Here is a 52,951-nt window from a genome sequence, read left to right as displayed (position 1 = left end):
TGGAAAGCGCCAAGGTTCTGCACCAGCCGAATCGGGTACGCGGGCAGATAAGGTGGCTGTCGCTTTTGCTTTCGGATTTCAATTAACCAGCCGCGCCCGTCCTCGGTCTGGTCGCGCCCGAGGTTGAGCCCGATAAATAGGGTTGGCGACGACCGTTCTCTCGAGCGTTGCGGCCTCTGGTTCACTGCGCAGGATCGCGACAATCGCAGAGGTATCGATCACCATCAGTTCGGAATTCCATGCTCATCGAAGCCGATGATTTCTTCATCGCTTCGGCTGTCGAGTTCGGGCAATCGCGACACTCGCCCACGGATCGCCTGCATCTCGGTGAGCAGACGCTCCTGCGCCACATCGCCGTATCCCATGCGAAGTAGACGCTCCGTCAAAGCCTGATGAATGGCTGCGGTCTTGCTGATACCTTGCCGCCGCGCAAGCTCGTCAACGAGAGCGACTGTGGCGGGGTTTTTGATATTGAGCGACATGACAGCTCCGATATTTCTACCTTTTGAGGCATTTCTACCCTAAATTTCATCGCTGTCAAAACTCCGGGGCGGCGCTCATTGCAATCCCGGCCCGCGGCTGGCCGTAATTGTCTTCGAACACCACGCGTTCGCCGATCGCCAATTCGAGCAGGGCGTGCGTTGTCTTTTGCTGATGCAGAAAGTGCAGCCGGTCAACGACCGCATCGTGCGATGCGATCACCTCTGCTTCATTCAAGTCTCCAAGGTCTGTCCCGTGCATTTTAGGCGCCCGTCCAGGTCAATCGTCGCTCCGAAAACCGGCCAATGCAATCGAGGATCAGCGCTACCCACAGCATCAGCGATGCAAAGGTCTCCCCTTGCCACCCGTTCTGCCCCACTTAACGGAATCGCTTCCGACCTAATCGGCCGGCCCCATTTTTACACCCCATTTAAGTCCATCCATCAACAGGCGGATCAGCCTGCGCGAGCGTTCCCGCCATTCCGGCGAGTCGGGCATCGAATAGATGCTGGAAAGCGCATGCAAGAGGTCGGTGCTCTCCACGTCGCTGCGGATCATGCCCTTTGCAGCAGCGTTGTCCACCAACTGTCGAAGAGCCCCGGAGATGATGCCGGCGCTTTCGGCAAAGAGCTCCGAGTTGCAATTCAGCAAAATGCGCAGGCTTTGTGCCATACCGCGCTTGGCGGCAATGTAGTTGACGAAACGGTGCATCCATTCTTCAAGGGCCTGGTCCGCCGGATGCGTTGCCGCCAGATCGCTGGCGGCCGTCGCCAAATTCTGCAGCTCCCGCCGATAGACAACTTCGACCAGATGTTCGCGCGTCGGAAAGTGCCGGTAGAGCGTACCGATACCGACGCCGGCACGCCGAGCGACCTCCTCCAGCGAACCTTCGACGCCATGATCGGCGAAGACGTCGGCGGCAACAGCAATGAGTTTGTCGCGGTTGCGCAACGCATCGGCACGCATGCGTCTTTCGGGTTTCGTATCGCTTCCGGCTATTGCCTTTCCGGTCAAAAGCCTCTCCTGCGGATGGGGACTTGACGCTGCCGCGCAAGCCGCTAGTTTAATCGGAGGCACCTCCGTTTAACTTGAGGGCCTTGCACCTGTTATCGCAGAAAGAGGCGGAATGTCATGTCTCAATTGCGCAGGCGCCACGAGGTGAAAGCAAATCCCGCAGAGACCGAAACCAGATTTTAGCTGGCGCAGGCGCTTTGCAATTCAAGACCCGGCTATTTTCAATGACGGCGCTAAATTCCTCCGTCGAGGCAGGAGAACACCATGACCCGGACAATCAACCTCAGGCTTGATATCAACGGTGCATCGCACGCGCTTGCTGTCGATCCACGCGTGACGCTGCTCGATGCATTGCGTGAACATCTGGCGCTGACCGGCACGAAGAAAGGCTGCGACCACGGGCAGTGCGGCGCTTGCACCGTCCATATCGACGGCAGGCGCGTGCTTGCCTGTCTCACGCTTGCGGCCCAGGCCGAGGGGCGGCAAGTCACGACAATCGAAGGCCTCGCCGCGGCAGACGGCACCCTTCATCCGGTGCAGGCGGCGTTTCTTGAGCATGATGCTTTCCAGTGCGGCTATTGCACGCCGGGCCAGATCATGTCGGCGGTTGCCTGCATTGGCGAGGGTCATACGGGCTGCGATAGCGAGATCCGTGAATATATGTCCGGCAATCTCTGTCGGTGCGGAGCCCATAACAGCATCGTAGCGGCGGTGCGCGAAGCTGCGGAGATGGCGCGATGAAAGAGTTTTCCTATTTGCGCGCATCGTCGGCCGATCAAGCCCGTGAGGCGGCCGCCCGGCAAGGCGCGATGGTCATCGCAGGCGGCACCACCCTGCTCGATCTTGCCAAATGCGGCGTTTCCGCGCCGGAAACGGTCGTCGATATCACATTTCTTTCCGGGCTGGACGCAATCTCGTCGACCGAGACAGGCGTTACCATCGGCGCGCTTGCCAAGATGAGCACGGTCGCCGAGCATCGGGTCATAAAAGAAGCGTTCCCTGCGATCTCGCAATCGCTGTCGCTGGCGGCTTCCGCCCAGCTTCGCAATATGGCGACGATTGGTGGCAACCTCCTGCAGCGCACCCGCTGTCCGTATTTCCGCGACCCGGCGGTCTTCAAGGCCTGCAACAAGCGCGAGCCGGGTTCGGGATGTTCGGCGATCGGCGGAATGACCCGCAACCACGCCGTCCTCGGCACCAGCGAGCACTGCATCGCGGGCAATCCCGGCGATCTCGCGGTGGCGCTCGTCGCGTTCGACGCGGTGGTCCATCTGGGCGTGCGGCAGATTGCAGTCGACGACTTCTTTCTGGCGCCGGGCAACACGCCGCAACTGGAGCATAAAATTGAACGCGGTGAACTCATCACCGCCATTTTCATCCCCGCCTCGCAAGCAGCCCGAAGATCGATTTATCTCAAGGTCCGCGACCGGCAATCCTACGAATTTGCTGCCGCAAGCGCTGCTGTCGGCCTCGAGCTGGAAGAGGATGGCAAAACGATCCGCGACCTTCGTGTTGCGCTCGGAGGCGTTGCGACAAAACCGTGGCGCGCCCGCGCGGTCGAACGCGCCTTGATCGGCAAGACCGTCGAACCGGCGGCGATCGCAAAAGCAAGCGTGCTTGCCATTGAGGGCGCCATCGACCATGGCGCCAACCGGTACAAGATCGACCTGGCGCCACGTGTCGTTGCTCGCGCCATAGAAAGATTGGGAGGTCTGGCATGACCGTCATGGAACCGAAAATCAAACGCGGTGATGCAGCAGATGGTGTGCTCGGAGGCCGCCTGTCGCGCTTGGATGGACCGGCAAAGATCACCGGCAAGGCAAGCTACGCGCTCGAAAATCAAATCGACGGCGTCGTTCACGGCGTGATGGTCCAGAGCACGATTGCGGCAGGCACAATCAGCTCGATGGACATCTCTGCAGCTGAGGCATCGCCTGGCGTGCTGCTCGTGCTGACCCCGGACAACATCATGGAGCTGAAATCGGCAACCACCTGGGCCGGCACGCCCGGTCCTGAAGGTCCTTATCTCGCGCTGACCAACGAGATTACCTTCAGTGGGCAGCATGTTGCAGCCGTGTTCGCCGAAACGCTCGAACAGGCGACCGCTGCCGCGGCGTTGATTAAGGTGAGCTACGACGAGAAGCAGGCCATCTTCGGCTTCGATGATCCACGGGCCGGGGAGGGTATTGCGGTCGAGCAAATGACGATTGAATGGGGTAACGCAGAACAGGCGCTGGCTGAAGCTCCTGTTCGGATCGAAGCTGAATATAAGACACCGCGTGAATACAACGTGCCGATCGAACCCCATGGGCTGATCGCCAAATGGGACGGCGATGTGCTGACGCTTTGGGAACCGAGCCAATGGGTGGATGGCATGGCGCGCAGCTATGCCGAGTGGTTCGAATTGCCCTTCGAGAATGTGCGGATCATCTCGCCCTATATCGGCGGCGGTTTCGGTTCCAAGGCACTCTCGTTGCCGCATGCAGCACTTGCGATCATGGCCGCTAGGAAGCTCGACCGTCCCGTCAAGCTCGCGGTCACCCGTGCGCAGACATTCACTGCCTTCGGCGGCCGCCCTGCCACCCGGCAAACGCTGGCGCTCGGCGCAACGAAGCAAGGAAAGCTGCTTTCGATTGTCCAGCGCGGGGCCAATGAAACGGCGATGACGGGTGTGGCCGTCGAGCCGCTCGGTGCCGTCACCTCGATCATGTATGACGTGCCGAACTTCAGCTCGAGGCAGAACATCGTTCCTGTGCATACGGTTCTGCCCGGCGCGCTTCGTGCTCCCGGCGAAAATCCCAGTGCATGGGGCCTGGAGTCGGCAATCGATGAACTCGCCTATGCCGTCGGCATCGACCCCGTCGAGATCCGTTTGCTGAACTATGCCGAGCGAGACCCGCATGCCAAGATCCCTTGGTCGACGAGACAACTGCGCGAAGCCTTTGCCGTGGGTGGCGAGGCCTTCGGCTGGTCGAAGCGCTCGCCAAAGCCGCGTTCCATGCGGGACGGCAACGCGTTGATCGGCTGGGGTGTGGCGGCAGGCACCTATCCGGTGCGCCGCACGCCTGGTGAGGCACTTGTGCGAATCCTTGCCGATGGTACGGCGGAGATTGCAAGCAGCGGCATCGACATGGGCCAGGGGACCTATACCATCATGGCCCAGACTGCCGCTGAAATCCTTGGCATCCCAGTCGAGCAGATCCACGTCAAGCTCGGCGACTCGGCCTTGCCGAGGGCGCCCGTCGCTGGCGGCTCGCAGCTTGCAAACCTGATGACGGGTGCCGTTCATAAGGCCGCCCTTGCCGCGCGCGACGAGTTGATCGGGCTTGCTCTCAACGATGCGAATTCGCCGTTCCGGGACGCGCAGGCCAATACGCTCACGATCTCTGAAGGCCGGATCTTGCCGCCGAGGGGAGAAGGTGATGGCGTCGCGATTGCAGACTTCATGCGGCAGATCGGCCGTGAGAAGGTCGAGACGCTGCGTGACACGCTGCCGCAAGACAAGCGGGATGGAAAAGACCGCTACGACAACTTTACGACGATGATGACAATGAAGGCGCCGACTGAAGGCGGCTATTCGCTCCATAGCTGGTGTGCGCATTTCGTCGAGGTTCGCGTCGATGAGGATTTCGGCACGGTCCGCGTCGCGCGCATGGTTTCCGCGCTCGATTCGGGAAGGCTCTACAACCCGAAGCTCGCCGAAAGCCAGTGGCGGGGCGGCATCATCATGGGCATTGGCCAGGCGTTGCTGGAGGAAGGTATTGTCGACGAACGATATGCCCGCGTGATCAACAACAATCTGGCCGACTATCTCGTGCCGACCAATTCGGACGTGCCCGACCTTCAGGTGATTTCCGTCGGCATCCCCGATTACCGTGCCTCGGTGCTCGGCGGCAAGGCTGTCGGCGAATTGCCGATCGTCGGGGTGGCACCTGCGATCGCCAACGCCGTCTTTCACGCGACGGGCAAGCGCATCCGTTCGTTGCCGATCACGCTGGAGAAGCTCATCTAGGCTGGGTGCTGCGAATAAAGAACGCTCCCACAGCTCCGGCAAGGCCGGGCCAGGGAGCATTGCGGTTCTCCCGGCAGCGGGTTTTTCCTCAAGCGTCGAGCGGAGCGCTCGTCTCAGAGTTTGCCGGATCGACAGTCATATCCCGGCGCTCTGCGGCCTGAGCCATCGCCTTGACGAGGGAAAGGACCTTTTCACGCACGGTTGGGTCGGTGATCTTCAAGAAAGCGCGATTAAGCGCCAGCCCCTCCTTCGAACGCAGGAATTCTCCGACCGGGTCGAAGTTTTCGGAGGGCTCCAGTCCGTCGAGGCTCAGCGGCTGCGCGGCGTCCTGCTGGAAGAAGAAGCTCGGCGGTACGGCAAGCACTTCGGCAATCTTTTGCAGCCGGCTTGCGCCGATGCGGTTCATGCCCTTTTCGTATTTCTGCACCTGTTGAAAGGTAACGCCGATCTGGTCGGCCAGCCGCTCCTGGCTGAACCCCAACAGCAGCCTCCGCATCCTCACGCGCGAGCCCACGTAGACGTCGATTGCATTAGGAGCTTTTGCGTTCATTTTTGGGTTCCATGGACTGTGTTGACGGGGCGCCCTTTCGAGGCGGCATTTCGGGCAGAATGATAGTGTATGAGCACATAGGAAAATTCAATTGGTACTTTCTTGTGGCGGAATCATTCGTGCAGCAATACAGGCGTTCCAGCGAAATTAAAGCATCAGCGTACCAAACTTGGGAAAACTGGGCTGTAACTGACGCGCAAGTTGCGCTAAATGCTCTGCTTGCGGCCGCCGAGAGCTTCCCCAGGGCTCCAGTCGCCGGATTCATCTTATGAAGAAGTGATCGGCGGCACGCGCAGCGGTCCGCAGGAGAAATGCCTATGGCCGTATTGAGCGAGACTTCCCCCCGTTTCGAGAAGACGACGATGTCGATCCTCGTGGCTGTCAGCTTCTGCCATATGCTGAACGACATCATGCAGTCGCTGCTTTCCTCGCTTTATCCGCTCTTCAAGGCAAACTACGATCTCGATTTCGTCCAGATCGGACTTCTGACGATGACTTTCCAGGTCACGGCATCCCTGTTGCAGCCCTTTGTGGGGATCGTCACCGACCGCTGGCCGATGCCTTATTCTCTGCCGGTCGGCATGGCCAGCACCTTCTGCGGCCTGATCCTGCTCGGCAATGCCGCAAGTTTCGAATTGTTGCTGGTGGCTGCGAGCCTCATCGGTTTTGGTTCGGCCGTCTTTCATCCGGAATCCTCGCGCGTTGCGCGTCTTGCCTCCGGCGGCCGTCATGGTTTTGCGCAATCCTTCTTCCAGGTCGGCGGCAATGCCGGCCAGGCCATTGGGCCGCTGATTGCCGCCTTCGTCGTGCTGCCGCTCGGCCAGCACAGCGTCTCCTGGCTCTCCGCCATCGCGATGATCGGCATCGTCGTGCTCGGCTGGGTCGGCAACTGGTTCATGAGCCACCGCCGGCAGAATGCCGGAAAGCCTGCGGTGAGCCGTGCGCTGCCCTTGCCGCAGAACAAGGTGATCATTGCGCTCATCATTCTCGTCTTGCTGACGGCGACGAAGAACGTCTACATGGCGAGCGTGTCGAGCTACTTCACATTCTACGTCATCGAAAAATTCCAACTCGATGTGCAGCAGGCCCAACTGATGCTGTTCCTCTTCCTCGGTTCGGTCGCCGTCGGCACCTTCCTCGGCGGGCCAATCGGGGATCGCTTCGGTTCCCGTTTCGTAATCTGGTTCTCGATCCTTGGGGTCATTCCCTTCGCATTGCTGCTGCCTTATGCAAACCTCTTCTGGACCGGTATCCTCAGTGTCGTGATCGGCCTTGTCTTTGCCTCTGCGTTCTCGGCGATCGTCGTCTTCGCGCAGGAACTGGTGCCCGGTCGCGTCGGTCTGATCGCCGGCGTCTTCTTCGGCTTCGCCTTTGGGGCCGGGGGACTGGGTGCTGCCTTCCTCGGCGATTTCGCCGACAGCCACGGCATTGAGTTCGTCTACCGGATCTGCTCGTATTTGCCGCTGCTCGGCCTGCTCACGGTCTTCCTGCCGCGCATTCCGAGGCACAAGGCCGTCTGATCCGGCTCCCCAAATCTCGACCGCAATGCTTTCCCGTCCCGGTGTGAAAGCCCTAGAGATTTAATTTCCCGGATCAAACCGTAATAGAATACTATTTCTATGGATTATAGTTATTGTTGCTAGGCTTTCCGGATCGCCATTGCCGAGGAGAGCAACATGACCGACACTCGCCGAGAGCTCAAGCTTGGAGCCTTTCTCTATCCGACCGGCCACCATGTTGCCGCCTGGCGCCATCCCGATGCGCAAGCCGACGCCGGCTCCAACTTCGCCCATTATGTCGCGCTTGCGCAGGCTGCCGAAGCTGCAAAATTCGATCTCATCTTCATGGCGGATGGTGTCGGTACCCGCGGCACGGACATCGAAGCGCTGAGCCGTACCGCCATCCGCTACGTCGCGCAGTTCGAACCGATCACACTTCTTTCGGCACTTTCCGCCGTAACCAGGAATATCGGTTTTGTGGCAACCGCCTCCACGTCCTACAACGAGCCTTATCATATCGCCCGCAAATTTGCCTCCCTCGATCACATCAGCGGCGGTCGAGCGGGCTGGAACCTCGTTACTTCGTCGAGCGAACATGAGGCCCATAATTTCGGCCGCGACGAGCATTATGCCCATGCCGAACGCTACGAACGCGCAGAGGAATTCGCCGACGTGGTGCGCGGCCTTTGGGATACCTGGGAGGAAGATGCCTTCCCTCGCGACAAGGAAAGCGGCATCTATTTCGACCCCGACAAGCAGCATATCCTCAATCACAAGGGCAAGTATTTCAAAGTCCGCGGGCCGCTGAACGTTGCCCGTGCGCCGCAGGGACATCCGGTGCTGGTTCAGGCAGGCTCCTCCGAGCCCGGCAAGGAACTTGCCGCCCGTACCGCGGAAGTGGTCTTCACCGCCCACCAGACGACCGAGGATGCGCGCGCCTTCTACGCGGACCTCAAGGGCAGGCTCGCAAAATACGGCCGCGACCGCGACGATCTGAAGGTCATGCCCGGCATCTTCCCAGTCGTCGGGCGTACCGAGCAGGAGGCGCAGGACAAGTTTCAACAGATCCAGGATCTCATCCACCCGGCCGTCGGGCTGTCGATGCTCGCGGGCATGGCAGGCTCGATCGATCTGTCGCAATATCCGCTGGACGGCCCAGTGCCGGAGCTTCCCGAAACCAACAGCAGCAAGAGCCGCCAGAAATTGCTGCTCGATCTTGCGCGCCGCGAGAACCTCACCATCCGCGACCTTTATCTTCGCATCGCCGGCGCCCGCGGTCATTACCAGGTCGTCGGAACGCCGGTGCAGATTGCCGACAAGATGGAGGAGTGGTTCACGACGGGGGCTGCCGACGGCTTCAACATCATGCCGCCGCATCTGCCGGTCGGCCTTTATGATTTCATCGAGCATGTTCTGCCGGAGCTTCGCCGCCGCGGCCTTTTCCGCAGCGACTACGAAGGCCGGACGCTTCGTGAAAATCTCGGCCTCGGCGTGCCGCAACATCCGGCCAGCGCCCAGATCGCTGCCGAATAAGGGGAGGAAACAACATGACCAGTTCGACCCATCTCGAAATCCGCAGCGTCACCCGCGACTTCCAGGTGAACGGCAACAAGCTCACCGCACTCGACGATATCAGCCTTGATGTCGCAGAGGGTGAATTCGTGACGATCGTCGGCGCCAGCGGCTGCGGAAAATCGACGCTGCTGCGCCTTGGCGCCGGACTCGATACGGCCTACGTCGGCTCGATCACCCATGCCGGAAAAAGAGTAACCGGTCCCAGCCTCGATCGCGGCATCGTCTTCCAGGAGCCGCGGCTGTTTCCCTGGCTGACCGTCGGCCGCAATGTTGCGCTCGGGCTTGAGAACGCCGGCCTTGGCACGGCCGAAAAGAAGCGTCTCGTCGAGGAGCATCTGGAGCTGGTCGGCCTGTCGGCCTTCGCCGATGCCTATCCGCACCAGCTGTCGGGCGGCATGGCCCAGCGCGCGGGCATTGCCCGCGGGCTTGTCAACCGGCCGAACGTGCTTTTCCTCGATGAGCCCTTTGGCGCGCTCGACGCGATCACCAAGACGCGGCTGCAGGACGAGCTTCAGGAAATCTGGGCCAGGGAGCGCATCACCATGATCCTCGTCACCCATGATGTCGAGGAGGCGGCCTATCTCGGCGACCGCGTCGTCGTGATGTCGCCACGCCCCGGCCGCATCCGCGAGATTGTGCCTGTCGATCTGCCGCGGCCGCGCGACCGGACCTCGGCAGCACTTTCTAAAGTCCGCAACCGCGTGCTCGAAAGCCTCAGCACCACGACGAAGGCTGGCCCACAGCAGAGCCCCGGCGTTCCCCCCAAGGCCCGCAAGGTGGCTGGACTGCGTCCAGCCATTGCCGCAGCCGGCTAATTTGTCGAAACGGAGAGAAATTATGAAACTTGCATCCCTTGCCGCAGGTATTGCGCTTGCACTTGGCCTCTTCACTGATGCGCTAGCTGAGGAGCCGCTCGTCATTCATGTCGGCTATGCGGCAATCGGCGTCGATAACCGGCCTTACTCGGAGGGCACATCGGCGGCCACGGCGCGTGCTGGTGAATACCTGGAGAAGGAATTCGCAAACGATCCGAATATCAAGATCGAATGGACATTCTTCAAGGGCGCCGGCCCGGCGGTCAATGAGGGCTTTGCCAACGACCAGCTCGATTTCGCCTACCAGGGCGACCTACCCTCGCTGATCGGGCGGGCAACCGGCTTGAAGACCAAGTACCTGCTGGCAAGCGGTGCCCGCAAGCCACTCTATCTTGCTGCCGCAAAGGCCTCCGGCATCACGAGGATCGAGGACCTGAAGGGACGCAAGATCGCCCTGCAGCGCGGCACGAATGGTCATCTTGCCGCCATCAAGGTGCTTGCGGCTCACGGACTGAATGAGCGCGACGTGCAGGTCGTCAATCTCGACAGTGCCGGAACGGTCGCTGCGCTGACGAGCAAGGACATCGATGCAGCCTTCGGCGACACGCAGCTCATCAACCTGGCGGCCAAGGGTGCAGCCGACATCATCTACACGACCAAGGGCGATGATCCGCGCTTTGGTCGCAATGCCGGCGTGATCGGCCGCCAAGCCTTCATCGAGGCGCATCCGGAAATAACGCAGCGCCTCGTCGATGCCTTCGTCAAGGCGGCGAAATGGTCGTCCGACGAGCCAAATCGTCCCGCGCTTTTCGAACTCTGGCACAAGTCCGGCACGCCGGTTCCGATCCTGGAGGAATATTTTAGCAACGACACGCTGGCTTACCGCAACTCGCCACTCATCGATGACCTGCTGGTGTCGCAGTACAAGGAGCAGGCGGTAAAGGGCAAGGAGTTCGGTCTCATCCGCCGCGATGTCGATCTCAACGGCTGGTTCGAGCCGAAATACTTGAACAGTGCGATCGAACGGCTGGGCCTCAAGGATTTCTGGCAATCTTACGGCGCAGATGGAAAACCTCACGCATCTTAAGCTGACGCAAACGGAGACAGGCATGGCTGCAATCTTCGAGGCCGTCGACGATGCCGGCATTCGCATGGCGCGGCGACGGCGAAGCCGCGCCGTCTTCGGCGCAGCCGGTCTGGTCCTGCCTGCCGCGCTTCTTGGCCTCTGGTGGGTGGCCTCGGCAAAGGGCTGGCTTGCAGAACAAATCCTGCCGCCGCCTTTCTTCGTCTATGAGACGGCGCGCGACATGATCGCAAGCGGCGAACTTCTCTTTCACGCCGGCGTCAGCCTTCGCCGTGTGGTGATCGGCTTTGCAATCGGTTCCGTGGCCGGGCTTTGCCTCGGTATCGCGATCGGCCTGTCGCAGAAAATCGAGGACTATGTGAAGCCGCTCTTCCTTGCCTTTGCGCAAATCCCGACGCTCGGCTGGATCCCGTTGCTGATGCTTTTTGTCGGCATCGGCGAAACGCTGAAGATCATCATCATCGCCAAGGGAGCGCTCGTGCCGATGACGCTGAATACCTTTTCCGGCATCCGCGGCGTATCGCCAAAATACGTCGAGGTCGGCGAAGCGCTGTGTTTCAGCCGCTGGCAAAGATTGCGGCTGATCGTGCTCCCGGGCGCCGTCCCCTCGATCTTTACGGGCGTCCGCTACGGTCTAACCCATTCCTGGACCTCGCTTGTCGGGGTCGAACTGCTCGCTTCGTCCGAAGGACTTGGCTATCTGCTCGTCTGGGGCCGGCAGATGTTCTGGCTCGATACGGTCATCGTTGCCATGATTGTCATCGGCCTCGTCGGCTTTGCCATGGACAAGGGCTTGGATCGCACCGAAATGCTGATCCAGCGCTGGAAACGTCAGGAGATATGACATGAGCGTGGCACTCTCCGCCCGCTTCCGCCGCGGCGTCACACTGCCGGTCCTTCTTCTTGTTGCATGGGAGATATCGGCCCGCACTGGCCTTGCCGACCCGCGGTTCCTGCCTTCTCTTAAAGACGTGGCGCTGACGGCCAAGCGTGAGATTTTCGACAACGGCCTCTTTGCCGAACTCGGCTTTTCTTTGATGCGCAATATCGCCGGTTTCGGGATTGGCACCGTCCTAGGCATCGCCTTCGCAACGCTACTTGCGCTCTCGCGTCCCGCCGACCGGCTGATCTCACCCACCTTCAACGGCCTGAAGCAGATTTCGCTGCTTGCGTGGATCCCGCTCATTTCCGTCTGGTTCGGCTTCGGCGAGCAGGCGAAGATCGTCTTCGTGGCACTTGCCGCCTTCATCCCGATTGTGCTCAACACCTATGAAGGAATGCGCAGCGCTCCCGCCGATCTCATTGAAGTCGGCCGCGCGCTGAAATTCACGACCCGTCAACGTATCCTGCGCATCCATCTGCCGTCGGCCATGCCGTCGATTGCCACCGGCGTGCATCTCGGGCTGATCTACTCCTGGCTTGCGACGGTGGGTGCTGAATATTTCCTCGCCGTCGGCCCGGGCATCGGCGGGCTGGTCATCGCCGGCCGCGAGCGTTTCGACATGGCCCTTGTCATGGTCGGCGTGTTCGTTCTCGGCCTGGTCGGCTTCTCGCTCAACCGTCTCGCCTATGCGCTTGAATCCTACCTCCTGCGCTGGCGGCCGAGACAGGCGCGATAGGCGCCACGCTGGACATGGAAATCGCCAGTTTCCTGCGTAAATTATCCTAAGGCCCTATCGCGCCGTATACGGTTCGAGTGATAGCGTGCGGCCAAAAGGAAATGCCGGAGGAAAACATGGCCAAGAAGACGACCGCGGATTGGGCGGCATTGGCGCAGAAGGAGCTGCGCGCTCAGCCTGAGACGCTGACCTGGCACACCCCAGAAGGCATCGACGTCAAGCCGCTTTACACGGCCGCCGATATCGAAGGGGCGGGGCATCTCGACTCCCTTCCGGGATTTGCACCCTTCGTCCGGGGTCCGCGTGCGACGATGTATGCCGGCAGGCCCTGGACGATCCGCCAGTATGCCGGTTTTTCGACGGCCGAAGAATCCAACGCCTTTTACCGTCGCAATCTCGCCGCCGGCCAGAAGGGCCTCTCCGTCGCCTTCGATCTCGCCACCCATCGCGGCTATGACAGCGACCATCCGCGCGTCGAAGGTGACGTCGGCAAGGCCGGTGTCGCAATCGACTCGGTCGAAGACATGAAGATCCTCTTTGACGGCATTCCGTTAAACGAGATGTCCGTGTCGATGACCATGAACGGCGCGGTCATTCCGATCCTTGCCTCCTTCATCGTCGCAGGCGAGGAGCAGGGCTGCTTAAGGGGCGATCTTTCCGGCACCATACAGAATGACATTCTCAAGGAGTTCATGGTCCGCAACACCTATATTTATCCGCCTGAACCTTCGATGCGGATCGTCGCAGACATCATTGAGTATACGGCGAAGGAAATGCCGAAGTTCAATTCGATCTCGATCTCCGGCTACCACATGCAGGAGGCGGGTGCGACATTGGTTCAGGAGCTTGCCTTCACGCTGGCTGATGGCCGCGAATATGTGCGGGCGGCAATCGCCAAAGGTCTCAATGTGGACGACTTTGCCGGACGTCTTTCCTTCTTCTTTGGGATCGGCATGAACTTTTTCATGGAGGCGGCGAAGCTGCGCGCGGCCCGGCTGCTCTGGGCGCGGATCATGGAGGAGTTCGAGCCGAAGAAATCGTCCTCGTTGATGCTGCGCACCCATTGCCAGACCTCGGGCGTGTCGCTGCAGGAGCAGGATCCCTATAACAACATCATCCGCACTGCCTTCGAAGCGATGTCGGCGGTGCTGGGTGGCACGCAGTCGCTGCACACCAATTCCTTCGACGAGGCGATCGCGCTGCCGACGGAATTTTCCGCGCGTATCGCCCGCAACACGCAACTCATCCTGAGCCATGAGACAGGTGTCACCAGGGTCGTCGACCCGCTCGCCGGCTCCTATTATGTCGAGAGCCTGACGCAGGAACTGGCAGACAAGGCATGGGCTCTGATCGAGGAGGTCGAGGCACTTGGCGGCATGACACGCGCAGTCAACGACGGCCTGCCGAAGCGGTTGATCGAGGAAGCCGCCGCGCGGCGGCAAGCTGCGGTGGACAAGGGCGATGAGGTTATCGTTGGCGTTAACAAATACCGCCTCGAAAACGAAGAGCCGATCGACATCCTGGAAATCGACAACAGCGCCGTGAGAGCCGCGCAGATCAAGCGGATCGAAGAGACGAAGCGCCGGCGCGACAGCGCCAAGGTCGCCCAAACGCTCGCTGCGCTTGTCGATGTCGCCCGCAGTGGAAAAGGCAATCTCTTGGCTGCGGCCGTCGAGGCGGCCCGTGCGCGCGCCACCGTGGGCGAGATCTCCGATGCCATGCGGAAAGCCTTCGGCGATCACGCCGCGACGCCAAGGGTCATCAAGGATGTCTATGGCGAAGCCTATCGCGACGAGCCGGAGCTTGCGGTCTTGAAGAGCCGCATGTCGGACGTCAGCGCGGCGCTCGGCCGCAGGCCGAAGATCATGGTTGCCAAACTTGGCCAGGACGGCCATGACCGCGGCGCCAAGGTGATCGCATCGGCGTTCGGCGATATCGGTTTTGACGTACTTGCCGGTCCGCTTTTCCAGACGCCGGAAGAGGCGGCGCAAATGGCGATCGGCGAAAACGTCAACGTCATCGGTGTCTCGTCGCTTGCCGCCGGTCACAAGACGTTGCTGCCGCAGCTCGTCGATATCCTGAAAGCAAAGGGCGGCGGCGATGTCATCGTCATTTGTGGCGGTGTCATCCCGCGCCAGGACTATCAGTTTCTGGCTGATCACGGTGTTTCTGCCGTTTTCGGCCCCGGCACGCATGTGCTCGACGCCGCCAATTCCGTGCTGGATCTTATGCAGGGAATCCGGCGCAACCAGTAGATTCCTGGCCGGCATTTGCCGCTGTTGCAAGCGATCGGCAGGATCTTCTGCGTGGTATTTTTTGATACGCGCAGGCCAAGCCGGAAACGGAAATCGCCGAACCTACGTCGCTTGCCGGATGTTGCCGGGCCAAGCTTTTTTTCTTTGCCGGTTGCCGTCGAGGTGACCGCCAGATGGGGCGCTAAGCTTAACCTTGCTGCATCGGTTTCGAGGAACTGATGGATCGGCAACTGGCGACTATCGCCAAGGCAAGAGCCGTTGCTGGACTGCCGGCAGGAGGTTAGCGAAGCAGCCCGGCTGCGCGCAGCGCGTCATTGATGATTTTGCCGACCCGACTGTCGCCGGGCTCCGGTTGAGGGCTTCGTCGCTCTCTTGCGCCAGCCAATTTCCGAGCGCCAGACCCCTCGGCAGCGGCGAACTCTGTTGCTTCGACATCGGAATCGGAAGCGAGGCCCCAACTGCGCGCAATGCGCGCGGTTGACGAAATGCCCGCCTCAAGCATGTAGGGCCCCGGTCGGCCGAACGAGGAGCCGCCTTGGGTTGCAAGAGGAAGGCCATGCGCCATGCCTTTGATGGAATAGGTTTCGATGACCGTTCGCCCATCGGCATCGTACCAGACCTTGTGCTGGTGCCCATTAGCCACTTCCGTGCGATCCGGTTCTTTACGTGTCGCGTGAACGCCGCTCCACTGATCCACGATCTGATCTGCATTCCTCGGTCGCACGGTTTGATCATGCGTTCCATGCCACACGGATACAGTCGGCCACGGACCTGCGTGATGTCCGGCACGCTTCAACGCGGACCGGAGCTTGGCGGCGCTCGACGGATTTCGCCCCTGCATTTGTGCGAACGCTTCTGCAACATTGGCCGCCGCGCCATAGGGAAGTCCCGCGATGATCGCGCCGCCCGCGAACATCTCAGGATAGGTCGACAGCATCGCGTTCGCCATTGCGCCACCTGCTGAAAGACCCGTCACGAAAACACGGTTTGGATCGATGCCCTGTGACTGAACGACATGTGCGACCATTTGGCTGATGGATGCGGCTTCGCCCGCACCGCGTCGTGCATCCCCGGGTTCAAACCAATTGAAACAGAGGTTCGGGTTGTTCGAGTGCTGTTGTTCTGGATAGAGAACCGCAAATCCCCGCCGCTCAGCGAGCTGCGACCATCCAGAACCCAGTGCATATCCTTTAGCTGTCTGGGTGCAGCCATGGAGGGCTACGACGAGCGGGGTTCGCGTATCCATATGTGTCGGGAGGAACAGCCAAGCCTTGAGCGCGCCGGGATTGGACCCGAATGCTGCGATCTCGACAAGGCGTTCGTGAGGTGAATCTCGAAAGGACACATGCTTCTCCTTGAGCCAACAAAGGCGCCGAGGATACATATAGGGACGATTGCTGCAGTGCACAAATGCGGGGAGGCCAATTGCCGCAGATCCAGGCGGGCGAACTGGGCCGGAGCTATGTCAGGCGCGAAGCAGCCCCCGCGCGGCGAGGTTTGCCATCAAAGCCGAAATGCCGAACGTCCATGGGGGGCATTCGGTGGAAAGGCGAACGGTATTGACGAGCGTTCCAAGCCCAGATGAGGAGATCTCGACTACATCGCCGACCTTGTGCGTAAAGCCCTGGTTGGGGGCGTCGCGGTCCTGCGTCGGGGCAAACAGAGTGCCGAGGAACAGCATGAACCCATCCGGATACTGATGATGAGGCCCGCAGGTCTGCCTGACGAGATCGGTCGGGTCGCGGCTGATCTTCGACATTGAGCTCTTTCCGTTGAGAACGAAGCCGTCCTGGCCGGTGACCTTCAGGTCAAGCTCGGCCTTGCGGACCTCGTCGAGGCCGTAGGTGGCGTCGAACAGGCGAACGAAAGGACCGATGGAGCAGGAGGCATTGTTGTCCTTCGCCTTGCCGAGCAGCAGCGCCGAGCGGCCTTCGACATCGCGCAGGTTGACGTCGTTGCCGAGGGTCGCGCCCTTGATTTCGCCGCGGCTGTTGACCGCAAGCACGATTTCCGGTTCCGGATTGTTCCACGTCGAAATCGGATGCAGGCCAACATCGGCACCCCAGCCGACGGAGGAAAGAACCGGCGCCTTGGTAAAGACCTCGGCATCCGGGCCGATGCCGACTTCGAGATATTGCGACCACATGCCTTCGTCGATCAACGCCTGCTTGACCTTTGCCGCTTCCGGAGAGCCTGCTTTGATGTTGGCGAGGCTGCCGCCGATCAGTGTGCCAACGCGGCTCCGGATCGAGGCTGCGCGATCCGGATTGCCGGCAGCTTTTTCCTCAATGACGCGCTCGATCATCGATTGGGCAAAGGTCACACCGCAGGCCTTCACGGCCTGAAGGTCTGCCGGCGCCAAGAGATAAGGCCTGGCAGCGTCCGGCCTGCCGGTGCTGTTTGCTGCCACTGTTTCGAGTGAAGCAAGCCGATTGCCATCCGCTTGGCGCACGAAACCTGCCGGATCGGCTTCCTCCAGAAGCGCGCTCAATGTCGGGGCTTGCCTGGACGTTATGTCGACTATTTCTCCGTCGCGGATCGTGACAATCGCCGGACCGGCTGCCTGCGGATTCCAGACGCGGCCGACAAACAGGCCGCCCGATGAGGCGTCGTCGAGAAGCTGAGGCATGATGACCTTCCGTCGCAGTCGAGCTTTTGCTCATGTGATTAGAAATTCGCCGCCCTCCAGCAGCGCCGGAAAATCGATCACATCTGTCCGGGCGGGGCAAGGTCAAAAATACGACCGCAAGCAAGTTGAGAAGTCTTTGGTAAAATCAGGCCGGCGGCGCTGGGTGATGCCGCCGGCCCTGGCAATGTCACTTCGGTGTCACGTCGAAGCCGAACCACTTTTCCGAGAGCGTCTTGATGGTGCCGTCGGCCTTGGCGGCGGCAATCGCCTTGTTGAATTCCTCTTTCAGCTCGGAATCGCTCTTGCGCAGGCCAACCGAGCTGCCGCGGCCAAGAAAGCCGCCCTGGAAGCGCGGGCCGGCGGTTGCCATGTCTTCGTTGCCCGGTTTTTGCGATGCCGTGGTCAGATAGGCCATGGAGGCCATGACGAGGTCGACACGGCCGGCCTTGAGATCGAGGTCGTGCTCTTCGGTCGTTTTGTATTCGCGAACCTCGACGACACCCTTCAGATATTTGTCAACAAAGGCTGCGGCCGTCGATGCGGTCTGCACGCCGATCGTCTTGCCCTCAAGCATCGGCTTCAGCTTGTCAATTTCGGCGGCCGCACCTGCTTCATCGCTTGCAAGCGAAAAGACCTGGCCCTTTTCGGGCATGTGGGCGAGATCGCTGGATTTGGACGTTGCAAATGCCTGGCCCGTCGAGCCGTAGGAGTCGCTGAATGCGATGACTTCCTCGCGCTTGGCGGTTGCCGACATGCCGGAGATGATCGCATCGAACTTGCCGGCATTGAGTGCCGGGATCATGCCGTCGAAGTTCTGAACGACGATCTTGCATTCCACCTTCATGTGATCGCAGAAATACTTGGTGAGCTCGATTTCATAGCCGTCGAGCGTGCCGTCCGGCTTGGTAAAGTTGTAGGGCTTGAATGCGCCTTCGGTGGCGATCGTGACCGTCGTCCACTTCTTTTCTTCGGCATGTCCGGCCGTCGAAATGGCCAGCATGGTAATGGCGCAAGCCGCCGCCGCGATGCGATTGAAAGGTGTCATGTAGGCTCCCCTTTTCTTGGTTTGGGTTGAAGCTGTCATTTGCTGATGAATTGCCGGAAACGATCCGATTTCGAGTTGGCAAACACGTCCTGTGGCTTGCCGTCCTCTTCGACGAGGCCCTTGTGGAGGAAGACGACGCGGCTGGAGACGTCGCGGGCAAAGCCCATCTCGTGCGTGACCACGAGCATTGTGCGTCCTTCCTCGGCAAGCGCGCGCATGACGCGCAGGACTTCACCGACGAGTTCCGGATCGAGCGCTGAGGTCGGTTCGTCGAAGAGCATGACCTTCGGCCGCATCGCCAGCGCCCGGGCGATTGCTGCGCGCTGCTGCTGGCCGCCGGAAAGATGGGCGGGATAGAAATTCCGCTTCTCGGCAATGCCGACCTTGGCAAGCAGAGCCTCGGCCTCTTCGACGCTTTCGGCGCGGGGCCGGCCCTGGACGTGGATGGGCGCCTCGATGACATTTTCAAGCACGGTCTTGTGGGACCACAGATTGAAGCTCTGGAAGACCATGCCGAGCTGCGAGCGGATGCGGTCGACCTGCCTGCGATCGGCCGGACGGCTGCCGCCCCTGCCGTCAGCCGCCATACGGATCGTCTCACCGGCCACGGTGACCTCGCCGGAATTTGGCGTTTCGAGCAGGTTGATGCAGCGCAGAAAGGTCGATTTGCCGGAACCGGAGGAACCGAGAATGGAAACGACATCGCCTTCGTGGGCGTCGAGCGAGATGCCCTTCAACACTTCGACGGGGCCGAAGCTCTTGTGCATGTCCTTGACGCTGAGTGCGATCGGCGAAGGGGAGGGCATTGCCGCGGTCATCGCGCGTCTCCTTCAATGGGTGCGGTGGAAAGGCCTGCCGGAGGATGTGGCACGGGCTGGCGCAGGTGCGGGCTCAGCCAGTATTCGAGAAGATGGACCAGCCGCGTCAGCAGGAAGTTGATCGCGAGATAGATGGCACCTGCGACGACGAAGACCTCGATGGCACGGTAGGTCTCGGAGATAATTTTGGCGGCAACACCGGTTACCTCCATAAGCGTTATGATGGAGGCAAGCGAAGTTGCCTTGACCATCGATATCATTTCGTTGCTGTAGCCGGGCAGCGCTTGACGAATGGCAAGCGGCAGGAGGATGCGTCGGAACTGCATCAGGCGTGGCATGCCGCAGGCCCGGGCTGCCTCGATCTGCCCGAAAGGTACCGACAGGAGGCCGCCGCGGATGATCTCGCTGCCATAGGCGGCCGTGTTCATCGTCAACGCCAGAACGGCGCACCAGTAGGGCTCGCGCAGGAAGGGCCAGAATAGGCTGTGGCGGACTGCTGGAAACTGCCCAAGACCGTAGTAGATCAGGAAGATCTGTACGAGCAGCGGCGTGCCGCGGACGATGAAGATGTAGCTTCGTGCGAACCAGTCGAGGGCTGTGATGCCGGAGAGCCGGCAAAGTGCCAGGGCAAGCGCGAGGATTGCGCCAAGTATGATCGATGTCGCGGCAAGCTCCAGGCTCAACGGGATCGCGGACATGAGGCTCAAGAAGGTCTCGAAGAGAAATTGCCAGTCCATCAGCTTCTCCTCACACCGCGCGAAAAGTGCTGCTCGGCGCGGCGCATGAAGAGACCGGAAACCGTCGAGATCAGCAGGTAGATTGCGCCCGCGATGAGATAAAAATCGAATGGCAGGCCGGTCGATCCCGCCGCCACCTGGGTCTGGCGCAACAGCTCGGCGACACCGGTAATCGAGACGAGCGCCGATTCCTTCAGTACCACCTGCCAGACATTGCCGAGCCCCGGCAGTGCGTGGCGCAGCGTCAGCGGCGCGACGATCCGCCGAAAGCGCAGCCATCGGCTCATGCCGCACGCGATCGCCGCTTCGATCTCGCCGGCATGCACCGCCTTGAACGCGCCACGGAAGACCTCGGTAAACTGCGCCCCGGAGGTGACCGCGACGGCGAGCGACCCGGCGAGGAAGCCGGGAAAGCCGACGAAGCCCTGGGCACCAAAGAGCTGGCCGACGGCGGTGACAACGGCACTGCCGCCGAAATAGAAGAGATAGATCACCAGGAGATCGGGAATTCCGCGCAGCACGGTCGTATAGGTGTCGGCTGCGATACGAAGCCCGCGGCTTCCCGATATCTTGGCCCAGGCTCCGAAGGACCCGATAACCGCGCCGATCGAATAGCCGGCAAGTGCGATCAGAATTGTCATCCATGCACCGGCAAGCAGTGCCTTGCCCCAGCCGTCCGGGCCGAAACTGACCAGTTCCAGGATGCCGGGCTGGTTCATGGCGCCTGCCTTTTGCATTTTTCTTGAGGAGCTGGAAACGACATGTCACCCATCACGGAAAAGTCGGTGGCGGAATAAGGCGACGGTCTGCCGCCGCCTGGATCAAGATCAATTCGTCTCGAAGGATGGCGTGAGGTCGATCTTGCTCCAGTGTTCGGAGAGCTTCTTGATCGTGCCGTCCTTTGCAGCGGATTTGATGGCTTCGTCGAATTTCGCCTTCAGATCTGCTTCGCCCTTGCGCATGCCAAGGGCGACTTCCGTGGCGAGCATGGCGCCCTTTATCAGCGGTCCCGACATCATCAGTTCGTCGTTGCCAGATTTCGCAAGTACGGAGGTCGCATAGACGCCGCTGTCAAAGCCGGCATCAATGCGGCCTGCCTTCAGGTCGAGGTCGCGTTCGCCGGAATTCTTGTAGGCGCGCACCGTGACATTGCTGCCGAAGTAAGCATTGATCAATTGTTCCTGGCTGGTCGACTGGACAACACCGACGGTCTTGCCGTCCAATGCCTCGCCGATCTTGGCCATGACGGGATCGGCCTTGCTCTTGTCGTTGAGGTTGAGCTTCTGTCCGGTCATCGGCAGGAAAGCGACAGTACCGTTCTTCAGCAGAATGAAGCTTGCAACGCCACTGGCGTATGGAACGGTGAAATCGACAACCTGCCGGCGCTTTTCATTGATGCCAAGCGTCATAACCAGATCGAACTTGCCGGCATTGAGGCTCGGGATCATGGCGGTCCACTCGCCGGGAGTGAGCTCACACTCCACTTTGGCCCGGGCGCACAGATCGTTGATCAGGTCGACATCGAAGCCGGCGAGCTTGCCGCTGGAATCCATCATGTTCCAGGGTGGAAAGGCGCCTTCTATGCCGACCTTCACATGTGTCCAGTCCTTGGCTTCGGCAGCAATTGCAGCCGTGCTCAAAACGGCCGCCAGACCGAAGAAAAGCAGATACTTTCTTTTCATGACATCATTCCCCTTTTTTATTGCGGTTCGCTGTTCAGGCATCAAATGCAGATCTCAACGCGGCATTGGCCTTACGAAGGGCGTGGGCGATGCGATTGCGGGTCTGCCGGGCATGAACGACATAAAATGCCGTGTCGGGTGCGTGCTCGGGCAGGCCGGCCAGTTCGCGCAGGCCTTCCAAAGCCGGCCAAGGCGGATGCGGCAGAGCTGAATCGTGATGGAAGCGATCGCCGCGCGTATAGTTCAGTGGCACGAGCTGGCGGGACGCGCGCATCAGCGCTGCGTTGAGACGCTCGGCCTGCTTTAGGCAGCCACCGCTCGCCGCCAGAACTGCCTGGGCATTGCGCCGGAGCTCGGCAATCGCGCCGGCAATCGGTGAAAGATCGAGGCGGCCGCCAATGGCGGTACTCAGCCGCGTCAGCTCCTCTTCAAGCGAGGCGGCGTAGGCCGTGTAGTCCAGTGGCAGAACGGGGGAGATGAGCAGGCGCTCGAGAACTTCGATGATGATCTGTGTGTCGCGCCGCAGATTGTCCGGGTCGATATGGTCGATGGTGTCATGGGCAGTGTGCCACCACCAACCGAGCGCCGTCAGCATCTTTATCGGTCCGGGAGGCTGATGGCTCAGGCTGCCGAACATCGACGGAATACCGATGCCCCAGAAGGACTGGTCGGCCGCGCGGCCGTGACGTCGGCCGGCATGGCGCTGGCCGGTGATTTTCTCGATCGCCTCGGCCGCCAGCGGTCTGAGTTCGTCGATCACGCTGGAATTGCTCAAAATCGCCGCGCCCTTCCCACCCGTCGAGTCGACATTGACGTGGACGGCGCAACGGCGCTCGAGATCATCGAAATATTCGTCGGCATACCAGGCTGAGCCGGAGTAGCGCCCATGCGAATGACCCGACCAGAAGCAGATGCGCAACCCGCGCTTCCAGCTCGACGCCGCTTCGCCCAGCAGTCGTGCTGCCTCCAGCATCGTCGCATTCGCGCCGCCATTGTCCATGACGCCGTAGTGCCAGGTGTCGTGATGACCCGACAAAAGTATGAACGGATCGTCTGCCCCTTTACCGGGGGCGGGCATCTCGGCTACCAGCAAAGGTGTCTTGGTCCAGCGGGTGTCGACCTCGGCAAACAAGACGGCCTTGACGGTTTGGCCGTCTGCAAGGCGTTTGCGCAACGCGGCGCCGTCATGTGCGTCGATCGAGCAGATCACGGTCGCAGGAAGGCGGTCGCGGGTATGCTGGGAGGGGTTTCCCCACACGGGCGAAACGCACATTTCATAAAGATGCTCGGTAGGACTGACATGGAGCTGGCCGCGCGCGCCGGCCGCACTTGCCAGCGCCGCGACCTCTTCGGTTGCAATGCCATCCACGAGAACGATCTTTCCAGTCACCTCGGCCTGCGAAAAATCGGCTTCGGTGCCTTCGCCGACATGAACGAGTTCGGCGCTGATGCCCGCAGGCGGGCTGGAAGCGGACATCGAATGGGTGATGCAGCGAAGAGCTGCGCCGTCGATTTCCACCTTTGCCTGTCCCGGCAGGCTGATGAAGGCCTCATGAAACAGCAGCTCGGTGCGATAGCCATAGCTTGTCATCTGCCGGTTGAGGTAGCCGAAACTTTCCAGCTCCTCAGCCGTTCCGGACAGCTTGACGCGTCGGGAAAACTCCCGAAGATGCGCCATCAGGCGCCCGACATCGGGTTGTGTGAGCTCGTCAGGCATGTCGTTTCTCCGGCAGCGGCGGCTGCACGTCATCCGGGATAGGATTGACGAAGGGTGTCCCGTCGAGGCGGGCTTTGAGGTCGGCCTTGGCGGCATCGATGAGGGACGGGTCGCAGATCAGATCAACGGCCGTGCTTGCCATCACCTTTGCTGCATGTTCGGTGCCCTTATGGGCGGCCGGAAGCTTGCCCTGTGCGACAAGCTGCCAGGAATGGCCGGGTGTACCGATCGCATAAGTCGCGCCGCGCATCTGCACGGTCGGAACGACCCAGCTCACGCTGCCGACATCGGTCGAGCCGACGATAGAGCCGTCTCCGGAATACAGCGGGATTATCTCCTCGCAAAGCGGTTGATCCTTATTCGGTTTCAAGCCGAAGCGGGCATAGGAAGACGCGACATCCTCCGCACTCATCGTCTGCTGGAACGTGCGGGCGGTTTGTTTGTCATTTTCGTCAAAAACGGGAGGGCCGAGACGCTGGAGATGGGCAAACATCCGTTCTTCCAGCGGGGTATTGCCGACCAGGTTCGCATCGCCGCTGAGGATCTCGCTGCGGACCGACGTCTCGGTCATCAGCGCCGCCCCCTCGGCGACTTTTTTGACGCGCGCAACAAGCGACAAAAGTTCGGGCAAAGTGCGGGCGCGGATGAGATAGCGCACGGTCGCGCGGGCCTGGACGACGTTTGGCGCAGCGCCTCCGGCATCGGTCACGGCATAATGAATGCGGGCCGTCGATGGCATATGCTCGCGCATGTAATTGACGCCGACATTCATCAGCTCGACGGCATCGAGCGCACTACGGCCGAGGTGCGGTGTCGCGGAGGCATGCGAGGCACGGCCGGTGAAATGGAAGTTGAGTTCGTTGCAGGCAAGCGAGATCGGATTGTTGACGCCGGCAAAGGCAGCCGGGTGCCACGAAATGGCGACATCGACGTCGTCGAAGACGCCGGCGCGCACCATGAAGCCCTTGGAGGAGCCACCTTCTTCGGCCGGGCAACCATAGTAGCGCACGCGTCCCTTCAGGCCGTTCTGTGCAAGGAAATCCTTGACTGCAGCGGCCGCAAGCATTGAACCGGCGCCTAAAAGGTTATGACCGCAACCATGACCATTGCCGCCGGCAATTGCTTCGCGCTGCTCGGCAAGGCCTGCCACCTGGCTGAGGCCCGGCAGCGCGTCGAACTCGCCGAGAATTGCAATAACCGGTCCGCCCTCGCCGGCCTCTCCCAGGACGGCTGTCGGCATCCCGGCGAGGCCGCGTTCGACGCGAAAGCCTTCCTGTTGCAGAAGCCGCGCATGTTCGTCTGACGAGCGATATTCCTCATAGTTCGTTTCCGGCAGATCCCAGATGCGATCGCTGAGCGCAAAGAAGATTTCGCGCTTGCCTTCGACGATGTCCCATACGCTGTCCGAGTTTTTCATGGCTTTCAAAACGGCTTCTTATCGCTTAGTATCCAAAATTGGCGCCAATTTAGGATACAAAAGATTTTTGCGCAATGCGTGGGCATGAATAAAATTTGAACAGGGTCGAAATTGTCTGGCTGCCTACAGAAACTGAAGGCGCCGTGATATCCGTTTCGAAAAAGGGAGTCTTGAATGGCAGACGTTTTGATGGGGCCGAAGCCGGAGATCGGAAATTCGAAAGACGTGACCGATCTTGTCCTCCAGGATATTCTGGCGGGCGTGCTTCTTCCCGGCACCTGGCTCAAGCAGATCGATCTCGAGCGACGCTACAAATGCACGCGGCCGGAAGTCCGCCGAGCGCTCGATCGCCTTGCGCAGAAGCGGCTGGTCGAGCATGTGCCCAATCGCGGCTACCACGTCTACGAGCCCGACGGCCGCCGCGCCAGGGAGGTAAGCGAAATCCGCATCATTCTTGAGACGGCGGTTGCCGGCACGATCGTTAAGAATGCTTCTGCTGACGATCTCGACACGCTCCGGAAGCTGGCGCTCCATTTCGACCGGATGGTCCTTGATGGTACGATGCTGGAGCTTTACGAAGCCAACCTCGCCTTTCACAGGCAACTTCTGGTTCTTGGCGGCAATCAGGAGCTTGTCGACCTTATTGCGGAAATTCGCCAGCGAACCTCCTCGGCGCCCGTCGCTCAATGGCGCACACGCGCCCGCATCGAACAGTCCGGCCGCGAACATCACCTGATGATCGACGCCATTCAGCACAAGGACGCAGAAGAGCTCAAGCGACTGGTGAGGCAGCACATCATTCAGAACTGACCGTTGCGCGTGCCGGACTGCATGCGGGTCTACCGGCGTGCAGCCCAGGCAAGGCCGCGGCGAAGAATGAGACGCATGTACGGATGGTCGAATTCGGCTGCGACATGGCCGAGTGCCGAATAAAAGATGCGGCCCGCACCAAAGTGGCGTTTGAAGACCACCGGCATTACGACATTGCGGGCCGCCTCGTCATATTCGCCGGTGAACGTGGTGGTCGCCAGAATTTCAACGGATGGATCGTAGTGCAGGTAATACTGCTCCGAGTGGTAGTCGAAGTCCGGAATGCCTTGCATCAGCGGATCGTTTTGTCGGCTCACATTCACGCGGAAGTCGATGATGTTGCCCGGATGAGAAACCCAGGTGACGCCCGAAACATAGCGGAACGGCGCACTCTCCTTGAAGGATGTCGCGAGTGCGCCATGATGACCGCCGAGGCCAAGGCCGTCACGAACAGCCATGACCAGCGCATTGGCATGCGCCTTTTCCAACTGCTCCCCGGTGATGATCGGAACAAGCAGATCGGCTTTAGCAATCACCGGCGAGCCGAAGATGTCGAGATCGCCGGTGATTTCAACTAAGAAGCCGTCTTCCCGCAAAAGTTCGCCGACGACGCTTGCGCATGCTTCCGGTTCGTGGCCCTGCCAGCCGCCCCAAACGATGATCGCTTTGCGCATGCCCTGCCTCCCGGCTTTCGATGGTTAGGTCGTGACGTCGTGGCTTTTCCAACCAGATAGCGCTCGATTTCATCGACCGCAAGCCAAGTCCTTCGATTGCCATCACACGATTTAGTCTTGACGGCGGCAAGGGACCGCAGTCAGCTCGAGGATTATCTGTGGGAGGAATTTTGAATGCTGAAATCCTTTGAACATATCGGCATGACGGTAAGCGATATGGACCGTGCCGTCGCCTTTTATTGCGGCCTCCTCGGCCTTCGGCTGCATCTGCGCAAGACGATGCCGGATGGCTCGCACGTTGCTTTTCTCGATGCCGGCGGTGGCATGCTGGAGGTCTTCGCGCCTGCAAGCGGGGCGGTGCGGGCAGCCGACGTTCCCGAGGGTGCCGCCGGTCTGCGCCACCTCACCTTCCTGTTCGGCAGCGTCGCTGAAACCTTCGCAAAGCTCGAAGCGGCCGGAGTTGAGGTGAAGGAGCGCCCGCGTCTTGCTTACAACTCCGAGGTTCTGCACAAGGTCGCTTTTCTGCGCGATCCCGACGGCATCCTCATCGAGCTCGCCGAGCGGACCGATTGAGGCAGTTGCTGGGCAACAGTAATATCTGAGCGGCGCTGTTTCCCGCGTGATACCGCGCAAACCGCGCTTCCGGTCTGAGGCGAAGTAACAACTCCGTAAGCGAAATCTGGCAACCTTCAGACGAATATTTCTCTCCATTTTAGTTGGGTGTCATGGTTTACAACAAGGAAGATTGGATCAGCCAGCGCGCATATGCCATATGGGAGGCGGAGGGACGCCCCTGCGGGCGCGAGGCCGAAAACTGGCAGCAGGCGGCGGCCGAGTTCGAACAGCTCCAGATGACCAAGGCATCCATCGATGGAACTGACCTGATCGCGATGCTGCGCGCCACCGGACGTCTGATGCGCGCCAGCGAAAATGACCAGGCTCGGATCCTTCAAGAGCGCGCCACGATCGCCAAACGCTAGCGATACCAGCACCTATTTCGGGAACAAATTCCTGCTCCTTGCGTTTTGTGCAGTTCGGTTTGCACTCCTGGGAGGGTCATATCGGCAATGCGAGCCATCAGACTGCTGTCGACGATCCTTACCCTCTTCATCGTTTTCGGTCTCGCATTCTTTTTTCTTGCCTGGCGCCCCGAAATCAAGCCGCAAAACCCTTCAAAGACCATGCGCTTCGATAACGCACTGATCGCCAAGGGAGCCAGCCTCGCGGCGGTCGGAAACTGTATCGCCTGTCATACGGTCCCGGGAAGGGAAGCTTTTTCCGGGGGGCTTAAACTGCCGACGCCTTTCGGGATTATTTATTCGACGAACATCACGCCGGACGATGAAACCGGTATCGGACGCTGGAGCGAGGCTGCCTTCCAGCGCGCCATGCGCGAAGGAGTGGATCGAAAGGGCGATCATCTTTATCCGGCATTTCCCTATGATCATTTTACCCGCGTCACCGACGAGGACAACAAGGCACTCTATGCCTTTTTGATGACGCGCACGCCCGTCAAGGCGACGGCACCCAAAAACGAGCTGCCGTACCTCCTGCATGTCCGCCCCATCCTTGCCGCCTGGAAACTGGTCTTCTTCGACAAGGGCGCCTTCGCGCCCGATCCGCAGAAAAGCGAGGAATGGAACCGCGGCGCCTATCTTACCGAAGGCCTTGGCCACTGCGGCGCTTGCCACACGCCTCGCAACGCCTTTGGTGCCGAGGAGCGCGGCAGGCACTTCGGCGGCGGCGAGGCGGAAGGCTGGCAGGCTTATGCGATTAATGCGCAAAGCCCCTCGCCGATCCCGTGGGACAAGGAGTCGCTCGCGTTCTATCTGCGTCATGGCTACCACGCGTTCCACGGCGTCTCGCGTGGTCCGATGGCTGAAGTCACCGGCAATCTCGGTGCGCTTCCCGACAGCGATATCAATGCAATCGCAGCCTATGTCGCCTCGATCATGGGCGAACCGTCTGGCGAACGCGTTCGAAGGGGCGAAGAGCTGAAGAAGCAGTTCGTTCCGGAGCAAGATGGCATAGTGACGGCGGCGATTGACGAGAACAAGGCGTCGGCCGAACTTGCCTCTCATCCGGGTGCAGCCATCTATGGCGCGGCTTGTGCGACTTGTCATGAAGCCGGCCGCGCCGCGCCGTTTGGAGGACTGAATTTCAATCTCAGCACCGCCGTCAACGCGCCCAATCCGCAAAACATTGTCAATGTCGTGCTTTTCGGCCTGCCACCGGCCGACGGTGAGCCAAGCGCCGTGATGCCCGGCTTTGCCGGGGCATTGAACGACCAGCAGATCGCCGATCTGCTCGGTTTCATGCGCCAGCGCTTTACGACGGGCGATCCTTGGCCCGATCTGTTGCAACGCGTCAACCGCACGCGGTCCGGTGAATATTTTGTCGCCGTCCGCCCCTCGGAAGGAATTGAACGAGCGCCGTCCAATGTCGGCGCGAAGGAGCTGAGATGACAACGCTCAACGTCAACGGACACACCCACGAGGTCGCCAGCGAGCCCGACACGCCATTGCTTTACGTGCTTCGCAACGATCTTGATCTCAACGCCGCAAAATTTGGCTGCGGCCTTGGCCAATGCGGCGCCTGCACCGTCATGGTCGACGGCCAGGCGGTGCTTTCGTGCGTGACGCCGCTCATCGTCGTCGAAGGCAAGGAAATCGTGACTGTGGAAGGGCTTGGAACAGCTGAAAAGCCCGGACCGCTGCAGGCCGCCTTCATCGAGAAACAGGCGGCGCAATGCGGCTACTGCATTCCCGGCATGATGATGAGCGCAGCAGCGCTTCTGAAGCAGAATGCCACGCCGACTGACGAGGAAATCCGATCGGCGTTGCGGACCAATCTCTGTCGCTGCGGCACACATATGCGCATCCTTGCCGCCATCAGGCGCGCGAGTGAACTGATGAAAGCTGCCGGGCTTCCGGCCGCCAAAAGGAGTGCCGGATGATGGATATTCTCACCAGACATGAAATGAGCCGGCGCGGCCTGCTTGCCGGCACCGGCGCTCTCATCGTCAGCTTCTCCACGATCCGTGCGCTGGCCCAAGAGATACCGACTGCGGCGCCCGAAAAACCGAAGTTGCCGGGCAGCCTGGATGACGACCGCTATCTCGATAGCTGGATAAGGATCGATTCTGACGGCAAGATCACGGTGTTTACCGGCAAGGTGGAGCTTGGACAGGGGATCGGCACGGCCCTCATCCAGGTCGCCGCAGAGGAACTGGAAGTCGATCCCTCAGACATCACGCTCGTGACCGCCGATACGGGGCGCACGCCCGACGAAGGGTTTACGGCAGGCAGCCAGTCGATGCAGAACAGCGGCACTGCCATCCGCAACGCAGCCGCGCAGGTTCGCGGGCTGCTGATCGCCGAGGCAGCGCGCCGTTTTAACCTGCCCCCAGACCAGCTCAGGGCGAAAAAGAAAAGCGTCTCCGGGCCGGACGGCAGATCGACGACCTATGGCGAGCTGGTGTCGGGCCAGTTCCTGCACGTCGAAGCCCAGCCGCAATCGAAACTGAAACAACCCGATGCGCTGAGCATCATCGGCCGTGATGTGCAGCGCATCGACATCCCGGGCAAGGTCACCGGTGCTGCAGCCTATGTGCAGGACCTGCGCCTCGAAGGAATGGTGCACGCGCGCGTAATCCGTCCGCCGAGCTATGGCGCCACATTGAAAGACATCGACGCCACGGCGGCCGCCGCCATGGCTGGCGTCATCTCGGTCATCCGCGACGGCAGTTTCCTTGCCGTCGTGGCGGAGAAAGAATGGCAGGCGATCAAGGCCATGCGCGCCGTCGAAAAAGCGGCGCATTGGGACGAACCTGCAACGCTTCCGCAACAGTCCGATCTTGCCGCTGCTCTCACAGCTCTGGAAAAGGATGTCGGCACAGTGGCCGAATCCGGCCATCCGAGCTTTTCGAACGGCGCGATCTACGAGGCAACCTTCACGCGGCCCTACCAGATGCACGGTTCGATCGGTCCTTCCTGTGCGGTCGCGCATCTGAAGGCCGACGGCAGCCTTGATATCTGGTCGCACACGCAGGGGGTTTTCCCCGATCGGGGTGCGATTGCCCAGATGCTGGCGATGCCGGAGGAGAAGGTGCGTGTCATCCACATGGAAGGGTCCGGCTGCTACGGGCACAACGGCGCTGACGACGCAGCTGCCGATGCAGCACTCATCGCCATGAAAATTCCCGGCCGCCCTGTGCGTGTCCAGTGGATGCGCGAGCAGGAGCATATGTGGGAACCTTACGGGCCTGGCATGGTGTCCAAGGTCCGGGCATCGCTCGATGCAAGCGGCAGGATCGACAACTGGACCTATGATGTGTGGAGCAATACCCATAGCACGCGCCCCGGCAATGCCGGCTCGCTGCTTGTCGGCCGCGCCAAGGAACAGCCGACGCCCTTAGAACCGCCGAAACTCAGCATCAGTCCCAATGGCAGCGGCGATCGGAATGCCGATCCTCTCTATGCGATCCCGAACCGCCGGGTGCTGTGGCATTTCCTGCCCGACATGCCGCTACGGGTTTCGGCGCTGCGCGGCCTTGGGGCTTATGCCAATGTCTTCTCGATCGAAAGCGCCATGGACGAGATGGCTATTGCCGCCAAAGCCGATCCTGTCGAATTCCGCCTACGTCATCTGGAAGATGATCGTGCCAGCGACGTCGTGAAGCTCGCGGCCGACAAATTCGGCTGGGGGAGGGGCGAAGTGCCTTCCGGTCACGGTCGCGGCTTTGCATTTGCGCGTTACAAGAACCGTGCCGCCTATCTGGCGGTCGCACTGGAAGCGAAGATCGAGCGCGAAACCGGCCGTGTGCAGGTGCTGCGCGCCGTTGCCGCCATCGATGCCGGTCAGGCCGTCAATCCCGACGGGATCCGCAACCAGACGGAGGGCGGCATCCTGCAATCGATCAGTTGGACGCTCTATGAAGCCGTCACCTTCGATCGCACCCGCATTACCAGCACCGATTGGGCGAGCTATCCGATACTGCGCTTCGGGAGCGTTCCAGAAAGCGTCGAAGTGCATATTCTCGATCGGCCCGGTCAGCCCTTCCTCGGTACAGGCGAGGCGGCGCAGGGGCCGACCTGTGCAGCACTCGCCAACGCAATCCGCAATGCGACGGGAAAGCGGCTGGTCGATCTGCCGTTATCGCGCAACAGGGTGAAGGAAGCGACCCGTCTCGGCTGATAAGAACCTTAGCCGGCGTCTCATCGCAAAGGGGGCAGACGGCAGGACTGCATCATCCATCAGCCGCTCGCGATCGCCGGCGGGCGGGCGATGGGTTTCGGCGACGTGGCGGCCGGTGGTCTTGGTCTGAACCGGACCAGCACCTCGCGCCCGTCGGCCGAAGCCTGCGTGCGCTCCAGCTCGTCGCGCTCTCGCACAGCCTGTGCCCAGTGCTCGCCATCGCGGCCATGTTGGCGCCCGGACGCTTCCCAAAGTGCATAGGCCCTCTTGGCGATCCATTCGTTCCTGTCGTGGCGGCTCATGGCTGCGCACCCCTGTCAGTGTAACGAGGCTGCTTCGGAAGATTGCGTCTCGCCGAGCATTTCAAGAAGATGGTTGCGAGCGCGGCTCACCCGGCTCTTGATGGTGCCCACTTGGCAGTCGCAGATCGCGGCCGCTTCTTCGTAGCTTGTCCCGTTCACCACGAGCAGCAGTGCATGGCGGTGCGATGCTCCGAGCTTGTCGATCGCTGCCTGCACGTCAAGGGCTCTCAGCGACCATTCCTGCGTCGATTTGACCGGTATTGGATAGTCGGTCAGGTCGCCGACGCAACCAACCGGTTCGCGCTTGCGGCGTTTGTAGCTGCTGCAATACGTATTGCGCATGATCGTAAAGAGCCAGGATTTCAGGCTCGTGCCGTCTTGGAACTGCTCGATATGACAAAGCGCCTTGGAGACCGTCTCTTGAACGAGATCGTCGGCGTCGCTTTCAACACGCTCGAAACGCCTCGCAAAGGCTTTGAGAGCTGGAAGAAGCGCGACAATTTCGGCCTGAGCGCTGCAAGGTTGTGCAACGGAGACTGTTGGCATGGCGTCCTCCTTCTACGGAGAATTAATGCCCTCGCACTCGGTGGGGTTCCCGATAAACTTCATAGGTCCGCAATCGTACAATGGGGCCGTCTGAGCCCGAAGTTTCAGGCCGTCTCTTTACGCACATGCCTCAAGACTCAGCATACTGCGTGGTCGCTCAAGTCGCTCGTATGTGGTCTTGTCACGCTTCAAAACGCCATGATCGAAGATGCGGTGTTGAGAAACACAGTTGCGCCGGAACCTTGGGGCATTTGCTCCATCATTCGAATTTATCAGGAGCGTTGAAACCTATAGCGGTCAAAGCGTTAGCACGGTCTTGCATGGGAGATCATCCATGAAGAAGATCATCATTGTCGTCCTTCTTCTCATCCTTGTTGCAGGCGGGTGGATATTCGTCTTCGAGCGAGAATCCGCCACCGTCCCGATCGAACAGGGCTACGGTCCCTCACCGACGCTGCCCGCGCCGAACCCGACGCTGATCCCGACAGTCAATGTCGCGGAAGCGGCGGGCTGGCCAGAAGGAGCCACACCAAAAGCCGCGGAGGGGCTGAAGGTGGAAGCCTTTGCAAGGGGCCTCGACCACCCGCGCTGGATCCATGTCCTGCCGAACGGCGATGTCCTTGTTGCCGAAAGCAACAAGCCGCCAAAAGGTGAAGACGCCGGGTTCAGCATCCGCGGCTGGTTCGAAGGTCTGCTCATGAGCCGGGCCGGCGCCGAGGTCAAAAGTGCAAACCGCATCACACTGCTGCGCGATGCCGACAAGGACGGTGCAGCCGAGATGCGCCCCGTCTTCCGGAAGGATCTCAATTCGCCCTTCGGCATGGCATATTCCAAGGACACGCTCTACGTCGCCAATACCGATGCGGTCATGGCTTTTCCCTATATGGAAGGTGAAACGGTGATCACCACGCCGGGCGCGAAAATTGCCGATCTACCAGCAGGCCCGATCAATCAGCACTGGACGAGGGACGTGATCGTGAGCCCTGACGGCACCAAGCTCTATGCCACCGTGGGCTCCAACAGCAATGTCGGGGAAAACGGCATGGATGCGGAAAAAAACCGTGCCTCGATCCTCGAAATCGATCTTGCGACAAAGGCTGTTCGCGTCTTCGCAAGCGGCTTGCGCAATCCAAATGGTCTTGCCTGGCAGCCGCGGACGGGCGCACTTTGGGTGGCGGTCAACGAACGCGACGAGCTCGGCAGCGATCTCGTTCCCGACTATATGACCTCGGTGAAGGAAGGCGGCTTTTATGGCTGGCCCTACAGCTATTTCGGCCAGCATATCGATAGCCGGGCAAAGCCGCAAAACCCTGAAATGGTTGCGAGCGCCATCGTCCCCGATTATGCCCTTGGTCCGCATACCGCCTCGCTTGGCCTGACCTTCAACACGAGCAATCTGTTTGGTCCGGATTATGTCGGCGGTGCTTTCGTCGGCCAGCACGGCTCCTGGAACCGCAAGCCGCGCAGCGGCTACAAGGTGATCTTCGTGCCATTCGTCGATGGCAAGCCCTCTGGCCCGCCGCGCGATGTCTTGACGGGCTTTATCGGGGTGGACGACAAGGCCTTTGGCCGACCTGTCGGCGTCGCGATCGACATCAAGGGTGCCTTGCTTGTTGCCGATGACGTCGGCAACACGATATGGCGGGTCTCACCGGCTTCGGCACAGTGAGGGGGCCAGCGCGCAACCATACAAAAGCGCCGAGCAAAAATAGCCGAAGCAAGAAGCAAGCCTTGCTTTCATTGTTGGCGCTTTGCCCCTATTTTGAGGCATCGCTGTCAATATCATAGGCTTCACTTTTGTTTCTGGAAATCATAATCGTTGTGTTGCTCACGATCTTGAACGGTGTGCTCGCAATGTCCGAACTTGCCGTCGTTTCATCACGTCCCGCCCGTTTGAGGGTCCTGGCCGATCATGGGAGCCGGGGGGCTGCCCAAGCCATCAAACTTGCCGAACATCCCGGCCGCTTTCTCTCGACCGTTCAGATCGGGATTACACTCGTCGGCGTTCTCTCGGGTGCCTTTTCGGGCGCCACGCTGGGTGGCCGTCTTTCGGCCTGGCTTAGCGCACAGGGCGTTTCCCCCGCCGTCTCCGATGCGCTTGGCGTCGGCACGGTGGTCGTTGCCATTACCTATCTTTCGCTCATTATCGGCGAACTGGTGCCGAAGCAGATTGCGCTTCGCGAACCTGAAGTGGTCGCAAGCAAGGTTGCTCCGGCCATGGCTCTGCTTTCCAAGCTTGCCTTGCCGCTCGTCTGGCTTCTCGACGCGTCCGGCAAGCTTGTGCTTACGCTTCTTGGTCAGTCCGGAAAAGGCAGCGATGGGGTGACCGACGAAGAGATCAAGACGGTGCTCGCCGAGGCGCGGAGTGCCGGCGTGATCGAGAGCGAGGAATCGGCGATGATATCCGGCGTCATGCGCCTTGCCGACCGGACGGCGAGAGCCTTGATGACGCCTCGCCGCGACGTCGAAGTCGTCGACATCGAAGACAGCATCGAAGACATTCGCAAGCAGCTGCACCGAACGCACCGCTCGCGCCTGCCTGTGCGCCGTAACAGTTCTGACGAGGTGCTTGGCGTGCTCTTCGTGAAGGACTTTTACGATGCGCTCGACGCGCGTGGCCATGCAGACATCCTCTCGCTTGCCCATGAAGTTCCGGTGATCTCGGATCTTTCGACGGCAACTCATGTCATCCAGGCAATCCGCAAATCACCGGTCCACATGGTGCTTGTCTATGACGAATACGGCCACTTCGAGGGCGTTGTCTCTTCCGGCGACATCATGGAAGCGATCATGGGCGCACTGCAGGAGGGACCTACTGACGAGCAGGCAATCGTTCGCCGCGGCGACGGTTCCTATCTTGTTTCCGGCTGGACGCCGATCGACGAGTTTGCCGAATTCATGAACTTCAAGCTGGCGGATGACATTGAATTCCAGACCGTCGCCGGCCTTGTGCTGGAAGAGTTGAAACACCTGCCGGATCTCGGCGAAAGCTTCGTGAAGGATGGCTGGCGCTTCGAGGTCATCGATCTTGACGGCCGCCGCGTCGACAAGATCCTCCTCTCGCCGGAACCTGTAGAAGGTGAAGATCGGACGGCTTAATCCGCCCGTTGCATGTGGAAATCTTTATCCGGCTTTCCAACCGTCTTCCGATTTGTCCAAAACGCAGCTACGTTCCTGCAATCCTGAAGGCGGGAATTGGGCTCGATGAAGCAGATGCACAGCCTGATCGCAAAGCCTGTCGCGATTGCTATCGTGCTGTTTGCCCGCGCGATCACGGCTGTGCGGGCGATCTGGGCGCATGACGGTTTGCCGCCCCGGCGCTGCGTCTATTTTGCCAACCATTCGAGCCATGGCGATTTCATTCTGATCTGGACGGTCCTGCCGCCGCGTCTGCGCGGGCAAGCAAGGCCTGTGGCCGGGGCAGACTACTGGCTGAGATCGCCGCTCACCACGTTCATTGGCCGCGAAGTCTTCAATGCCGTGCTGATCGAGCGCGACCGTGAAAGGCGCAAGCAGGATCCGGTCGAGCAGATGGCGGCGGCAATCGATGCCGGCTCGTCGCTGATCCTGTTTCCGGAAGGCACGCGCAACCAGACGGACGAGCCGCTTTTGCCTTTCAAGAGCGGCCTCTTCCATCTTGCCGCAGTGCGCCCGGGGATCGATCTCGTGCCGGTCTGGATCAACAATCTCAATCGCGTCATGCCAAAAGGCGAGATCGTGCCAATTCCTCTGATCTGCACGGTAACCTTCGGCAGCCCGATACGGCTTGAACCCGGCGAGACCAAGGACGGCTTCCTGGCAAGGGCAAGGGCCGCCTTGATTTCCCTTTCTCCAAAACATTCAGGCGGCAGTGAATGAACGACGCGCGGTCCGATCTTATTACGCTCGTGCTCGGCATTTTCGCCGTGCTGATCTTTGCCTCACTGGTTGGCTATGTCCTGCATCGGCGTCTTTCGCCGGATGGCTCCAATAGCGCCGTCGAGAACCTGAATGCGCGCATCAAGGCCTGGTGGATCATGGTGATCTTCATCGGCGTCGCGTTTCTCGCGGGTCGTGCCGGTGTCGTCATTCTTTTCGCCTTCTGCTCCTTTGCGGCACTTCGAGAATTCATCACGCTGACAAACACGAAGCGGGCTGATCACTGGGCGCTCGCCTCGGCCTTCTTCGTGGTGCTTCCCATTCAGTATTATTTGCTGTGGGCTGAAGAATACGGGATCTATTCGATCTTCGTACCGGTTTACGCGTTTTTGCTGATGCCGATCATTTCCGTGCTCCGGGGCGATACCGAACGGTTCCTCATCCGCATTGCCGAAGTGCAATGGGCCCTGATGATCTGCGTCTTTTGCGCTTCGCACGTGCCGGCGCTGCTGACGTTGAATATTCCCGGCTATGAGGACCGCAACGTTCTTCTCATCGCATTTCTGGTCATCGTCGTGCAGCTCAGCGACGTCTTGCAGTATGTCTGGGGCAAGCTTTTCGGGCGAACGAAGATCGCCCCGAAACTCTCGCCGTCGAAAACCGTTGAGGGCTTTGCGGGCGGTGTCGCCAGTGCGACTTTGATCGGGGCGTCGCTCTGGTGGATCACGCCGTTTACGCCCTTGCAGGCGGGCCTGCTTTCGCTGGTCATCACGCTGATGGGCTTCTTCGGCGGTCTGGTGATGTCTGCTATCAAGCGCGACCGGGGCGTCAAGGATTGGGGCAATCTCATCGAGGGTCACGGCGGACTGATCGACCGGCTCGATTCCGTGGTGTTTTCGGCGCCGATCTTCTTTCATCTTGTCCGCTACTGGTGGTCGCTGACATGAGTGGTTGGGTCGCACGGCTTGGACGCAGCAGCACCGTTCATGTGACCTTCGCCTTTCTCGCGATGGGAGGCTGGGCGCTGTTTGCCAATCGCGTCCATCCGCTGCCGCGCATGCTGCTTGCCGGCGTCGTTCAGGGCGCGCTGTCTGCCTGCCTCACTTTGTTCTTGAAATCGGCGGTCGAAACATTTTCGAAGCGCTTCAAAGGCTCTGCCGCATTCGTTGCGCCGCCTCTCATCGCCTGCCTCGGTTCTGCAAGCATTCTCATCGCCATCCACGCACTCGCCGCAACACCCGAAATATTGAGGACCGTTGCGGTGCCGCTTGCCGTCTCCACCAGCTATGCGGCGATTTACAACTATTCTCTTTTGACCGGGAAAGGTAAGTGATGACGAACACTGAAGATCGCCGGCCGTTGAACAGCCGGAACAGCTGGTGGGCAAAGGCGATCGCGCAGAAGATCGCGGCGAGATCCGTCACGCCGAACCAGATATCGCAGGCAAGCATCGCCGCCGCCTTCATCGCCGGTCTCCTGTTCTTTGTCGCCGGACGCGACGCCGGCTATTCGCGTATGGTCCTTCTCGCTCTTGCGGCGCTTTTTTGCCAGGTAAGGCTCCTCTGCAATCTCTTTGACGGCATGGTGGCGGTCGAAGGAGGCAAGGCAGAAGCCGACGGGCCGTTCTGGAACGAATTTCCAGATCGCGCCGCCGACATGCTGATTTTTGCCGGCATCGGTCTCGGTATCGGCCATCCCGGCCTTGGCTGGGCGGCTGCAGCATTCGCAGTGCTGACCGCCTATGTGCGCGAGCTTGGCCGGGCGACGGGCCACGGCAGTGATTTTTCCGGCCCGATGGCCAAGCAGCACCGCATGGCGATCGTCACCATGGCTGCTGTCATTTCGATCGGCGAACCTTACTGGGATCTGCAGAACCATGTCCTTTGGCTCGGGCTTTGGATCGTGCTTCTCGGTGCCGCCGCAACCGCAGTCCGACGCAGCTTGCGCTTGATCCGTTCCATGAAAACTCCGCTCTGACAACGGCTGTGCCGTGGGCGGCAGTTGCTGCGGCTTTAAATTGTCATCCGTACAATTCCATTCTTGCGGCGTGCCAGGGGCTCCTTCATCACTAGGCGATCGAGCCGGAGATCCGTCATGCCCGAACTTGCAAGTCTGCTTGCCTTTGCCCTTATCGCTCTCGGCATGGTGCTGACGCCCGGGCCGAACATGATCTATCTCGTATCGCGCTCGATATGCCAGGGACCGGCGGCCGGATTGACCTCGCTTGGCGGTGTGGCACTCGGTTTCGTCGTCTACATGCTATCGGCAGCGCTCGGGATTACGGCATTGGTCTTCGCCGTGCCACTCGCTTATGATGCGCTGCGGTTGGCAGGCGCCGCCTATCTTGCCTGGCTTGCCTGGAATGCATTAAGGCCCGGCGGCCGCTCGACCTTTCACGTTCGCGACCTTCCGCGCGATACCAATCGCAAGCTCTTCGCCATGGGCTTCGTCACCAGCTTGCTCAACCCGAAGATCGCCATGCTTTATCTCTCACTGCTGCCGCAATTCGTGAACCCGGAGGTCGGCAGCGTCTTTGTGCAATCGATCGCGTTCGGCTTTACGCAGATCGCGATCAGCGTCAGCGTCAACGCACTCATCGCCCTTACTGCCGGGTCCATCGCGCTTTTTCTCGGCGAACGGCCGGCCTGGATGCGGGCGCAGCGCATGCTGATGGCAACCGTCCTTGGAGGACTTGCCGTTCGCATGGCGCTTGAATCGCGCCGCTGATACGCTTTAGCTTCACCCTGACCTTGACATCGGTGCTGTTAAAGCGGAAGCCGCACTCGGCTGCCTCGCGGTGTCGTATCAAGGAATGTCAGGATGAAACGCAGTGCCGTCGCCGTCAGTTCGAACGTGATCCTGACGGGCGTCTTGTTGATGCTGCTCGGCGATTTCCTCTTTGCGCTCAACGATGCGATGGGCAAATGGCTGGTTGCGAGTTTCGCCGTCGGTCAGGTGCTGGTGATCCGCTCGGTCGGCGCCTTCATCGTGCTCGGTCCGATGATCATCCGGCAAGGGACGCGGCAGCTCTTCAATGTCGAGCAAAAGGGGCAGCAGGTGATGCGCGTCATCATGACGACCTGCGATGTCAGCCTGTTTTATGCGGCCGTCGCCTATCTGCCGCTTGCCGATGTCATGACCTTCTATATGGCGGGGCCCATCTATGTCGCCGCGCTTTCGCACTTTTTCCTCGGCGAGAAGATCGGCTGGCGCCGCTGGCTTGCGGTTTTCATCGGCTTTGCCGGTGTTGTCGTAGCGCTCCGTCCATCATCTGCGATGCTGTCCTTGCCATCTCTTTTCGGTCTGACGGGCAGTCTCGCCTTCGCGCTGACGCTGGTGATGAACCGCTCCTTGCGCGCGACAAGCGACACCACGCTCGTCACCTGGCAGTCGATCGCTGCTCTCATTGCCGGGATCGTTCTCAGTATCGGCCATTGGCGTCAGGCGACGCTTCTCGACTACTCAGGCATGCTGCTTCTGGGCGTCGTCGCCTCCTGCGCCCACCTGCTGATTACCCGATCGCTGAAGCTTGCGCCCGCATCGCTGCTGGCGCCGCTGCAATACACGCTGCTCATATGGGCGATCGTGCTTGGCATGATCTTTTTCGATGACGTACCCGATATGCAGATCCTCATCGGCGCGGCGATCATCGTCGTTGCAGGACTTTTCATCTTCCACCGGAAAAACCTCAGGGACACGATCACGCCGGACGCGGTTGCGCCGGACGGACATTGAGCGTTCAGTCGAAGGATTGTCCCGGCAGGGTCAGTCGGTTTTGATCCGCAGGCCTGTTTCATCGAACAGATGCCAATGGCCCGGACGGGGTGCGATGTTGAGGACATCGCCGCGCGCGACCCGGCTCTGGCCCTGCTGGTGCACCAGGATCGGCTCGCCGTTTGGAAGGGTGCAATGCAGGTAGCTGTTGGCCCCGTGCTGTTCGGCAACGGCGACCTCGGCTGGCCAGCCGCTTTCACCGACCAGGAAATCTTCGGGCCGCACACCGAGTGTTGCTTTCCGTCCGGCTGCAAGCCCGGCTTCAAGGGGCAATTCCAACGGCGGCAATCCGGCGCACTCGAAGGCGAGCGTCCCGTTGGTCGAAGTGCCGATTGTCCCTTCGATGAGGTTCATGCGCGGCGAGCCGATGAAGCCGGCAACGAACGTGTTGTGCGGGCGATTATAAAGATCAAGCGGCGCACCGACCTGCTCGATGACGCCCTTGCGAAGGACGACGATCTTATCTGCCATCGTCATCGCCTCGATCTGGTCATGCGTCACATAAATCATCGTATTGCCGAGCCGCTCGTGCAGCTTGGTAATCTCGACGCGCATCAGCACCCGCAGTTCCGCATCGAGGTTGGAAAGCGGCTCGTCGAAGAGGAATATCTTCGGATCGCGGGTGATGGCGCGACCGATTGCGACGCGCTGGCGCTGACCGCCGGACAACTGGCGGGGGCGCCGGTCGAGCAGCGTGTCGATCTGCAAAAGCTTGCCGGCTGCTTCAACGCGGCGGTCGATCTCGTCTTTCGGCATCCGGATATTCTCAAGTCCGAAGCTCAGATTCTGGCGAACGGTCATGTGGGGATAAAGAGCGTAGGACTGGAAGACCATGGCGACGCCGCGATCGGCCGCCGGCGTGTCGATGACGGTTTCGCCGTTAATGCGGATGTCGCCGCCCGTTGCCTCTTCGAGCCCAGCAATCATTCTAAGCAGCGTCGACTTTCCGCAGCCGGACGGGCCGACGAAGACGACGAATTCGCCATCCTTGATATCGAGATTGATATCGGGGATCACCTGCAGCGTGCCGAAGGATTTGTTGACATTTTCAAGTACGAGGTTTGCCATGAACGAAACTCACTTGATGCCCGTGGATGCGATGCCGGTGGTGATGTAGCGCTGCAGAAAGATGAAGGCGCAGGCAAGCGGTAGCGCCGTCAGGGTCGTCATGGCGAGCATCAGATCGTAACGGACCTCGAACTCGCTCTGGAAAGAGTTGAGCGCCAGCTGCAGCGTATAGACCTCGCGGCGATTGAGGACGATCAAGGGCAGCAGGAAGTCGTTCCAGCGCGACAGGATCGAGAAGATCGCCACAACGGCAAGCGCCGGGCTGGAAAGCGGCAGGACGATCCTAAAGAAGATGCGCCACTCGCTCGCATGATCCATGCGCGCTGCTTCGATCAGTTCGTCAGGGATCGTCAGCATGTATTGGCGTAGCAGGAAGACGCCGGTCGGCGTCGCGACGGTCGGCAGGATGACACCCCAGAGATTTCCGACAAGGCCGAGCTCGGCAACGATGAGGTAAGTCGGCACGAGAACCACGGTGGCCGGGATCATCAGCGTCGACAGGATCGAGATCAAGGCGACGTTGCTGCCTGCGAAACGGTACTTCGAAAGCGCAAAGGCAGCCATGGAATTCATCACCAGCGTGATAATGGTCGCAACAGTGGTGATGAACAGGCTGTTATAGACATAGCGGCCCATCGCCTGGCCGGAACTTGCGACCAGGTTGGTGTAGTTCTCGGTCGCAAGCCGCACCTTGCGGACGGGGACGGCATCGGTCACGGCAACGGTGACACGGCCGGCGCCAGGGTTGTCGGGATTGATCATCTGCGCATTCCTGCCGACACGGCGGATCTGCGCAAGCCGCGCCTTCGTGCCGTCCTTCAAGGTTACGTCGAAGAGCGGCAGCGGCTGGTCGAAACCTTCAACCACGGCTGTTTCGCTGGAATAGGGCAGAATGCTCGGCGGAAATTCCTGCAGATTGGCTTGCGTCTTGAAAGAAGACAGGACCACCCAGGCAACCGGCGTGAACATGATGAGCAGTCCAAGGACGAGGAAGCCATAGGTGAGCCAATCGGTAACGTCGAGCCTGTTGCGCCCGCGCCGGGCAAAGAGCAGACCGCGCATGGGAGCTCCGGATTTGGACAGGGCAACGTCAGCCATGTTGCGAATTCCTCGAGAGGCGCAGCTGCAGGCCGGTGAAGATCAAGAGCACGACGCCGAGCAGCAGCGAGGCCGCGGCCGCGAGACCGAAATTGCGAGGCTGCACGGCGAAACCGACCTCGTAGATATATTGGACGATCAGCATCGTCGCAGATCCGGGGCCGCCGCCTGTCAGCACGTAGAGCTCATCGAAGGTCTGGACCGAGCGAATGACGCAGAGAACGAAGACGACGAGCAGGACGGGCTTTAGAAGCGGCAGCGTGATGCGCGTGAAGACCCGCCAGTTGGTGGCGGAGTCCATCTTGGCAGCTTCATAGACATCGCGCGGGATCGACTGCAGACCGGCAAGCAGAATGATCGTGTAAAAGCCCATATGCGCCCAGACGGTGACGAAGACCGACCAGAAGAAGGCGGTATTTGGAAATACCAGCCAGTTGACGGGCGAAAGTCCGAGCCAGGTTAGAATGCCGTTCAACGCGCCGTTGCGCTGCAGGATCCACTGCCAGGTCAACGCCACGACGACAGGCGAAAGCATGACGGGAAAGAAGAAGACGGCGCGAAAGAAGCCGCGGCCGCGGATCTCGCGGTTGAGGCAGACAGCGGCAAGCAGCGCGACGCCGATCATGCAGATCACCTGGATCGGCACGAAGACGAGACTATTGCCGACCGCCCGCCAGAAGAGATCGCTCGAGCAGGTGGATGCATCGAGATAGTTGGTGCAGTCGAACAGCGTTTCGTAATTGCCAGATCCGATGAAGGGTCGCTCGCTCGGATAAAGACGGTCGCTGCCGGTGACCGAATAGAAGACGTTGATTGCGACCGGAAGGAGCGAGAAAAACAAAACGGCGAGGAGGTTCGGCAGAAGAAAGACCCACGGCATGCGCCGGATGCCCAGGATCTTTTGCAGGCCCGTCATCAAAGGCTCGGCGAGCCTTGCCGGCAGGAGGATGATGCCGCCGGCAACTGTCGCAAGTCGAGCCCTTGTGGCCATACCGCTCTCCTTCCGGATCATCCTGTCTATTGGCCGGCCGCCTTGATGGCGAGCTCGACATCCTGCTTGACACGGTCAAGTGCTGCATCGACCTCCAATTCGCTATTCAGGACCTGGCTGATGCGCGTCGTCAGCGCGTTCATCATGGCACGCTGATAGCGCCAGCCCTGGAAGCGATAGGCGGCCGGCGCCATTTTCGGGATCTGGGCGATGAAGGTCGAAAGTGATTGCTGCGTACGCTCAGAGGCGCTCGGATAGGTCACGCCATTTTCGATTAGCGATTTTGCCGCCGGAATCTCCACGGCCGCCGAGACGATTTCGGCGTTGTTCTTCGACTGGGCGATATAGTCGATCAGCTTGCCGACCGCTTCGGGCTGTTTGGTATGCTTGAAGCCGACGAGCGCTCCGCCGCCCGGCATGACGGTGCACGATGAGGGCCCGCAGGGCGCAGGTGCCACCTGCCAGTCGAAGAGGTCCCCGACTTCCTTGTCCATCTGGCTGAGCGTCCAGGAACCGCCGAAGTAAAGCACGGTCTTGGCATTCAGGAAATCTGAGAAGAGTTCGCGATGCGTTGCGCCGCCGACCGCTCCCCAAAGGTCCATCGGCATTGTTCCGTCCTTGTGCCAGGCCACGAACTGTTCGACGGCATCCTTCAGCCCCTTGTCGACAACCGGTTTGCCCTGGTCATCGACCAATTCGGCGCCGTAGCTGATGGCAAGGCTTGCAAAGCGGTGGCCAGAGCGGTCCATCTCCATGGCGTATTCGGTGTTGGTCGCCTTGGCCACCTTGCGTGTCGCTTCGGCCCATTCGGCCCAGGTTGCGCCCTCCTTGGGAACCGGAACGCCCGCCTGCTCGAACAAGGTGAGATTGACATAGGCGCCATTGACGGTGAGCGTCGTCGGCATGCCGTTGATTGCCTTGCTCGTCGGATTGGAGCCACGCAGCCATTGCAGGGTCTGGCTGTATTCCTTCTCGAAATTCGCCGCGTTCACATAAGGCGTCAGGTCGAGATAGTAACGGCTGAGGCCGCCGAGGTCGGTGATGATCGCCGCATCGGGGCCCTCGCCGGATTCGAGCTGCACCGGCAGGCTTTCGACGAGCGACTGATAGGGAACGGTCTCGAGCTTGACCTTGACGCCTGGATTTTCGGATTCGTATCGTTTGACGACGGGATCCATGGTCAGGCAGCCGAAGCCGATATCGTCGCAAAAAACGGTGAGTTCCTGCGCCTGGGCAATACCCGACAGCGCCGTGGCTGCAAGCAGCGTCGAGGCCGCCCACAAGCCGATGCGGGTGCGTTTCATATCCAGATCCTCCAGCGATCGCGAGGGCCTCCCGCCCGGGGTGGCGATCTGCCATAAACATGTCTGGACTTACCAGATTGTCAACCTGCAAGGCGAAAGAATTTTTGCCAAAACCAGTGCTAATGTGGCTGGTTTGCCGCAGTTCCATTTGCAAAAACATTCTTGACAGGTTCGAGCTTTGAGTGTCTGGTTTGACCAATTATGAGGAGACGAGAAGCCGCAGCTCCCACGGCTTTTGCAGGAGGACGATATTAAAATGCTGAGATTTGCCGTTGTCGGAATCGACCATCCGCACACGTTTGATCATGTGAAGGGATTGCAAGCGGCGGGTGGAGAATTCGTTGGCTATTGCCCGAAGACCTCTGTTCCGGCGCTGCTCGAAAATTTCAAGAAGACATATCCGGATGCGCCGCAGATCGACCGCGAGACGATTTTCGCCGATCCGTCCATCGACGTCATCTGCATCTCCGCCATTCCGCGCGATCGCGCCGGTCTTGCGATCCGCGCCATGAGGGCCGGCAAGGACGTGATGACGGACAAGCCGGGCGTCACGACGTTTGCGCAGTTGGAGGAGGTCAAGAAGGCCGTCGCCGAGACAGGCAAGATCTTCTCGATCTGCTTTTCGGAGCGCCATTGCGTTCGCTCGGCGGTCAAAGCAGCCAAACTCGTCAAGGAAGGCGCGATCGGCAAGGTCATCCAGACGCTCGGCATGGGACCGCACCGGCTGCAGCTGCCGACGCGGCCGGACTGGTTTTTCGATCCCGAAGCCTTTGGCGGCATCATCGTAGACATCGCCTCGCATCAGATCGACCAGTTTCTCTTCTATACCGGCTCGACGAGCGGCGAAGTCGTCGCAAGCGCAATCGGCAACTTCGGCATGCCGGAGAAACCGGCATTCCAGGACTTCGGCGAGGTATTGCTTCGCTCCGACAAGGCGTCCGGCTATGTCCGCGTCGACTGGTTTACGCCCGAGGCGCTGCCGACCTGGGGTGACGGACGTCTGACCATTCTCGGCACCAAAGGCTATATCGAGCTTCGCAAATACATCGATATTTCCGGCCGCCCCGGCAAGGATCATCTGTTCCTCGTGAACGGCGAGGAAAATACCTACATCGACTGCAGCAGCGAGAAGCTCGACTATTTTGAAGCATTCACCGCCGACGTGCGCGATCGCACGGAAACGGCGATGACGCAGGCGCACGTCTACGAGGTCTGCCGCCTTTCGCTTGAGGCGCAGGCCAAGGCTTCCCGGCTCGGCGGACGATAGGAGGAGATATCATGACGAAGAAATTGCGCGTTGGCGTAATCGGTGCGGGCATCGCTTCGCGCCATCTGATCGGCTACGACTGGAACAAGGACCTTTTCGACGTGCCGGTGCTTTGCTCGCTGGACGAAGAACGCGGCCGCGAACTTTGCGAAATGCATGGCATTGGCGAGTATACTCAGAATGTCGACGACCTCTTTGTCCGCAACGATCTCGACATCATCGATATTTCGACGCCGCCGGATTCTCATTTCGAACTCTGCAAGAAGGGCATCGAATCGGGAAAACATGTGATTTGCGAAAAACCGCTCTTCGGCTCGATTGCCGACGTCGACGAGATGAGCCGCATTGTTGCGCGTTCCGGCGGCAAGAAACTCATGCCGATCTTTCAGTATCGCTACGGCTCCGGTCTTCAGAAGCTGAAGCTGCTGATCGAACTTGGTCTGACCGGGCGTCCCTTCCTGACGACGATCGAGACCCATTGGTGGCGTGGCCCTGCCTACTACGAAGTTCCGTGGCGCGGAAAGTGGAAGAGCGAGCTCGGCGGCGGTCTGCTGGGGCACGCGATCCATGCGCACGACATGCTGAACTATGTGCATGGCGCCTGCGCCGAAGTCTTTGCCTACGGCGCGACGCTGGTAAACAAGATCGAAGTCGAAGATACGATGGCGCTTTCCGTCAAGATGCAGAACGGATCGCTGGCGGCACTTTCCATGACGCTCGGCTCACGCAAGGAGATCTCGCGCCTGCGCTTCTGCTTCCATGATCTCGTCGCCGAAAGCATTCTCGAACCTTATACGATGGGTCGTGATCCGTGGAGCTTCATCGCAGGCACCGAGGAGCACCAGAAGCGCGTCGACGAAGCGCTCGCCGGCTACGAAGTGAAGGAAGACGGCTATACCCGCCAGTTCGAGCTGTTCCATCAGGCGATCATCGAAGACAAGGAGCCGCCGGTGACGCTGCAAGACGCGCGCAATTCGCTGGAACTGGTGACGGCGGCCTATCATTCGCAGCGCACCGGCAAGCCGACGCCGCTGCCGATCACCGCCGAGCATCCGCTTTACCACTCGTGGCTTCCGGACGAAGAGCGGCGTATGGCCGCCAGCGCCTGAGCGGCAAACAGAAATGCGTCACCCGTCTTAAGGGTGGCGCAAGGAGGTATCATGGGGGCAGCCGTACCAGCGCTTCGGCTTCAGGGGGAGCAGCGGCTTTATCAGATCGTCGCACGCCGTATTGCGCGCATGATCGAGGCAAACGCCAAGAACCCGGACTGGCGCATGCCTTCCGAACGCGAGCTTGCCGAAGAACTCGAAGTCAGCCGCCCGGTCGTGCGCGAGGCGGTTATTGCTCTGGAGATGCGCGGCCTGGTCGAAGTCAAGGGCAGGGCCGGCATCGTCGTTTTGCCGGTCCGCGGCAATCAGGTCAATTTTGACAAGATCAGTGCGGATGCCGGCCCCGGCCCGTTCGAACTTCTGGAAGCCCGGCTTGCAGTCGAGGCGAGTGCCGCCGCCATGGCGGCCGAACGCGCGACGAATTACGATATTGCCGTGCTCGAGGACTGTATCGCTCAGATGGAGCATGAGACCGACGTCACCTTAAACAACGAAAAGGGCGACCGCGATTTCCATGTGACGATTGCGCGCATGACCGGTAATGCCATCATCGTTTCAATCGTCGAGGCGCTTTGGGTTCAGCGCGACGAGTCGCTGATGTGGAAAAAACTGCATGAGCATATCCACGCGCCAAGCGTGCGCCCGCTCTGGATCGGCGATCACCATGCAATCCTGACGGCTCTGCGTCTGCGCAATCCCGACGCCGCCTACAAGGCGATGGCGCGCCACATCCGCAACGTCAGTAACGAGTTGATGGAAGCTGACGAAAGGGGACGGTTTGCGCCGGAAGTCATGCAGGCGGATGATGGAAAATCGCGCTAGCGGGATGGTCAAGGGCTCTGGATTCAACGCCCACCTTCTCCAGCCTTTCGGCAGGGATTCCGATTGGCTCTCCTGTCCGGGCAGGACGCACATGAGCGGCTGCCAAATGGGCAGACAGTCGGGGTGCGCTAACAGTCGGTTCCTGAACCAGGCTTTACCCCAGGGGTGATCCTGGCTCATCGTCGCGCGGCGTTTTCGGTACAAATCCAACAGCGAAGCCGAATAGCCTGCCGATCTTGTCTAGCGTCTCTAGAGTCGGGTTACCTGTGCCGGTTTCGATTTCGGCAACCTGTCGGCGGGTAAGCCCGAGCGTCTTGGCGAACGCCTCCTGCGTCATGCCGATGCTCTTGCGGATTTCGAGCGCCGCGCCAGGCAGGCGCAGCGCGCCATGGCGCGCGCGCTCCGCCAAGATTTGGCGCAGTTCCCGGACTTCCTCTTTGCTCGGCTTCTTCCATCGAGCCATATGATCAGTTCCTTGCCGGCATCATGAACTGGTTGCCAAAACGCCGTCGGCAATCTCAGCGCATCGCGCCATGAAGTGATCGGTACGCTCGAGAATGTCGTTCTCGGTCACGCCCTGGCGTTGAACCTCACGTAGACGAGCCGCTTCGGCATCAGCCGCTTCTTTGATGCGAATATTGCCAATCCCTCCGGTCGCCGCCCGGAGCAGGAGGGGAAGATCGGCTTCGCGCGAAGCGTCGTTCGGCTCAAGGTGTTCGGCAAGTTTCCGGCGCGCATGTCCTTGTGGCATTAGATCCAACAGGAAGGGTGGCCAGTGGCGACTGTATCGGTTTTCAAGGTCTACGGGATAGCGGACGGATAGGGCGCGATGGTCGCAAACAGCTTTTCCATTGGCAAAATCGACAGAAGCTGCCTCAACAAAGTAATCGAGATCGTAGTCAATGACCGAGGCGCCCGCATAGCCGGAAGAGCTATATGACCCGCAAAAATTTCCCGCTTTCATCGAGCCGAAATTCCGGTGAGACAAAACGAGGAAAAGCAACCTCCGAAAATCGGAATGGCGGGCCTGGAGGGCTCTCTCACGATCAGGATGGTTTGGCACCGAGCGCGTGCAGGATGCCGCGCAGTTCCGCCAGTCCGCGCATGCGGCCGATCGCGGGATAGCCTGGCGTGACGGTCTTGTTCAGATCATCCAGCATACGGTGACCATGGTCGGAGCGAAACACGATTTCGTCTTTCGGGCCGCGCTTGCGGTCCTCGGCCACGAGTTCCTTGAGAACCGCGACCATATCGACATCACCTTCCAGATGTGCGCTTTCATGGAAGGAGCGGCCGTCGCCTTCACGCTTGGTGGCGCGCAGATGCGCGAAGTAGATGCGCGAGGCAAAGCGTCGGGCGATCGCCGGCAGGTCGTTGTCGGCACGCACGCCGAGGCTGCCGGTGCAGTAGCACATGCCGTTGGCCTTTGATGGTACGGCCTCGAAAAGGGCAGCGTAGTCATCTGCCGTCGAGGCAATGCGCGGCAGGCCGAAGAGCGAACGCGGCGGATCGTCCGGATGGAGCGTCAGCTTGACGCCGCGCGCTTCGGCGGCAGGTGTGACGGCCTGAAGGAATTCGATGAGGTGCTGGCGGAGCTTTTCGGCGTCGATGCCGGCATAGGCGGCAAGCTTTTCGCGGAAGCCGGGAATGGTCAAAGGCTCGGTTGTCGAGCCGGGCAGGGCTGAGGTTATGATACGGGTGACCTCGGCGATCTCGGCTTCCGGCATAGCCTCGTAGACCTCGCGGGCGCGTTTCCGGTCGTCCGCTGAATATTCCTTTTCGGCGCCTGGACGCTGCAGCACGAAGAGGTCGAAGGCAGCAAAGCGTTCGTGGTCGAAGCGCATGGCGGTCGCGCCCGTCGATATCTCGTAATCGAGCTCGGTGCGTGTCCAGTCGACTACGGGCATGAAGTTGTAGCAGATGATCGGGATCCCGCAGGCGGCGACGGCTTCGAGGCTTGCAATCCAAGCCTCGATTTCGGCCTTGGCCTGGCCGCCCTTGCGCTTGACTGCATCAGGGATCGGAATGCTCTCGACGACGGACCAGGTGAGGGACGAGCGGCCGGGCGGCGTGGTTTCGATCATGGCCTTGCGTTCGCTGACTTCGCTTTGCGTCCAGGCGCGGCCGATCGGAACCTGATGCAGCGAGGAAACGATGTTCGTCGCGCCCGTCTGGCGTACATCGTCCAGGGTGACGGGAGCCTCGGGCCCAAACCATCTCCAACCTTGCCGCATCTGTTTCCTCCTTGCTGTCTCGTTGCTTATGGATTCTGCCGGCTGCTTCAGCAGAAATAATCGGGATAACGTGTTCGAAGCTCCGCGACATCGGGGATGACGGCGCTCAGATGGTGAAGCATGGCGTTGCGGGCGGCTTCCGCATCGTGGGCTGCGATCGCATCGCGGATAGCACAGTGTTCGGGAACCACATTATCCATGCGGCCCAAGGCTGGAAGCGTCAGCCGCCGGGCTCGGTCGATCTGCACCTTGACCGTTTTCAGGATGGTCCAGATACCGGGATAGCCGGCGATCTGGGTTATCACCTCGTGAAAGGCCTCGTCTTCTTCATGGAAGCTCGACACGTCGCCGAGGGCGGCAAGCGCTTCCTGCCGGGAGATGATGGCATCGAGCCGGGCAATGTGGTGCGGCTTGGCCATTCTGGCGGCACTCTCGACGGTCGTGCCTTCCAGTGCTTTGCGAACGACAACCGCTTCCGGGATTGCCGATACGGGGATACGCGAAACGACGGTGCCGGACTGCGGATAAATCTCGACGAGCCCGCCTTCGGCAAGACGAAGCAGCGCTTCACGCACCGGCGTGCGGCTGACGCCGAATTCCTCGGCGACGCGCTTTTCGTGAAGCGCAATTCCTGGCGGCATGCGCAGCGAAACGATGTCGGCATGAAGGCTCTCGAAAATCGCATCCGCCGCCGTTACGCGGCGAAGCTTCGCCGGTCTTTCCAAAAGAGCCGGAAAATCGATCGCTTCGGAACTGGACGCCTGCCGCATGGACTGCCTGAATATGACTTCGTGTGCATACTAGTATATCAATCGAAGTCTGTTGCCAAGGCGCGCCGAGAGGTGCCACACGGCGCTTCCGCATCGACGAGGCCAACGGCCTCAAGCCGAGCATTCCGCCCCCTCAAGTTCTGCCGGCGCGAACTTGGCGGCAAGTAGTACGAGGATCTGGAACGCGCCCTCGCGGCTGCCGGCGACAAATATCCGCATCACCAACCTCAAGGGTGGCCGTGAGGGCCGGGACACCGGCGCGCGACCGAAACCTTCCCCCTGATCGGCCGCTACAAGGTAGTCAGCCCAACCAGGATCGGGTCGACCAGGTCGAGATCGAGATCCCGGGCTCGTGCAAACACCGAACGCATTTCTCATAATGCCGAATGTACCGTGGGGGCTGTCTGCCCCCACACCGCCGAGGATATTTCGAAAAGGGTTAGGGGCGTTTTTTAAGAGGTTTTACCTGGAAAACGGGAGACAGGTCGGCTGGGAAGGCTAAACGCGTTTGAAGCGCGCCTGAATGGCGGATGCCACCACTTTTCCATGATGGCATCCTAACCCTTTACGGTCATCGGCTTCCCAGCCTGTACCGTGCCCGCAGTGAATCACGCCGGCCGAGGCTTGCCAAGCGGAATCCTTTTGGCGCCTGCCATAAGGACGTGATAGGTTCTGATTCATGAACACTCTCAAAACGCCCAAACTAAACCGCAACGCCAAGACCGGCCGCCTTTCGCAGGCGCGTGCCGAGAAGATCAGTGCCGTTGAAGGTCTCGTGCTCAGCCCGCGCATGCGCAAGATCCTCGCCCAGACCAAGGACCAGCCGGCCGAGGAACGCCGCCAGGCTATCCGCGCGCAGTTCGCTCGCAAGTCCGCCTAAGCATTGGTCTATACCGCCGAATCCGATCCCCTCTGTTATCCGGGCACGACTGTGCTCCGCAACAAGCTGGATCTGACTGACCAGGACGAGCTGGACGAGTTCGAGACCGCCATGTTCGTCATTCGCTCCGACGAAGCCTGGCCGGCCGGAAATCTCGACGTCGCGCATTATCTGGCGCTTCATCACCACCTCTTCCAGGATGTTTACGATTGGGCCGGCGAGATCCGCACGATCCGGATCGGGAAGGGCGGCAACTGGTTCTGCTACCCCGAGCACATCCACGCCCAGCTGGGCCAGGCGTTTCAGTTCTTGGCGAATGCCAATTATTTCGAAGGCCTGGCGCCCGCCGAATTCGCGGCCCAAGCCGCACATCTGCTAGCCGAGATCAACGCGGTCCATCCTTTCCGCGAAGGCAACGGCCGCACGCAGCTGACGTTGCTCGCGGTCCTGGCCGAGCACGTTGGCCTTCCCTTCAATGAAGAGGCGCTTGACCGCGATCGCGTCCTCGATGCCATGATCGAGAGCTTTGCGGGCTCCGAAGCGCCGCTGGCGGCCCTGATCCTCGACATCATCACCGAACCCTCATCCTAACCCTTTTCGAATTATCCTCGGGGGCAGGGGGCAGAAAGCCCCCTGGGGTACGCCGCGATTTTGCCGGTAGGCTGGGGGGTCTGGGGGACTCCCCAGGGTTAGGCGCGCGGAGAGCGCCGTGAATTTTTCAGGTATACAGGACGCGCCCAGGTAGTGCGGCAAGACGGCCGGCGCGACAAACAGGCCGAAGCCACCGATGATCAAGGAAAGACCGGCGGCTTTTGGCGCTAGAGCGGGAAATAGGAAAGAAAAGCAGTATTTCTTCAGGCAGGCGAACGAAGGCGAGCTGGTGGTGGCACACCACATGCCGCGTCGCCAATGGAAGCCGCCGTCGCAGGAGGGACGTCGACAACGGGTCACCATCGGCAAGTGGCTCTTGAATCTGGTGCCGAACTTCGCTCCACGGATCGTCGACCTTCCGAAAGCGCTTATCCGCAAGAGGCTGACGGCGGTCCCTTCGGCATCCGGGCTCGAGTCCGATCCAGAGCGAATGGTCGGAGGGCCGGGCTCGCCCGGCCCTTTTGCTGTTTGACGTTTAAGGTAGGAAACATCGATATACGGGCTTGAATTTGCTGCGTTGCAGCATTACCTTCTGATGATCCGAAGCGATTCACCCTCCTCCCGAGCCGCTTCGGTCCGACGGGCAGCGCTCCTCCTCCCAAGCTGCCAGTCATTATCGAAGCCCGGCGCACCTCCTCCCGCGCCGGGC

At 60.4% G+C, this 52,951-nt stretch carries 53 protein-coding genes and 1 pseudogene; 29 read left to right on the top strand and 25 right to left on the bottom strand.

Annotation, left to right across the window (positions count from 1 at the left end; all coding sequences use genetic code 11):
• Positions 1 to 135: 135 nt before the first annotated feature.
• The 4 genes and pseudogenes from ISN39_RS38055 to ISN39_RS31790 form a co-directional block, all read right to left on the bottom strand.
• Positions 136 to 225, bottom strand: a pseudogene (locus ISN39_RS38055) (type II toxin-antitoxin system VapC family toxin); the annotation flags it as partial.
• Positions 225 to 482 carry a type II toxin-antitoxin system VapB family antitoxin gene (locus ISN39_RS31800; protein ID WP_194731848.1) on the bottom strand — a complete coding sequence of 86 codons (258 nt, stop codon included), beginning with the start codon at positions 480 to 482 and terminating at the stop codon, positions 225 to 227. The gene ISN39_RS31800 and the pseudogene ISN39_RS38055, both read right to left, overlap by 1 nt.
• A gap of 55 nt (positions 483 to 537) precedes the next feature.
• Positions 538 to 741 carry a hypothetical protein gene (locus ISN39_RS31795; RefSeq protein ID WP_194732006.1) on the bottom strand — a complete coding sequence of 68 codons (204 nt, stop codon included), beginning with the start codon at positions 739 to 741 and terminating at the stop codon, positions 538 to 540.
• A gap of 138 nt (positions 742 to 879) precedes the next feature.
• Positions 880 to 1,446, bottom strand: coding sequence for a TetR/AcrR family transcriptional regulator (locus ISN39_RS31790; protein ID WP_194732001.1), 567 nt, complete (start codon positions 1,444 to 1,446; stop codon positions 880 to 882).
• 312 nt (positions 1,447 to 1,758) lie between these two features.
• On the opposite strand from ISN39_RS31790, the gene ISN39_RS31785 reads away from it, so the two are divergent.
• Genes ISN39_RS31785 through ISN39_RS31775 form a run of 3 tightly spaced genes read left to right on the top strand, consistent with a single transcriptional unit; the run spans position 1,759 to position 5,506 of the window.
• Positions 1,759 to 2,235 carry a (2Fe-2S)-binding protein gene (locus tag ISN39_RS31785; protein WP_194731847.1) on the top strand — a complete coding sequence of 159 codons (477 nt, stop codon included), beginning with the start codon at positions 1,759 to 1,761 and terminating at the stop codon, positions 2,233 to 2,235.
• A complete protein-coding gene (locus tag ISN39_RS31780; protein WP_194731846.1) occupies positions 2,232 to 3,215 on the top strand; it encodes a xanthine dehydrogenase family protein subunit M in 984 nt (327 codons plus the stop codon). Before ISN39_RS31785 ends, ISN39_RS31780 begins: the two co-directional genes overlap by 4 nt.
• Positions 3,212 to 5,506, top strand: a complete 2,295-nt coding sequence (locus ISN39_RS31775; RefSeq protein WP_194731845.1) for a xanthine dehydrogenase family protein molybdopterin-binding subunit — start codon at positions 3,212 to 3,214, stop codon at positions 5,504 to 5,506. The genes ISN39_RS31780 and ISN39_RS31775 overlap by 4 nt, the downstream gene beginning before the upstream one ends.
• Positions 5,507 to 5,594: 88 nt before the next feature.
• On the opposite strand, the gene ISN39_RS31770 is transcribed toward ISN39_RS31775, so the two are convergent.
• Positions 5,595 to 6,056 (bottom strand): helix-turn-helix transcriptional regulator, encoded by a 462-nt coding sequence (locus tag ISN39_RS31770; protein ID WP_194731844.1) that lies wholly within the window; start codon positions 6,054 to 6,056, stop codon positions 5,595 to 5,597.
• A 317-nt stretch (positions 6,057 to 6,373) separates the two neighbouring features.
• Here ISN39_RS31770 and ISN39_RS31765 point away from each other — a divergent pair, with 317 nt between their 5' ends.
• From ISN39_RS31765 to scpA, 7 genes are all read left to right on the top strand, one after another.
• On the top strand, positions 6,374 to 7,576 hold the full coding sequence (locus tag ISN39_RS31765; protein ID WP_194731843.1) for an MFS transporter: 1,203 nt from the start codon (positions 6,374 to 6,376) through the stop codon (positions 7,574 to 7,576).
• A gap of 156 nt (positions 7,577 to 7,732) precedes the next feature.
• Positions 7,733 to 9,088 carry an LLM class flavin-dependent oxidoreductase gene (locus ISN39_RS31760; RefSeq protein WP_194731842.1) on the top strand — a complete coding sequence of 452 codons (1,356 nt, stop codon included), beginning with the start codon at positions 7,733 to 7,735 and terminating at the stop codon, positions 9,086 to 9,088.
• 14 nt (positions 9,089 to 9,102) lie between these two features.
• Complete coding sequence (locus tag ISN39_RS31755) at positions 9,103 to 9,945, top strand: ABC transporter ATP-binding protein (RefSeq protein ID WP_194731841.1); 843 nt, start codon at positions 9,103 to 9,105, stop codon at positions 9,943 to 9,945.
• A 22-nt stretch (positions 9,946 to 9,967) separates the two neighbouring features.
• Positions 9,968 to 11,032 carry an ABC transporter substrate-binding protein gene (locus ISN39_RS31750; protein ID WP_194731840.1) on the top strand — a complete coding sequence of 355 codons (1,065 nt, stop codon included), beginning with the start codon at positions 9,968 to 9,970 and terminating at the stop codon, positions 11,030 to 11,032.
• A 64-nt stretch (positions 11,033 to 11,096) separates the two neighbouring features.
• Complete coding sequence (locus tag ISN39_RS31745) at positions 11,097 to 11,873, top strand: ABC transporter permease (protein WP_246763520.1); 777 nt, start codon at positions 11,097 to 11,099, stop codon at positions 11,871 to 11,873.
• A gap of 1 nt (position 11,874) precedes the next feature.
• Positions 11,875 to 12,648 (top strand): ABC transporter permease, encoded by a 774-nt coding sequence (locus tag ISN39_RS31740; protein ID WP_194731838.1) that lies wholly within the window; start codon positions 11,875 to 11,877, stop codon positions 12,646 to 12,648.
• A 116-nt stretch (positions 12,649 to 12,764) separates the two neighbouring features.
• Positions 12,765 to 14,903 carry a methylmalonyl-CoA mutase gene (gene scpA, locus ISN39_RS31735; RefSeq protein ID WP_194731837.1) on the top strand — a complete coding sequence of 713 codons (2,139 nt, stop codon included), beginning with the start codon at positions 12,765 to 12,767 and terminating at the stop codon, positions 14,901 to 14,903.
• A 280-nt stretch (positions 14,904 to 15,183) separates the two neighbouring features.
• Here the strand turns inward: scpA and ISN39_RS31730 are convergent, their stop codons facing one another.
• From ISN39_RS31730 to ISN39_RS31690, 9 genes are all read right to left on the bottom strand, one after another.
• Entirely contained in the window at positions 15,184 to 16,248 is a 1,065-nt protein-coding gene (locus ISN39_RS31730) for a PHB depolymerase family esterase (protein ID WP_246763490.1), read from the bottom strand.
• Positions 16,249 to 16,368: 120 nt separating this feature from the next.
• Positions 16,369 to 17,535, bottom strand: coding sequence for a fumarylacetoacetate hydrolase family protein (locus tag ISN39_RS31725; protein WP_194732000.1), 1,167 nt, complete (start codon positions 17,533 to 17,535; stop codon positions 16,369 to 16,371).
• A 184-nt stretch (positions 17,536 to 17,719) separates the two neighbouring features.
• Positions 17,720 to 18,532 (bottom strand): transporter substrate-binding domain-containing protein, encoded by an 813-nt coding sequence (locus ISN39_RS31720; protein WP_246763519.1) that lies wholly within the window; start codon positions 18,530 to 18,532, stop codon positions 17,720 to 17,722.
• Positions 18,533 to 18,612: 80 nt separating this feature from the next.
• Positions 18,613 to 19,395, bottom strand: a complete 783-nt coding sequence (locus ISN39_RS31715) for an ATP-binding cassette domain-containing protein (RefSeq protein WP_275593312.1) — start codon at positions 19,393 to 19,395, stop codon at positions 18,613 to 18,615.
• On the bottom strand, positions 19,392 to 20,132 hold the full coding sequence (locus ISN39_RS31710) for an ABC transporter permease (RefSeq protein WP_194731834.1): 741 nt from the start codon (positions 20,130 to 20,132) through the stop codon (positions 19,392 to 19,394). Before ISN39_RS31710 ends, ISN39_RS31715 begins: the two co-directional genes overlap by 4 nt.
• Complete coding sequence (locus ISN39_RS31705; protein WP_194731833.1) at positions 20,132 to 20,851, bottom strand: ABC transporter permease subunit; 720 nt, start codon at positions 20,849 to 20,851, stop codon at positions 20,132 to 20,134. Before ISN39_RS31705 ends, ISN39_RS31710 begins: the two co-directional genes overlap by 1 nt.
• A gap of 108 nt (positions 20,852 to 20,959) precedes the next feature.
• On the bottom strand, positions 20,960 to 21,814 hold the full coding sequence (locus ISN39_RS31700; RefSeq protein WP_194731832.1) for a transporter substrate-binding domain-containing protein: 855 nt from the start codon (positions 21,812 to 21,814) through the stop codon (positions 20,960 to 20,962).
• A 34-nt stretch (positions 21,815 to 21,848) separates the two neighbouring features.
• Entirely contained in the window at positions 21,849 to 23,531 is a 1,683-nt protein-coding gene (locus tag ISN39_RS31695; RefSeq protein WP_194731831.1) for a M28 family peptidase, read from the bottom strand.
• Positions 23,524 to 24,948: a M20 family metallopeptidase gene (locus ISN39_RS31690; protein ID WP_194731998.1), complete on the bottom strand. Its 1,425-nt coding sequence runs from the start codon at positions 24,946 to 24,948 to the stop codon at positions 23,524 to 23,526. Before ISN39_RS31690 ends, ISN39_RS31695 begins: the two co-directional genes overlap by 8 nt.
• A 174-nt stretch (positions 24,949 to 25,122) precedes the next feature.
• Between ISN39_RS31690 and ISN39_RS31685 the strand changes: the two genes are divergently transcribed.
• On the top strand, positions 25,123 to 25,758 hold the full coding sequence (locus ISN39_RS31685; protein ID WP_194731830.1) for a GntR family transcriptional regulator: 636 nt from the start codon (positions 25,123 to 25,125) through the stop codon (positions 25,756 to 25,758).
• 29 nt (positions 25,759 to 25,787) lie between these two features.
• On the opposite strand, the gene ISN39_RS31680 is transcribed toward ISN39_RS31685, so the two are convergent.
• Entirely contained in the window at positions 25,788 to 26,432 is a 645-nt protein-coding gene (locus ISN39_RS31680) for a ThuA domain-containing protein (RefSeq protein ID WP_194731829.1), read from the bottom strand.
• Positions 26,433 to 26,606: 174 nt separating this feature from the next.
• On the opposite strand from ISN39_RS31680, the gene ISN39_RS31675 reads away from it, so the two are divergent.
• The 5 genes from ISN39_RS31675 to ISN39_RS31655 all read left to right on the top strand — a co-directional run bounded on the left by ISN39_RS31675 (position 26,607) and on the right by ISN39_RS31655 (position 31,628).
• Positions 26,607 to 27,005: a VOC family protein gene (locus tag ISN39_RS31675; RefSeq protein WP_194731828.1), complete on the top strand. Its 399-nt coding sequence runs from the start codon at positions 26,607 to 26,609 to the stop codon at positions 27,003 to 27,005.
• A gap of 152 nt (positions 27,006 to 27,157) precedes the next feature.
• The gene (locus ISN39_RS31670; protein ID WP_194731827.1) at positions 27,158 to 27,412 is read left to right on the top strand and encodes a DUF2934 domain-containing protein; all 255 of its coding nucleotides are present in this window, start codon (positions 27,158 to 27,160) and stop codon (positions 27,410 to 27,412) included.
• A 201-nt stretch (positions 27,413 to 27,613) separates the two neighbouring features.
• Entirely contained in the window at positions 27,614 to 28,897 is a 1,284-nt protein-coding gene (locus tag ISN39_RS31665; protein ID WP_246763518.1) for a cytochrome c, read from the top strand.
• Positions 28,894 to 29,388: a (2Fe-2S)-binding protein gene (locus tag ISN39_RS31660; protein WP_194731825.1), complete on the top strand. Its 495-nt coding sequence runs from the start codon at positions 28,894 to 28,896 to the stop codon at positions 29,386 to 29,388. Before ISN39_RS31665 ends, ISN39_RS31660 begins: the two co-directional genes overlap by 4 nt.
• The gene (locus tag ISN39_RS31655; protein WP_194731997.1) at positions 29,388 to 31,628 is read left to right on the top strand and encodes a molybdopterin cofactor-binding domain-containing protein; all 2,241 of its coding nucleotides are present in this window, start codon (positions 29,388 to 29,390) and stop codon (positions 31,626 to 31,628) included. The genes ISN39_RS31660 and ISN39_RS31655 overlap by 1 nt, the downstream gene beginning before the upstream one ends.
• Positions 31,629 to 31,687: 59 nt before the next feature.
• Here the strand turns inward: ISN39_RS31655 and ISN39_RS31650 are convergent, their stop codons facing one another.
• Together ISN39_RS31650 and ISN39_RS31645 are read right to left on the bottom strand one after the other, a co-directional pair.
• Positions 31,688 to 31,930: a DUF2934 domain-containing protein gene (locus ISN39_RS31650; protein ID WP_074072948.1), complete on the bottom strand. Its 243-nt coding sequence runs from the start codon at positions 31,928 to 31,930 to the stop codon at positions 31,688 to 31,690.
• 15 nt (positions 31,931 to 31,945) lie between these two features.
• A complete protein-coding gene (locus tag ISN39_RS31645) occupies positions 31,946 to 32,476 on the bottom strand; it encodes a sigma-70 family RNA polymerase sigma factor (RefSeq protein WP_194731824.1) in 531 nt (176 codons plus the stop codon).
• 334 nt (positions 32,477 to 32,810) lie between these two features.
• Between ISN39_RS31645 and ISN39_RS31640 the strand changes: the two genes are divergently transcribed.
• The 8 genes from ISN39_RS31640 to ISN39_RS31605 all read left to right on the top strand — a co-directional run bounded on the left by ISN39_RS31640 (position 32,811) and on the right by ISN39_RS31605 (position 40,069).
• Complete coding sequence (locus ISN39_RS31640; protein ID WP_194731823.1) at positions 32,811 to 34,145, top strand: sorbosone dehydrogenase family protein; 1,335 nt, start codon at positions 32,811 to 32,813, stop codon at positions 34,143 to 34,145.
• A 128-nt stretch (positions 34,146 to 34,273) separates the two neighbouring features.
• Complete coding sequence (locus ISN39_RS31635) at positions 34,274 to 35,575, top strand: hemolysin family protein (protein ID WP_194731822.1); 1,302 nt, start codon at positions 34,274 to 34,276, stop codon at positions 35,573 to 35,575.
• A 114-nt stretch (positions 35,576 to 35,689) separates the two neighbouring features.
• Positions 35,690 to 36,334 (top strand): lysophospholipid acyltransferase family protein, encoded by a 645-nt coding sequence (locus tag ISN39_RS31630; protein WP_194731996.1) that lies wholly within the window; start codon positions 35,690 to 35,692, stop codon positions 36,332 to 36,334.
• Positions 36,331 to 37,281: a phosphatidate cytidylyltransferase gene (locus ISN39_RS31625; RefSeq protein ID WP_194731821.1), complete on the top strand. Its 951-nt coding sequence runs from the start codon at positions 36,331 to 36,333 to the stop codon at positions 37,279 to 37,281. The genes ISN39_RS31630 and ISN39_RS31625 overlap by 4 nt, the downstream gene beginning before the upstream one ends.
• Entirely contained in the window at positions 37,278 to 37,667 is a 390-nt protein-coding gene (locus tag ISN39_RS31620; protein WP_074072942.1) for a hypothetical protein, read from the top strand. The genes ISN39_RS31625 and ISN39_RS31620 overlap by 4 nt, the downstream gene beginning before the upstream one ends.
• Positions 37,667 to 38,311, top strand: a complete 645-nt coding sequence (locus ISN39_RS31615; protein WP_194731820.1) for a CDP-alcohol phosphatidyltransferase family protein — start codon at positions 37,667 to 37,669, stop codon at positions 38,309 to 38,311. The genes ISN39_RS31620 and ISN39_RS31615 overlap by 1 nt, the downstream gene beginning before the upstream one ends.
• Positions 38,312 to 38,428: 117 nt before the next feature.
• The gene (locus tag ISN39_RS31610; RefSeq protein ID WP_194731819.1) at positions 38,429 to 39,061 is read left to right on the top strand and encodes a LysE family translocator; all 633 of its coding nucleotides are present in this window, start codon (positions 38,429 to 38,431) and stop codon (positions 39,059 to 39,061) included.
• A gap of 93 nt (positions 39,062 to 39,154) precedes the next feature.
• Positions 39,155 to 40,069: a DMT family transporter gene (locus ISN39_RS31605; RefSeq protein ID WP_194731818.1), complete on the top strand. Its 915-nt coding sequence runs from the start codon at positions 39,155 to 39,157 to the stop codon at positions 40,067 to 40,069.
• A 30-nt stretch (positions 40,070 to 40,099) separates the two neighbouring features.
• Here the strand turns inward: ISN39_RS31605 and ugpC are convergent, their stop codons facing one another.
• The 4 genes from ugpC to ISN39_RS31585 all read right to left on the bottom strand — a co-directional run bounded on the left by ugpC (position 40,100) and on the right by ISN39_RS31585 (position 44,569).
• On the bottom strand, positions 40,100 to 41,176 hold the full coding sequence (gene ugpC / locus ISN39_RS31600; RefSeq protein ID WP_194731817.1) for a sn-glycerol-3-phosphate ABC transporter ATP-binding protein UgpC: 1,077 nt from the start codon (positions 41,174 to 41,176) through the stop codon (positions 40,100 to 40,102).
• Positions 41,177 to 41,185: 9 nt separating this feature from the next.
• The gene (locus ISN39_RS31595; RefSeq protein WP_194731816.1) at positions 41,186 to 42,274 is read right to left on the bottom strand and encodes a carbohydrate ABC transporter permease; all 1,089 of its coding nucleotides are present in this window, start codon (positions 42,272 to 42,274) and stop codon (positions 41,186 to 41,188) included.
• The gene (locus ISN39_RS31590; protein ID WP_194731995.1) at positions 42,267 to 43,190 is read right to left on the bottom strand and encodes a sugar ABC transporter permease; all 924 of its coding nucleotides are present in this window, start codon (positions 43,188 to 43,190) and stop codon (positions 42,267 to 42,269) included. The genes ISN39_RS31595 and ISN39_RS31590 overlap by 8 nt, the downstream gene beginning before the upstream one ends.
• A gap of 101 nt (positions 43,191 to 43,291) precedes the next feature.
• The gene (locus ISN39_RS31585; protein ID WP_194731815.1) at positions 43,292 to 44,569 is read right to left on the bottom strand and encodes an ABC transporter substrate-binding protein; all 1,278 of its coding nucleotides are present in this window, start codon (positions 44,567 to 44,569) and stop codon (positions 43,292 to 43,294) included.
• Between the two features lie 256 nt (positions 44,570 to 44,825).
• Here ISN39_RS31585 and ISN39_RS31580 point away from each other — a divergent pair, with 256 nt between their 5' ends.
• The 3 genes from ISN39_RS31580 to ISN39_RS31570 are packed head-to-tail and all read left to right on the top strand — an operon-like array spanning position 44,826 to position 47,767.
• The gene (locus tag ISN39_RS31580) at positions 44,826 to 45,836 is read left to right on the top strand and encodes a Gfo/Idh/MocA family oxidoreductase (protein WP_194731814.1); all 1,011 of its coding nucleotides are present in this window, start codon (positions 44,826 to 44,828) and stop codon (positions 45,834 to 45,836) included.
• Between the two features lie 11 nt (positions 45,837 to 45,847).
• The gene (locus ISN39_RS31575; RefSeq protein ID WP_194731813.1) at positions 45,848 to 46,945 is read left to right on the top strand and encodes a Gfo/Idh/MocA family oxidoreductase; all 1,098 of its coding nucleotides are present in this window, start codon (positions 45,848 to 45,850) and stop codon (positions 46,943 to 46,945) included.
• 51 nt (positions 46,946 to 46,996) lie between these two features.
• Positions 46,997 to 47,767, top strand: a complete 771-nt coding sequence (locus ISN39_RS31570; protein ID WP_074072933.1) for a FadR/GntR family transcriptional regulator — start codon at positions 46,997 to 46,999, stop codon at positions 47,765 to 47,767.
• 154 nt (positions 47,768 to 47,921) lie between these two features.
• Here ISN39_RS31570 and ISN39_RS31565 read toward each other — a convergent pair whose 3' ends face one another.
• The 4 genes from ISN39_RS31565 to ISN39_RS31550 form a co-directional block, all read right to left on the bottom strand.
• Positions 47,922 to 48,230 carry a helix-turn-helix transcriptional regulator gene (locus ISN39_RS31565; RefSeq protein WP_194731812.1) on the bottom strand — a complete coding sequence of 103 codons (309 nt, stop codon included), beginning with the start codon at positions 48,228 to 48,230 and terminating at the stop codon, positions 47,922 to 47,924.
• Positions 48,231 to 48,251: 21 nt separating this feature from the next.
• Complete coding sequence (locus tag ISN39_RS31560; protein ID WP_246763489.1) at positions 48,252 to 48,731, bottom strand: HipA N-terminal domain-containing protein; 480 nt, start codon at positions 48,729 to 48,731, stop codon at positions 48,252 to 48,254.
• A gap of 82 nt (positions 48,732 to 48,813) precedes the next feature.
• Complete coding sequence (gene uxuA / locus ISN39_RS31555) at positions 48,814 to 50,001, bottom strand: mannonate dehydratase (protein ID WP_194731811.1); 1,188 nt, start codon at positions 49,999 to 50,001, stop codon at positions 48,814 to 48,816.
• A 47-nt stretch (positions 50,002 to 50,048) separates the two neighbouring features.
• Positions 50,049 to 50,771, bottom strand: a complete 723-nt coding sequence (locus tag ISN39_RS31550) for a GntR family transcriptional regulator (protein ID WP_194731810.1) — start codon at positions 50,769 to 50,771, stop codon at positions 50,049 to 50,051.
• 679 nt (positions 50,772 to 51,450) lie between these two features.
• Here ISN39_RS31550 and ISN39_RS31545 point away from each other — a divergent pair.
• Together ISN39_RS31545 and ISN39_RS31540 are read left to right on the top strand one after the other, a co-directional pair.
• The gene (locus ISN39_RS31545; RefSeq protein WP_194731809.1) at positions 51,451 to 51,651 is read left to right on the top strand and encodes a hypothetical protein; all 201 of its coding nucleotides are present in this window, start codon (positions 51,451 to 51,453) and stop codon (positions 51,649 to 51,651) included.
• Positions 51,652 to 51,702: 51 nt separating this feature from the next.
• On the top strand, positions 51,703 to 52,242 hold the full coding sequence (locus ISN39_RS31540) for a Fic family protein (RefSeq protein ID WP_246763488.1): 540 nt from the start codon (positions 51,703 to 51,705) through the stop codon (positions 52,240 to 52,242).
• Positions 52,243 to 52,951: the final 709 nt, after the last annotated feature.

The organism is Rhizobium sp. 007 (assembly GCF_015353075.1).
Taxonomy (GTDB): domain Bacteria; phylum Pseudomonadota; class Alphaproteobacteria; order Rhizobiales; family Rhizobiaceae; genus Rhizobium.
The sequence above is the reverse complement of the archived record's forward strand: the minus strand, read 5'-3'. Positions and strand labels throughout refer to the sequence as shown.

Coding starts and splice junctions, on each gene's coding strand:
- ISN39_RS31670 (WP_194731827.1), top strand. CDS start 27,158: ATGGTTTACAACAAGGAAGATTGGATCAGCCAGCGCGCATATGCCATA.
- ISN39_RS31630 (WP_194731996.1), top strand. CDS start 35,690: ATGCACAGCCTGATCGCAAAGCCTGTCGCGATTGCTATCGTGCTGTTT.
- ISN39_RS31660 (WP_194731825.1), top strand. CDS start 28,894: ATGACAACGCTCAACGTCAACGGACACACCCACGAGGTCGCCAGCGAG.
- ISN39_RS31570 (WP_074072933.1), top strand. CDS start 46,997: ATGGGGGCAGCCGTACCAGCGCTTCGGCTTCAGGGGGAGCAGCGGCTT.
- ISN39_RS31795 (WP_194732006.1), bottom strand. CDS start 741: ATGCACGGGACAGACCTTGGAGACTTGAATGAAGCAGAGGTGATCGCA.
- ISN39_RS31775 (WP_194731845.1), top strand. CDS start 3,212: ATGACCGTCATGGAACCGAAAATCAAACGCGGTGATGCAGCAGATGGT.
- ISN39_RS31680 (WP_194731829.1), bottom strand. CDS start 26,432: ATGCGCAAAGCGATCATCGTTTGGGGCGGCTGGCAGGGCCACGAACCG.
- ISN39_RS31595 (WP_194731816.1), bottom strand. CDS start 42,274: ATGGCTGACGTTGCCCTGTCCAAATCCGGAGCTCCCATGCGCGGTCTG.
- ISN39_RS31790 (WP_194732001.1), bottom strand. CDS start 1,446: ATGCGTGCCGATGCGTTGCGCAACCGCGACAAACTCATTGCTGTTGCC.
- ISN39_RS31715 (WP_275593312.1), bottom strand. CDS start 19,395: ATGACCGCGGCAATGCCCTCCCCTTCGCCGATCGCACTCAGCGTCAAG.
- ISN39_RS31695 (WP_194731831.1), bottom strand. CDS start 23,531: ATGCCTGACGAGCTCACACAACCCGATGTCGGGCGCCTGATGGCGCAT.
- ISN39_RS31740 (WP_194731838.1), top strand. CDS start 11,875: ATGAGCGTGGCACTCTCCGCCCGCTTCCGCCGCGGCGTCACACTGCCG.
- ISN39_RS31665 (WP_246763518.1), top strand. CDS start 27,614: ATGCGCTTCGATAACGCACTGATCGCCAAGGGAGCCAGCCTCGCGGCG.
- ISN39_RS31615 (WP_194731820.1), top strand. CDS start 37,667: ATGACGAACACTGAAGATCGCCGGCCGTTGAACAGCCGGAACAGCTGG.
- ISN39_RS31800 (WP_194731848.1), bottom strand. CDS start 482: ATGTCGCTCAATATCAAAAACCCCGCCACAGTCGCTCTCGTTGACGAG.
- ISN39_RS31750 (WP_194731840.1), top strand. CDS start 9,968: ATGAAACTTGCATCCCTTGCCGCAGGTATTGCGCTTGCACTTGGCCTC.
- ISN39_RS31780 (WP_194731846.1), top strand. CDS start 2,232: ATGAAAGAGTTTTCCTATTTGCGCGCATCGTCGGCCGATCAAGCCCGT.
- ISN39_RS31565 (WP_194731812.1), bottom strand. CDS start 48,230: ATGGCTCGATGGAAGAAGCCGAGCAAAGAGGAAGTCCGGGAACTGCGC.
- ISN39_RS31700 (WP_194731832.1), bottom strand. CDS start 21,814: ATGAAAAGAAAGTATCTGCTTTTCTTCGGTCTGGCGGCCGTTTTGAGC.
- ISN39_RS31720 (WP_246763519.1), bottom strand. CDS start 18,532: ATGCTGGCCATTTCGACGGCCGGACATGCCGAAGAAAAGAAGTGGACG.
- ISN39_RS31770 (WP_194731844.1), bottom strand. CDS start 6,056: ATGAACGCAAAAGCTCCTAATGCAATCGACGTCTACGTGGGCTCGCGC.
- ISN39_RS31685 (WP_194731830.1), top strand. CDS start 25,123: ATGGCAGACGTTTTGATGGGGCCGAAGCCGGAGATCGGAAATTCGAAA.
- ISN39_RS31765 (WP_194731843.1), top strand. CDS start 6,374: ATGGCCGTATTGAGCGAGACTTCCCCCCGTTTCGAGAAGACGACGATG.
- ISN39_RS31645 (WP_194731824.1), bottom strand. CDS start 32,476: ATGCCAACAGTCTCCGTTGCACAACCTTGCAGCGCTCAGGCCGAAATT.
- ISN39_RS31545 (WP_194731809.1), top strand. CDS start 51,451: ATGAACACTCTCAAAACGCCCAAACTAAACCGCAACGCCAAGACCGGC.
- ISN39_RS31760 (WP_194731842.1), top strand. CDS start 7,733: ATGACCGACACTCGCCGAGAGCTCAAGCTTGGAGCCTTTCTCTATCCG.
- ISN39_RS31755 (WP_194731841.1), top strand. CDS start 9,103: ATGACCAGTTCGACCCATCTCGAAATCCGCAGCGTCACCCGCGACTTC.
- ISN39_RS31650 (WP_074072948.1), bottom strand. CDS start 31,930: ATGAGCCGCCACGACAGGAACGAATGGATCGCCAAGAGGGCCTATGCA.
- ISN39_RS31575 (WP_194731813.1), top strand. CDS start 45,848: ATGACGAAGAAATTGCGCGTTGGCGTAATCGGTGCGGGCATCGCTTCG.
- ISN39_RS31580 (WP_194731814.1), top strand. CDS start 44,826: ATGCTGAGATTTGCCGTTGTCGGAATCGACCATCCGCACACGTTTGAT.
- ugpC (WP_194731817.1), bottom strand. CDS start 41,176: ATGGCAAACCTCGTACTTGAAAATGTCAACAAATCCTTCGGCACGCTG.
- uxuA (WP_194731811.1), bottom strand. CDS start 50,001: ATGCGGCAAGGTTGGAGATGGTTTGGGCCCGAGGCTCCCGTCACCCTG.
- ISN39_RS31550 (WP_194731810.1), bottom strand. CDS start 50,771: ATGCGGCAGGCGTCCAGTTCCGAAGCGATCGATTTTCCGGCTCTTTTG.
- ISN39_RS31785 (WP_194731847.1), top strand. CDS start 1,759: ATGACCCGGACAATCAACCTCAGGCTTGATATCAACGGTGCATCGCAC.
- ISN39_RS31690 (WP_194731998.1), bottom strand. CDS start 24,948: ATGAAAAACTCGGACAGCGTATGGGACATCGTCGAAGGCAAGCGCGAA.
- ISN39_RS31605 (WP_194731818.1), top strand. CDS start 39,155: ATGAAACGCAGTGCCGTCGCCGTCAGTTCGAACGTGATCCTGACGGGC.
- ISN39_RS31560 (WP_246763489.1), bottom strand. CDS start 48,731: ATGAAAGCGGGAAATTTTTGCGGGTCATATAGCTCTTCCGGCTATGCG.
- ISN39_RS31675 (WP_194731828.1), top strand. CDS start 26,607: ATGCTGAAATCCTTTGAACATATCGGCATGACGGTAAGCGATATGGAC.
- ISN39_RS31640 (WP_194731823.1), top strand. CDS start 32,811: ATGAAGAAGATCATCATTGTCGTCCTTCTTCTCATCCTTGTTGCAGGC.
- ISN39_RS31585 (WP_194731815.1), bottom strand. CDS start 44,569: ATGAAACGCACCCGCATCGGCTTGTGGGCGGCCTCGACGCTGCTTGCA.
- ISN39_RS31745 (WP_246763520.1), top strand. CDS start 11,097: ATGGCGCGGCGACGGCGAAGCCGCGCCGTCTTCGGCGCAGCCGGTCTG.
- scpA (WP_194731837.1), top strand. CDS start 12,765: ATGGCCAAGAAGACGACCGCGGATTGGGCGGCATTGGCGCAGAAGGAG.
- ISN39_RS31710 (WP_194731834.1), bottom strand. CDS start 20,132: ATGGACTGGCAATTTCTCTTCGAGACCTTCTTGAGCCTCATGTCCGCG.
- ISN39_RS31620 (WP_074072942.1), top strand. CDS start 37,278: ATGAGTGGTTGGGTCGCACGGCTTGGACGCAGCAGCACCGTTCATGTG.
- ISN39_RS31590 (WP_194731995.1), bottom strand. CDS start 43,190: ATGACGGGCCTGCAAAAGATCCTGGGCATCCGGCGCATGCCGTGGGTC.
- ISN39_RS31655 (WP_194731997.1), top strand. CDS start 29,388: ATGGATATTCTCACCAGACATGAAATGAGCCGGCGCGGCCTGCTTGCC.
- ISN39_RS31625 (WP_194731821.1), top strand. CDS start 36,331: ATGAACGACGCGCGGTCCGATCTTATTACGCTCGTGCTCGGCATTTTC.
- ISN39_RS31610 (WP_194731819.1), top strand. CDS start 38,429: ATGCCCGAACTTGCAAGTCTGCTTGCCTTTGCCCTTATCGCTCTCGGC.
- ISN39_RS31705 (WP_194731833.1), bottom strand. CDS start 20,851: ATGAACCAGCCCGGCATCCTGGAACTGGTCAGTTTCGGCCCGGACGGC.